Origin of the sequence: Enterobacter sp. TMH.L2 (genome assembly GCF_050847315.1) — a bacterium.
Classification (GTDB): Bacteria; Pseudomonadota; Gammaproteobacteria; order Enterobacterales; family Enterobacteriaceae; genus Cedecea.
On the sequence record NZ_CP193791.1, the window covers coordinates 973722 to 1027886 of the forward strand.

Annotated in this window: 70 protein-coding genes and 2 pseudogenes (2 of these 72 running past the window's edge); 59 read left to right on the forward strand and 13 right to left on the reverse strand. The window is 53.1% G+C overall.

All coding sequences use genetic code 11. From position 1 onward, the window contains the following. Window positions 1-178, reverse strand: the beginning of a protein-coding gene (locus ACREYP_RS04640) for a tRNA-uridine aminocarboxypropyltransferase (RefSeq protein ID WP_008459533.1). 524 nt of this gene lie to the left of the window's left edge; 178 of the gene's 702 nt are visible here — the first part of the coding sequence; its start codon is at window positions 176-178; its stop codon lies off the left edge, out of view. A gap of 76 nt (window positions 179-254) precedes the next feature. After that, window positions 255-674 carry a thioredoxin TrxC gene (gene trxC, locus ACREYP_RS04645; RefSeq protein ID WP_038479759.1) on the reverse strand — a complete coding sequence of 140 codons (420 nt, stop codon included), beginning with the start codon at window positions 672-674 and terminating at the stop codon, window positions 255-257. A 206-nt stretch (window positions 675-880) separates the two neighbouring features. On the opposite strand from trxC, the gene ACREYP_RS04650 reads away from it, so the two are divergent. Then, on the forward strand, window positions 881-1951 hold the full coding sequence (locus ACREYP_RS04650) for a tRNA/rRNA methyltransferase (protein ID WP_008459530.1): 1071 nt from the start codon (window positions 881-883) through the stop codon (window positions 1949-1951). A gap of 57 nt (window positions 1952-2008) precedes the next feature. On the opposite strand, the gene ung is transcribed toward ACREYP_RS04650, so the two are convergent. Beyond that, a complete protein-coding gene (gene ung, locus ACREYP_RS04655) occupies window positions 2009-2698 on the reverse strand; it encodes a uracil-DNA glycosylase (protein ID WP_336819094.1) in 690 nt (229 codons plus the stop codon). 319 nt (window positions 2699-3017) lie between these two features. Here ung and grcA point away from each other — a divergent pair, with 319 nt between their 5' ends. Further along, window positions 3018-3401, forward strand: a complete 384-nt coding sequence (grcA, locus tag ACREYP_RS04660) for an autonomous glycyl radical cofactor GrcA (protein ID WP_008459527.1) — start codon at window positions 3018-3020, stop codon at window positions 3399-3401. A gap of 252 nt (window positions 3402-3653) precedes the next feature. Here grcA and srmB read toward each other — a convergent pair whose 3' ends face one another. Beyond that, the gene (gene srmB / locus ACREYP_RS04665; RefSeq protein WP_008459524.1) at window positions 3654-4991 is read right to left on the reverse strand and encodes an ATP-dependent RNA helicase SrmB; all 1338 of its coding nucleotides are present in this window, start codon (window positions 4989-4991) and stop codon (window positions 3654-3656) included. A gap of 121 nt (window positions 4992-5112) precedes the next feature. Between srmB and trmN the strand changes: the two genes are divergently transcribed. Next, window positions 5113-5850 (forward strand): tRNA(1)(Val) (adenine(37)-N(6))-methyltransferase TrmN, encoded by a 738-nt coding sequence (gene trmN / locus ACREYP_RS04670; RefSeq protein WP_008459522.1) that lies wholly within the window; start codon window positions 5113-5115, stop codon window positions 5848-5850. Here the strand turns inward: trmN and nadB are convergent. Beyond that, complete coding sequence (gene nadB, locus ACREYP_RS04675) at window positions 5835-7451, reverse strand: L-aspartate oxidase (RefSeq protein WP_336819095.1); 1617 nt, start codon at window positions 7449-7451, stop codon at window positions 5835-5837. The genes trmN and nadB overlap by 16 nt on opposite strands. A 298-nt stretch (window positions 7452-7749) precedes the next feature. Here nadB and rseD point away from each other — a divergent pair, with 298 nt between their 5' ends. The 6 genes from rseD to ACREYP_RS04705 all read left to right on the forward strand — a co-directional run bounded on the left by rseD (window position 7750) and on the right by ACREYP_RS04705 (window position 12252). Continuing rightward, window positions 7750-7887, forward strand: a complete 138-nt coding sequence (rseD, locus tag ACREYP_RS04680; protein WP_166990376.1) for a rpoE leader peptide RseD — start codon at window positions 7750-7752, stop codon at window positions 7885-7887. Continuing rightward, window positions 7884-8459: an RNA polymerase sigma factor RpoE gene (rpoE, locus tag ACREYP_RS04685; protein ID WP_008459517.1), complete on the forward strand. Its 576-nt coding sequence runs from the start codon at window positions 7884-7886 to the stop codon at window positions 8457-8459. Before rseD ends, rpoE begins: the two co-directional genes overlap by 4 nt. Window positions 8460-8490: 31 nt before the next feature. After that, a complete protein-coding gene (rseA, locus tag ACREYP_RS04690; RefSeq protein WP_008459515.1) occupies window positions 8491-9138 on the forward strand; it encodes an anti-sigma-E factor RseA in 648 nt (215 codons plus the stop codon). After that, on the forward strand, window positions 9138-10103 hold the full coding sequence (gene rseB, locus ACREYP_RS04695; RefSeq protein ID WP_008459512.1) for a sigma-E factor regulatory protein RseB: 966 nt from the start codon (window positions 9138-9140) through the stop codon (window positions 10101-10103). Before rseA ends, rseB begins: the two co-directional genes overlap by 1 nt. Beyond that, window positions 10100-10582, forward strand: coding sequence for a SoxR-reducing system protein RseC (gene rseC / locus ACREYP_RS04700; protein WP_008459510.1), 483 nt, complete (start codon window positions 10100-10102; stop codon window positions 10580-10582). The genes rseB and rseC overlap by 4 nt, the downstream gene beginning before the upstream one ends. Before the next feature lie 440 nt (window positions 10583-11022). Further along, a complete protein-coding gene (locus ACREYP_RS04705; protein WP_498881129.1) occupies window positions 11023-12252 on the forward strand; it encodes a tyrosine-type recombinase/integrase in 1230 nt (409 codons plus the stop codon). On the opposite strand, the gene xis is transcribed toward ACREYP_RS04705, so the two are convergent. The 7 genes and pseudogenes from xis to ACREYP_RS04740 all read right to left on the reverse strand — a co-directional run bounded on the left by xis (window position 12230) and on the right by ACREYP_RS04740 (window position 17964). After that, a complete protein-coding gene (gene xis, locus ACREYP_RS04710) occupies window positions 12230-12514 on the reverse strand; it encodes an excisionase Xis (RefSeq protein ID WP_498881390.1) in 285 nt (94 codons plus the stop codon). The genes ACREYP_RS04705 and xis overlap by 23 nt on opposite strands. Before the next feature lie 38 nt (window positions 12515-12552). Further along, window positions 12553-12795, reverse strand: coding sequence for a DUF4060 family protein (locus ACREYP_RS04715; RefSeq protein ID WP_498881130.1), 243 nt, complete (start codon window positions 12793-12795; stop codon window positions 12553-12555). Window positions 12796-12834: 39 nt separating this feature from the next. Next, window positions 12835-13993 (reverse strand): annotated as a pseudogene (locus ACREYP_RS04720) (RecT family recombinase). Continuing rightward, a pseudogene (locus ACREYP_RS04725) lies at window positions 13962-16823 on the reverse strand (RecE family exodeoxyribonuclease); the annotation flags it as partial. The pseudogenes ACREYP_RS04725 and ACREYP_RS04720, both read right to left, overlap by 32 nt. Before the next feature lie 138 nt (window positions 16824-16961). After that, window positions 16962-17129 (reverse strand): YdaE family protein, encoded by a 168-nt coding sequence (locus ACREYP_RS04730; RefSeq protein WP_311888590.1) that lies wholly within the window; start codon window positions 17127-17129, stop codon window positions 16962-16964. A 10-nt stretch (window positions 17130-17139) separates the two neighbouring features. Then, a complete protein-coding gene (locus ACREYP_RS04735) occupies window positions 17140-17346 on the reverse strand; it encodes a cell division inhibitor protein (protein WP_336981758.1) in 207 nt (68 codons plus the stop codon). A 189-nt stretch (window positions 17347-17535) separates the two neighbouring features. Further along, window positions 17536-17964 carry a helix-turn-helix domain-containing protein gene (locus ACREYP_RS04740; protein WP_498881131.1) on the reverse strand — a complete coding sequence of 143 codons (429 nt, stop codon included), beginning with the start codon at window positions 17962-17964 and terminating at the stop codon, window positions 17536-17538. 150 nt (window positions 17965-18114) lie between these two features. Here ACREYP_RS04740 and ACREYP_RS04745 point away from each other — a divergent pair, with 150 nt between their 5' ends. The 49 genes from ACREYP_RS04745 (at window position 18115) to ACREYP_RS04985 (ending at window position 52964) form a co-directional block, all read left to right on the forward strand. After that, window positions 18115-18306 (forward strand): transcriptional regulator, encoded by a 192-nt coding sequence (locus tag ACREYP_RS04745; RefSeq protein ID WP_498881391.1) that lies wholly within the window; start codon window positions 18115-18117, stop codon window positions 18304-18306. A 29-nt stretch (window positions 18307-18335) separates the two neighbouring features. Beyond that, on the forward strand, window positions 18336-18656 hold the full coding sequence (locus tag ACREYP_RS04750) for a CII family transcriptional regulator (RefSeq protein ID WP_311888594.1): 321 nt from the start codon (window positions 18336-18338) through the stop codon (window positions 18654-18656). 3 nt (window positions 18657-18659) lie between these two features. Continuing rightward, window positions 18660-18917 carry a hypothetical protein gene (locus ACREYP_RS04755; RefSeq protein ID WP_498881132.1) on the forward strand — a complete coding sequence of 86 codons (258 nt, stop codon included), beginning with the start codon at window positions 18660-18662 and terminating at the stop codon, window positions 18915-18917. A 73-nt stretch (window positions 18918-18990) separates the two neighbouring features. After that, window positions 18991-19905 (forward strand): phage replication protein O, encoded by a 915-nt coding sequence (locus tag ACREYP_RS04760; protein WP_498881133.1) that lies wholly within the window; start codon window positions 18991-18993, stop codon window positions 19903-19905. Continuing rightward, window positions 19902-20636 carry a replication protein P gene (locus tag ACREYP_RS04765; RefSeq protein WP_498881134.1) on the forward strand — a complete coding sequence of 245 codons (735 nt, stop codon included), beginning with the start codon at window positions 19902-19904 and terminating at the stop codon, window positions 20634-20636. The genes ACREYP_RS04760 and ACREYP_RS04765 overlap by 4 nt, the downstream gene beginning before the upstream one ends. 2 nt (window positions 20637-20638) lie before the next feature. Then, the gene (locus ACREYP_RS04770) at window positions 20639-20968 is read left to right on the forward strand and encodes a winged helix DNA-binding protein (RefSeq protein ID WP_498881135.1); all 330 of its coding nucleotides are present in this window, start codon (window positions 20639-20641) and stop codon (window positions 20966-20968) included. Window positions 20969-21071: 103 nt separating this feature from the next. Next, window positions 21072-21500, forward strand: coding sequence for a hypothetical protein (locus ACREYP_RS04775; protein ID WP_498881136.1), 429 nt, complete (start codon window positions 21072-21074; stop codon window positions 21498-21500). Next, window positions 21497-21838, forward strand: coding sequence for a hypothetical protein (locus ACREYP_RS04780; protein ID WP_498881137.1), 342 nt, complete (start codon window positions 21497-21499; stop codon window positions 21836-21838). The genes ACREYP_RS04775 and ACREYP_RS04780 overlap by 4 nt, the downstream gene beginning before the upstream one ends. Then, a complete protein-coding gene (locus tag ACREYP_RS04785; protein ID WP_498881138.1) occupies window positions 21828-22556 on the forward strand; it encodes an ead/Ea22-like family protein in 729 nt (242 codons plus the stop codon). Before ACREYP_RS04780 ends, ACREYP_RS04785 begins: the two co-directional genes overlap by 11 nt. Further along, window positions 22556-22813 carry a hypothetical protein gene (locus tag ACREYP_RS04790; protein ID WP_311889395.1) on the forward strand — a complete coding sequence of 86 codons (258 nt, stop codon included), beginning with the start codon at window positions 22556-22558 and terminating at the stop codon, window positions 22811-22813. The genes ACREYP_RS04785 and ACREYP_RS04790 overlap by 1 nt, the downstream gene beginning before the upstream one ends. Continuing rightward, window positions 22810-24882, forward strand: a complete 2073-nt coding sequence (locus ACREYP_RS04795; protein WP_498881139.1) for a DNA cytosine methyltransferase — start codon at window positions 22810-22812, stop codon at window positions 24880-24882. Before ACREYP_RS04790 ends, ACREYP_RS04795 begins: the two co-directional genes overlap by 4 nt. Beyond that, window positions 24882-25220: a hypothetical protein gene (locus ACREYP_RS04800; RefSeq protein ID WP_498881140.1), complete on the forward strand. Its 339-nt coding sequence runs from the start codon at window positions 24882-24884 to the stop codon at window positions 25218-25220. Before ACREYP_RS04795 ends, ACREYP_RS04800 begins: the two co-directional genes overlap by 1 nt. A gap of 198 nt (window positions 25221-25418) precedes the next feature. Then, window positions 25419-25652, forward strand: a complete 234-nt coding sequence (locus tag ACREYP_RS04805) for a DinI-like family protein (RefSeq protein WP_498881141.1) — start codon at window positions 25419-25421, stop codon at window positions 25650-25652. Beyond that, entirely contained in the window at window positions 25640-25972 is a 333-nt protein-coding gene (locus tag ACREYP_RS04810; RefSeq protein ID WP_498881142.1) for a hypothetical protein, read from the forward strand. Before ACREYP_RS04805 ends, ACREYP_RS04810 begins: the two co-directional genes overlap by 13 nt. An 83-nt stretch (window positions 25973-26055) precedes the next feature. Then, a complete protein-coding gene (locus ACREYP_RS04815) occupies window positions 26056-26658 on the forward strand; it encodes a DUF1367 family protein (protein WP_498881143.1) in 603 nt (200 codons plus the stop codon). A 4-nt stretch (window positions 26659-26662) separates the two neighbouring features. After that, a complete protein-coding gene (locus ACREYP_RS04820; protein WP_498881144.1) occupies window positions 26663-26863 on the forward strand; it encodes a hypothetical protein in 201 nt (66 codons plus the stop codon). Between the two features lie 2 nt (window positions 26864-26865). Next, window positions 26866-27507, forward strand: coding sequence for a recombination protein NinG (locus ACREYP_RS04825; protein ID WP_498881145.1), 642 nt, complete (start codon window positions 26866-26868; stop codon window positions 27505-27507). Next, the gene (locus ACREYP_RS04830) at window positions 27504-27644 is read left to right on the forward strand and encodes a YlcG family protein (protein WP_498881146.1); all 141 of its coding nucleotides are present in this window, start codon (window positions 27504-27506) and stop codon (window positions 27642-27644) included. The genes ACREYP_RS04825 and ACREYP_RS04830 overlap by 4 nt, the downstream gene beginning before the upstream one ends. Next, a complete protein-coding gene (locus ACREYP_RS04835) occupies window positions 27641-28330 on the forward strand; it encodes a bacteriophage antitermination protein Q (protein ID WP_498881147.1) in 690 nt (229 codons plus the stop codon). The genes ACREYP_RS04830 and ACREYP_RS04835 overlap by 4 nt, the downstream gene beginning before the upstream one ends. 590 nt (window positions 28331-28920) lie before the next feature. Then, entirely contained in the window at window positions 28921-29199 is a 279-nt protein-coding gene (traF, locus tag ACREYP_RS04840; protein ID WP_498881148.1) for a conjugal transfer protein TraF, read from the forward strand. Window positions 29200-29374: 175 nt separating this feature from the next. Beyond that, a complete protein-coding gene (locus ACREYP_RS04845) occupies window positions 29375-29623 on the forward strand; it encodes a class II holin family protein (RefSeq protein ID WP_498881149.1) in 249 nt (82 codons plus the stop codon). 2 nt (window positions 29624-29625) lie between these two features. After that, complete coding sequence (locus ACREYP_RS04850; RefSeq protein WP_498881150.1) at window positions 29626-30156, forward strand: lysozyme; 531 nt, start codon at window positions 29626-29628, stop codon at window positions 30154-30156. Between the two features lie 65 nt (window positions 30157-30221). Beyond that, window positions 30222-30668 (forward strand): hypothetical protein, encoded by a 447-nt coding sequence (locus tag ACREYP_RS04855; protein WP_498881392.1) that lies wholly within the window; start codon window positions 30222-30224, stop codon window positions 30666-30668. A 172-nt stretch (window positions 30669-30840) separates the two neighbouring features. After that, window positions 30841-31053, forward strand: a complete 213-nt coding sequence (locus ACREYP_RS04860) for a hypothetical protein (RefSeq protein WP_498881151.1) — start codon at window positions 30841-30843, stop codon at window positions 31051-31053. Window positions 31054-31149: 96 nt separating this feature from the next. Then, complete coding sequence (locus tag ACREYP_RS04865) at window positions 31150-31890, forward strand: protein kinase family protein (RefSeq protein WP_498881152.1); 741 nt, start codon at window positions 31150-31152, stop codon at window positions 31888-31890. 3 nt (window positions 31891-31893) lie between these two features. Continuing rightward, complete coding sequence (locus tag ACREYP_RS04870) at window positions 31894-33225, forward strand: terminase large subunit (RefSeq protein ID WP_498881153.1); 1332 nt, start codon at window positions 31894-31896, stop codon at window positions 33223-33225. 11 nt (window positions 33226-33236) lie between these two features. Continuing rightward, complete coding sequence (locus tag ACREYP_RS04875; protein ID WP_498881154.1) at window positions 33237-34658, forward strand: anti-CBASS protein Acb1 family protein; 1422 nt, start codon at window positions 33237-33239, stop codon at window positions 34656-34658. Further along, on the forward strand, window positions 34655-35479 hold the full coding sequence (locus tag ACREYP_RS04880; RefSeq protein WP_498881155.1) for a hypothetical protein: 825 nt from the start codon (window positions 34655-34657) through the stop codon (window positions 35477-35479). The genes ACREYP_RS04875 and ACREYP_RS04880 overlap by 4 nt, the downstream gene beginning before the upstream one ends. Before the next feature lie 18 nt (window positions 35480-35497). Beyond that, complete coding sequence (locus ACREYP_RS04885; RefSeq protein WP_498881156.1) at window positions 35498-37117, forward strand: NUDIX hydrolase; 1620 nt, start codon at window positions 35498-35500, stop codon at window positions 37115-37117. A gap of 15 nt (window positions 37118-37132) precedes the next feature. Then, on the forward strand, window positions 37133-37993 hold the full coding sequence (locus tag ACREYP_RS04890) for a hypothetical protein (RefSeq protein ID WP_498881157.1): 861 nt from the start codon (window positions 37133-37135) through the stop codon (window positions 37991-37993). Window positions 37994-38009: 16 nt separating this feature from the next. Beyond that, window positions 38010-39041 (forward strand): DUF2184 domain-containing protein, encoded by a 1032-nt coding sequence (locus ACREYP_RS04895; protein WP_498881158.1) that lies wholly within the window; start codon window positions 38010-38012, stop codon window positions 39039-39041. 68 nt (window positions 39042-39109) lie between these two features. Further along, on the forward strand, window positions 39110-39592 hold the full coding sequence (locus tag ACREYP_RS04900) for a hypothetical protein (RefSeq protein ID WP_498881159.1): 483 nt from the start codon (window positions 39110-39112) through the stop codon (window positions 39590-39592). After that, window positions 39589-40017 (forward strand): hypothetical protein, encoded by a 429-nt coding sequence (locus ACREYP_RS04905; protein WP_322824742.1) that lies wholly within the window; start codon window positions 39589-39591, stop codon window positions 40015-40017. Before ACREYP_RS04900 ends, ACREYP_RS04905 begins: the two co-directional genes overlap by 4 nt. Then, the gene (locus ACREYP_RS04910; protein WP_498881160.1) at window positions 40014-40448 is read left to right on the forward strand and encodes a hypothetical protein; all 435 of its coding nucleotides are present in this window, start codon (window positions 40014-40016) and stop codon (window positions 40446-40448) included. Before ACREYP_RS04905 ends, ACREYP_RS04910 begins: the two co-directional genes overlap by 4 nt. Next, window positions 40432-41373, forward strand: coding sequence for a hypothetical protein (locus ACREYP_RS04915; RefSeq protein ID WP_498881161.1), 942 nt, complete (start codon window positions 40432-40434; stop codon window positions 41371-41373). The genes ACREYP_RS04910 and ACREYP_RS04915 overlap by 17 nt, the downstream gene beginning before the upstream one ends. A 4-nt stretch (window positions 41374-41377) precedes the next feature. Then, window positions 41378-42772 carry a hypothetical protein gene (locus ACREYP_RS04920; RefSeq protein ID WP_498881162.1) on the forward strand — a complete coding sequence of 465 codons (1395 nt, stop codon included), beginning with the start codon at window positions 41378-41380 and terminating at the stop codon, window positions 42770-42772. A gap of 3 nt (window positions 42773-42775) precedes the next feature. After that, entirely contained in the window at window positions 42776-43213 is a 438-nt protein-coding gene (locus tag ACREYP_RS04925) for a hypothetical protein (protein ID WP_311888627.1), read from the forward strand. Between the two features lie 2 nt (window positions 43214-43215). Continuing rightward, the gene (locus tag ACREYP_RS04930; protein WP_498881163.1) at window positions 43216-43800 is read left to right on the forward strand and encodes a hypothetical protein; all 585 of its coding nucleotides are present in this window, start codon (window positions 43216-43218) and stop codon (window positions 43798-43800) included. 123 nt (window positions 43801-43923) lie between these two features. Next, on the forward strand, window positions 43924-45744 hold the full coding sequence (locus ACREYP_RS04935) for a hypothetical protein (protein WP_498881164.1): 1821 nt from the start codon (window positions 43924-43926) through the stop codon (window positions 45742-45744). Further along, the gene (locus ACREYP_RS04940) at window positions 45744-46460 is read left to right on the forward strand and encodes a hypothetical protein (protein ID WP_172743872.1); all 717 of its coding nucleotides are present in this window, start codon (window positions 45744-45746) and stop codon (window positions 46458-46460) included. Before ACREYP_RS04935 ends, ACREYP_RS04940 begins: the two co-directional genes overlap by 1 nt. After that, window positions 46457-46732 carry a hypothetical protein gene (locus ACREYP_RS04945; RefSeq protein ID WP_498881165.1) on the forward strand — a complete coding sequence of 92 codons (276 nt, stop codon included), beginning with the start codon at window positions 46457-46459 and terminating at the stop codon, window positions 46730-46732. Before ACREYP_RS04940 ends, ACREYP_RS04945 begins: the two co-directional genes overlap by 4 nt. Further along, window positions 46732-47751: a hypothetical protein gene (locus ACREYP_RS04950; RefSeq protein ID WP_498881166.1), complete on the forward strand. Its 1020-nt coding sequence runs from the start codon at window positions 46732-46734 to the stop codon at window positions 47749-47751. The genes ACREYP_RS04945 and ACREYP_RS04950 overlap by 1 nt, the downstream gene beginning before the upstream one ends. Next, window positions 47748-48464, forward strand: a complete 717-nt coding sequence (locus tag ACREYP_RS04955; protein ID WP_498881167.1) for a hypothetical protein — start codon at window positions 47748-47750, stop codon at window positions 48462-48464. The genes ACREYP_RS04950 and ACREYP_RS04955 overlap by 4 nt, the downstream gene beginning before the upstream one ends. Continuing rightward, window positions 48461-48793, forward strand: coding sequence for a hypothetical protein (locus tag ACREYP_RS04960; RefSeq protein WP_498881168.1), 333 nt, complete (start codon window positions 48461-48463; stop codon window positions 48791-48793). The genes ACREYP_RS04955 and ACREYP_RS04960 overlap by 4 nt, the downstream gene beginning before the upstream one ends. Continuing rightward, window positions 48790-50208 carry a ubiquitin-activating E1 FCCH domain-containing protein gene (locus tag ACREYP_RS04965; RefSeq protein WP_498881169.1) on the forward strand — a complete coding sequence of 473 codons (1419 nt, stop codon included), beginning with the start codon at window positions 48790-48792 and terminating at the stop codon, window positions 50206-50208. The genes ACREYP_RS04960 and ACREYP_RS04965 overlap by 4 nt, the downstream gene beginning before the upstream one ends. Before the next feature lies 1 nt (window position 50209). Then, window positions 50210-50914, forward strand: a complete 705-nt coding sequence (locus ACREYP_RS04970) for a hypothetical protein (RefSeq protein ID WP_498881170.1) — start codon at window positions 50210-50212, stop codon at window positions 50912-50914. Between the two features lie 45 nt (window positions 50915-50959). Next, window positions 50960-51658, forward strand: coding sequence for a hypothetical protein (locus ACREYP_RS04975; RefSeq protein ID WP_498881171.1), 699 nt, complete (start codon window positions 50960-50962; stop codon window positions 51656-51658). Between the two features lie 114 nt (window positions 51659-51772). Continuing rightward, window positions 51773-52534, forward strand: a complete 762-nt coding sequence (locus tag ACREYP_RS04980) for a gp53-like domain-containing protein (protein ID WP_498881172.1) — start codon at window positions 51773-51775, stop codon at window positions 52532-52534. Window position 52535: 1 nt separating this feature from the next. After that, window positions 52536-52964, forward strand: coding sequence for a tail fiber assembly protein (locus ACREYP_RS04985; protein WP_498881173.1), 429 nt, complete (start codon window positions 52536-52538; stop codon window positions 52962-52964). Here ACREYP_RS04985 and ACREYP_RS04990 read toward each other — a convergent pair. After that, a complete protein-coding gene (locus tag ACREYP_RS04990) occupies window positions 52939-53130 on the reverse strand; it encodes a hypothetical protein (RefSeq protein ID WP_498881174.1) in 192 nt (63 codons plus the stop codon). The genes ACREYP_RS04985 and ACREYP_RS04990 overlap by 26 nt on opposite strands. 382 nt (window positions 53131-53512) lie before the next feature. Between ACREYP_RS04990 and lepA the strand changes: the two genes are divergently transcribed. Further along, window positions 53513-54165 carry the beginning of a translation elongation factor 4 gene (gene lepA, locus ACREYP_RS04995; protein ID WP_336819096.1) on the forward strand. 1147 nt of this gene lie beyond the right edge of the window, so the window shows 653 of its 1800 coding nt (coding positions 1-653); the start codon lies at window positions 53513-53515; its stop codon lies off the right edge, out of view.

Genomic DNA, 54165 nt, shown 5'->3' on the forward strand with positions numbered 1-54165 from the left:
ACATCACCAGGCAAAAGCGACTGCGGGCATGTTGTGGCTTAAGCGTCTCACACAGGCAATTTTTCAACGGCAGCAGGCAGCGCTGGCAGCGACGAACGCGATTACCACGGGCGAGAAAGGGACGAGTTGCGCGAGCAAGGCGGGCTGCACGAAGGCGAAGAACGGCGTTTTCGGTCATTAATGAAGGATGTCTGGCTAAAAACGCCATTCTACCGTAGATAGAGAAAGGGGGCTTAAAAAATGCCCCCTTATAATCAGATATTTTCGTCCAGCCAGCTATCAAACGGGGCTTTAGGCATGGCGCCATTCAGCATATCGACGACCTGGCCATTTTTGAAAATCATAATGGTCGGGATGCTTCTGATGCGAAAACGTGCGCTCAGTTCCTGCTCCGCTTCGGTGTTCACCTTCACAAAGCGAACTTTACCGCTGCGTTCTTCGGCAACATCTTCAAAAATAGGGGCGAAGTTCACGCACGGGCCGCACCACGGCGCCCAAAAATCAACCACAACCGGCAGCTCATCTTTCAGGAGTTTATCCAGCGTCGCCGTCGTGGCGTTAACGACTTCACCGTCAAACAGTTCATGGCCGCAGCGACCGCATTTTGCACCGTCATCGATACGGTCGTCAGGAATGCGGTTAATGGCCTGGCAGTCGGCACAAACGGTATTCATAACTAACCTCAAAGAGAATGATTGAAATCGGTGCCATGCACCATGGATGTTTCAAATATGTTACATATTATCGGCGAAGATGGGGAGGCCAACAAAGTGATTTATTCGATGAGTACAATAGTTTTTAGCTTTTAAGCAAAGTTAATGGCTAACCCATGGCACATCAGGTAATCTGCGCGCTTCGCGCTCAGCCAGGTGGAGGAACAATGAACGACGAATTTAAAGGTAAAAGCGGCAAGGTCAAAGTGATGTATGTCCGCAGTGACGACGAAAGCGAACAGCGCAGCCAAAACCCGCGTACCGGGAAAGGCGGTGGGCGTCCTGCCGGTGCGTCACGTGGTGAAGGCGGCGGTCGCCGTCAGTCTCGTCACGATGATAAACCTCGCGGCGGGCGCGATCGTAATGAACGTAGTGACAGAGGCGATCGCGGTGAAGCGGCCTCGCCATGGCGTACGGTTTCCCGTGCCCCGGTAGACTCTTCGCTGTCGGCATCAGACAATGAAGGTACAACTAAACATATCGTTGATCCGGAAGTGATTCGTCGCCAGCGCGCCGAAGAAGCCCGTGTGTACGGTGAGAATGCTTGTCAGGCGCTGTTCCAGAGCCGCCCGGAAAGCATCGTGCGCGCCTGGTTTATCCAGAGCGTTACGCCTCGTTTTAAAGAAGCGCTGCGCTGGATGGCGGCAAATCGCAAGGCTTACCACGTGGTGGATGACGCTGAGCTGACAAAAGCCTCAGGCACGGAACACCACGGCGGCGTTTGCTTCATTATTAAAAAACGCAGCGGCATCAGCGTGCAGACCTGGCTGAACAAAGCCGGGGAAGAAGACTGCGTGCTGGCACTGGAGGATGTGGGCAACCCACATAACCTGGGCGGGATCATGCGCAGCTGCGCACACTTCGGCGTGAAAGGTTTGCTGATTCAGGATGCTTCTCTGCTGGAATCCGGTGCGGCGATTCGTACCGCAGAAGGCGGGGCCGAGCACGTGGTGGCGATCAGCGGCGAGACGTTTGGCGATGGGCTGGAAGCTTTCCGTAAAGCGGGCTACACCATCGTGACAACCTCAAGCCACCAGGGCACCCCGCTGTATAAAGCTGAGCTGCCTAAGAAAATGGTGCTGGTGCTGGGCCAGGAGCGCGATGGCGTTTCCGACACGACTTTTGAAAACGCAGATATGAGCGTAGCCATTGAAGGTACAGGTAATGTTGAAAGCCTCAACGTATCGGTAGCGACCGGCGTGCTGCTGGGCGAATGGTGGCGCCAGAACAAGGCCTAAGGCCTTCTCCAGCTATAAAAAAACCAGCGTAATTGCTGGTTTTTTTTCGCCCCGATTTTAGCCATTGTCCTGTGGCAGCTGCGGCACCCAATCAATGGGCTGTTCTCCGCGCCCGGCCAGATACTCATTCGCCTTCACAAAATGCCCGCAGCCCAGAAAACCACGATGCGCAGAAAGCGGGGAAGGGTGCGGTGCGGTCAGGACATGGTGGCGCAGACGATCGATAATGCTGCCTTTGCGTTGGGCATGAGCACCCCACAGCAGGAACACCACCCCTTCACGGTGTTCATTAATGAGGGCGATAACCTTGTCGGTAAACGTCTCCCAACCAAAATTGGCGTGGGAATGCGCTTTACTCGCTTCGACGGTAAGTACCGTATTGAGCAGCAACACGCCCTGCCGAGCCCAGCTTTCAAGGTAGCCGTGCGTAGGGCGGGTGAAGCCTGGGACAGAAGCCTCAAGCTCTTTATACATATTGACCAGCGAAGGCGGGGGAGCGATTCCTGGACGGACGGAGAAAGAGAGTCCGTGCGCCTGGCCTGGTCCATGATAAGGATCCTGCCCCAGAATCACGACTTTGACATCGCCCAGCTCGGTAAAGCGAAAAGCGTTGAAAACATCCTTTTGCGGAGGGTAAACGGTCACGCCCGCTGCGCGCTCTGCCGAGACGGCGCTGAGCGTATTGATAAAGTAGGGCTGCTGTTTCTCTTCTGCCAGCACGTCGTGCCAGGTGAGGTGGGTCGTCATCTCGCTCTCCCGCGAATCTGTATTGCCCGATAGCTTAACTGCTTCTTCCTTCTGAGCAAAATAGTGCGTGGCATCAATGAGCTACAGTGATAAATAAAGTTGAAAATTTACAAAAGTTTTAGCATGGCGCTGACCGTCTAAGTTGATGTAAAACAAATAAAACCAGCTAAAGCCATTTTTAGTGTGTGGATTTAATTGATTTAGGTCAAAGAATCACGCCTGGTGGACTGATATAAGAACAACAAAGCAACAAAGGTTTTACCAATGAGCCAGAGCGCTGGCCCAAAGAATCAGCACATTACCCTGAGGGAGAAATAAAATGATTACTGGTATCCAAATTACAAAAGCGGCAAACGACGAACTTCTGAACTCTTTCTGGCTGCTCGACAGTGAAAAAGGAGAAGCTCGCTGCGTGTGCGCGAAAGCAGGTTTTGCGGAAGATGAAGTGGTTGCGGTCAGTAAACTGGGCCAGTTTGAATACCGTGAAATTCCAATGGAAGTGAAACCGGAAGTTCGCGTTGAAGGTGGGCAGCATCTGAACGTTAACGTTCTGCGTCGTGAAACGCTGGAAGATGCGGTTAAGCATCCGGAAAAATATCCGCAGCTGACCATCCGTGTTTCCGGCTACGCGGTGCGCTTTAACTCCCTGACTCCGGAACAGCAGCGCGATGTGATTACCCGTACTTTTACTGAAAGCCTGTAATTCAGTTCCTGCCGTTGAGAATAAAGAGCGCCTTCTGGCGCTCTTTCACGTTAATAGAATGCATAGTAAACCCGCATCAGCACCCGGTACAGGTTCCCTAAATTTCCTGGGGCTGCCAGCACTACGCTCATTTCTTCGATGTCACTATCTTCGCCGTATACGACAGGGCAGGAATGCCGTAAAGAATGATTGTTTGCAGGAAAACGCAGTACCCGGGCAATAAAAAACGCCGGGATTATCCCGGCGTTCATGTTATTCGTCGACTTTTGGCGACTCTGTCGTGGTAGCTGCCGTTGGTTTACGGCGCTTACCGATGTTTTTCTGATCGCGATGGCGCACTTTAACGCGCGGCTTCTCTTTGTCTTTCTCTTTCTTCTTCTCTTCGCGCTTAGCCAGCACTTTTTTGGATGGCTTACCGGTCAGCTTTTCGCTTGGCGCACGCGTCGTTGGGCGCAGTTCGTCGATAACGCGGGATTTCAGAGGCTCTTTCATGTAGCGGGTAATTTTACCCAGCAGCAGATGATCGTGCGCCTCAACCAGCGAAATCGCGGTTCCTTTCATGCCTGCGCGACCGGTACGACCAATACGGTGCAGATAGATATCCGCGGTACGTGGCAGGTCAAAGTTGAATACGTGGCTAACGTCAGGGATATCGATCCCACGGGCAGCAACATCGGTCGCAACCAGAACGTTTACGCGACCATCGGTCAGGCGCTTGATGGCCTCGTTACGCTTGGCCTGTACCATTTCGCCTTCGAGATAGCAGGTGTTGATGCCCGCTTCACGCAGCCAGGCAACCAGCTCATGCACACGCTCGCGCTTACGCACAAAGACGATAGAGCGGGTGGTATCCGGCTGGTTCAGCAAATGAACGAGTAACTTCGTTTTGTGCTCAACGTCATCGGCGCGATAGTACCACTGATGGATCTTCTTGCGCTCACGCGTGGATGGCGTGGCGGAAACTTCAACCGGATCTTCCAGCAGGCGTTCAGCAAAATCTTTAACCGCGTTGCCTTCCAGGGTAGCGGAGAACAGCATGGTTTGCTTGCGCCAGCGGGTTTCCGCGGCAATGGTTTCAATATCTTGCGCGAAGCCCATGTCCAGCATGCGATCTGCTTCATCAAGGATCAGCGTTTCAACCGCGCGGCAGTCGAAGTTCTCTTCCTTTATGTATTGCAGCAGTCGGCCGGTGGTAGCGACCACAATATCCTGATTCTCGCTGAAAACTTCAGCGTGGTTCATATACGCTACGCCGCCGGTGATGGTGGCGATATCCAGATGGGTATGTTTTGCCAGTTCACGCGCGTGGTCGGCGACCTGCATAGCGAGTTCACGGGTTGGCGTGACGATCAGAATACGCGGCGGGCCAGATTTCTTACGAGGAAAGTCGACCAGATGCTGTAGCGCTGGCAGCAGGTAAGCTGCGGTTTTACCGGTACCCGTCGGTGCTGAACCCAGCACGTCGCGTCCTTCAAGTGCAGGAGGAATGGCCGCAGCCTGGATGGCAGTCGGGCGAGTAAAGCCTTTCTCCTGGAGCGCGTCCAAAAGGCTTTCATCAAGTTCGAGTTCGGAAAAAGTGCTTACAGTCATGGTCTACCTCTGTTTGGGACGCCGATTATAGACATAATGACCGCGATCTTCATCTGTTTGTGTCTTTCCGTAGATGTCCGTTTCACTTATGCTACGGCGGTTTCTTTGCAAGGTAGATAAGATGTCGGATCAAAAAGCGGTATTACGTCGGGATGGTTTCACCTTCAAACAGTTCTTTGTGGCGCACGATCGCTGCGCCATGAAGGTGGGAACAGATGGGACGCTGCTCGGTGCATGGGTGCCGGTAGTTAATGTCAAAAGCGTCCTGGATATTGGCACCGGCAGCGGTTTGCTGGCGTTGATGCTCGCCCAGAGAACCGCTGATGACGTCACGATTGAAGCCGTGGAGCTGGATCCTGTTGCTGCAGAACAGGCGGCAGAAAACGCCAAAGGCTGCCGCTGGGCTTCGCGTATTCACGTTCACTGCGCGGACATCCGCGAGTGGGCGCAGCAGGCTACTCAGCGCTACTCCTTAATTGTCAGTAATCCGCCTTTCTTTGAGCAGGGCAGTAACTGCGCATCACCAGAACGAGCTCAGGCACGTTATACCACGACGCTGGATCATCAGGCCTTGCTCAGCAGCGCTGAACAACTGATCACCGAAGACGGTTTCTTCTGCGTGATTATGCCGGAAACTGCCGGGACGGCATTCAGCGAGCTGGCGAAATCACAGGGTTGGCATGTTCGTTACCGTACCGATGTGGCCGACAATGAAACTCGCCTGCCGCATCGGGTGATGCTCGCGCTTTCTCCTACGGGCGGAGAATACTACAACGACCGCCTGGTGATCCGGGGGCCAGACCAAACCTATTCTGAAGGCTATTGCAGCCTGACCCAGGACTTCTACCTGTTTATGTAGAGCGGGGAAAGCACGCTTGGGCCGGATTCAGCGAGCTGATCCGGATAATCGAGCGTGTAGTGCAGGCCCCGGCTCTCTTTACGCTGCATGGCGCAGCGCACAATGAGTTCGGCAACCTGCACCAGGTTTCTAAGCTCAAGCAAATTGTTTGAAACGCGGAAGTTGGCATAGTACTCATCAATCTCTTGCTGCAGCATGGTAATTCTTCGCAGCGCCCGCTCCAGCCGACGAGTGGTGCGAACGATCCCAACGTAGTCCCACATAAAGAGCCGCAGCTCATGCCAGTTATGCTGGATAACAACCTGTTCGTCTGGATTATCCACACGGCTGTCATCCCAGTCGGGCAGATTTTTACTTTCGCGCGCATACGGCAGTCGCTTCAGAATATCTTCTGCGGCAGACCAGCCATAAACCAGGCATTCGAGCAGAGAGTTTGAGGCCATTCGGTTAGCGCCGTGCAGGCCGGTATACGTCACTTCGCCAATGGCATACAGCCCGTCCACGTCGGTGCGCCCATGTTCATCTACCATCACGCCACCGCAGGTATAATGCGCGGCAGGGACTACGGGAACCGGATCTTTGGTTAAATCAATGCCTAGCCCAAGCAGCTTCTCATAAATAGTGGGGAAGTGCTGGCGAACAAACGCCTCTGGCTTATGGCTGATATCCAGATACATGCAGTCTGCGCCCAGGCGTTTCATTTCGTGATCGATAGCCCTGGCGACGATATCACGTGGCGCAAGCTCGGCACGTTCATCAAACTCCGGCATGAAGCGTGAACCATCCGGACGCTTCAGGTATGCACCTTCGCCGCGCAATGCTTCGGTAAGCAGGAAGTTTCGGGCCTGAGGATGGAACAGCGCCGTAGGGTGAAACTGGTTGAATTCAAGATTGGCGACCCGGCAGCCTGCACGCCATGCCATAGCGATACCGTCACCGGAGGCGATATCCGGGTTTGTCGTGTACTGGTAGACTTTTGAAGCGCCACCGGTGGCTAAAACGACAGATTTCGCACGGCAGGTTTCGACCTTTTCAAGGTTCCGGTTCCAGACCCAGGCACCGACGACGCGCCTTGTGCCCGGCAGGCCAATTTTGTCCGAAATAATTAGGTCTACGGCGTTGCTGCGCTCGATCACCCGGATATTGGGGTGATTGAGGGCTTTGCCGACTAGCGTGGTTTCAACTTCCTTCCCGGTGGCATCCGCCGAATGAAGAATTCGGCGATGGCTGTGGCCGCCTTCACGCGTCAAATGGTAGCTTTCTTCACCATTCGCCAGCGTGTGGGTATCGAACATGACGCCCTGATCAATCAGCCACTGGACGCAGTGCTTTGCATTGCTTGCCACAAATTCTACGGCGTCACGAACGCAAATTCCTGCCCCGGCTATCAGCGTATCGTCAATATGGGAAGCTATGCTGTCGGTTTCATCGAAAACGGCGGCAATTCCCCCCTGTGCATAAAAAGTTGAGCCTTCGTTAACTGGGCCTTTGCTTAGCACAATGACCTTGCTGGTTTGAGCCAGACGCAGCGCGAGAGAAAGGCCAGCAGCACCGCTACCGACAATTAATACGTCACAGATCAGATCGCTATTTTTGTTCATGGTGTTTAATTTACTAAACAATAGTGGCCCGAGCATAGCACCGGGTGGGACGCTGAACACGCTTTTTTTGTTTTAGTGTTGTGCAAACTAAACAGAGTCATCGGTAAAGTCATTGGGAGGGCTCGAGCAAACTGCGTAAATAAATCTCACTACGGAAGGATAAATGGCAGATTAGATGATGAAATACCCTGATTCATGAGATACTCTTCTCGCTAACTTTTTGAGCATTGATTCAGAAGAATCGGCGTTACCGTTTTGCGAAGCGGAATTTATAATGAAAAGATGCAATCCGCTAAACATGACAGAAAAACAAAGGCGTAACGGAACTTTGCTGGCCTCGGGCACTCAAACTCAAAGCTTGCTCAAAAATGCAGGGTTCGAGTGGCATTTCGATTACGCGTGGAAATTGGGTTTGGGGAGACATTACCTCGGATGAGCGAGCAGTTAACGGATCAGGTCCTCGTCGAACGGGTCCAAAAGGGAGATCAGAAATCATTTAACCTACTGGTGATACGCTACCAGCATAAGGTTGCGAGCCTGGTTTCCCGCTATGTACCTTCGGGAGATGTACCCGATGTGGTGCAGGAATCTTTTATTAAAGCTTATCGCGCGCTGGATTCATTCCGTGGCGATAGTGCGTTTTATACGTGGTTGTACCGCATCGCGGTCAACACGGCTAAAAATTATCTGGTTGCTCAGGGGCGGCGTCCGCCATCAAGTGATGTGGACGCCATTGACGCTGAAAACTACGAAAGTGGCAGCGCATTGAAAGAAATTTCGAACCCTGAGAACTTAATGTTGTCTGAAGAACTGAGACAAATAGTTTTCCGTACTATTGAGTCGCTCCCGGAAGATTTACGCATGGCAATTACGTTGCGGGAGTTGGATGGCCTGAGCTATGAAGAGATAGCCGACATCATGGATTGCCCGGTAGGTACTGTGCGTTCTCGTATTTTCCGCGCAAGGGAAGCTATTGATAATAAAGTTCAACCGCTTATCAGGCGTTGACGATAGCGGATTACTGGAAGGGTATTTAGGCATGCAGAAAGAACAACTTTCCGCTTTAATGGATGGCGAATCTCTCGACAGCGAGTTGCTTAATCGCCTGTCAAACGACAGTGAATTGCAGCAAAGCTGGGAGAGTTACCACCTTATCCGCGACACAATGCGCGGAGATACCAGCGAAGTGCTCCACTTTGATATTTCTGCCAACGTGATGGCGGCTATCGCAAATGAGCCTGTGCGTAACGTCGCGCCGCTCATTACCGAATCTCAGCCGCAGCCTCAGCAGTGGCAGAAAATGCCGTTCTGGCATAAGGTGCGTCCGTGGGCAAGCCAGCTTACCCAAATGGGCGTTGCCGCGTGCGTATCGCTTGCGGTTATCGTGGGTGTGCAGCACTATAATGGCCAGTCTGACAGCACCGCACAGCCGGAAACGCCGGTCTTTAACACTTTGCCGATGATGGGAAAAGCCAGTCCGGTAAGTCTGGGCGTACCGTCTGACACGACCGCCAGCAACAGCAGTCAGCAAGTACAGGAACAGCGTCGTCGTATTAACGCTATGCTGCAGGATTACGAATTGCAGCGTCGTTTACACTCCGAGCAGCTCCAGTTTGAACAGGCGCAAACCCAGCAGGCCGCTGTGCAAGTGCCAGGAAACCAAACTTTAGGAACGCAATCGCAGTAATGAAGCAACTTTGGTGTGCCCTGTCTCTCGTGGCAGGCAGCCTGTTGTTCACCTCCAGCGCCTCGGCGGACACTGTTTCGTCCGGGGCGTTGTTGCAGCAGATGAACCAGGCTAGTCAGTCACTCAATTATGAGCTGGCGTTTATCAATATCAGCAAACAAGGGATTGAGTCCCTTAGTTATCGCCATGCACGTCTTGATAATCGCCCGCTTGCGCAATTCCTGCAAATGGACGGCCCGCGCCGCGAAGTCGTTCAGCGCGGCAATGAAATCAGCTATTTTGAGCCTGGGCTCGAGCCATTCACGCTCACCGGGGACTACATCGTCGATTCTCTGCCTTCCATCGTTTATACCGACTTTAAGCGCCTGACGCCGTACTACGACTTTATTTCTGTCGGGCGTACGCGTATTGCCGACAGACTATGCGAGGTTATTCGCGTCGTTGCTCGGGACGGCACTCGCTATAACTACATTGTTTGGCTCGATACCGAAACCAAGCTGCCGCTTCGCGTTGATTTACTGGATCGCGACGGCGAAACGCTCGAACAGTTCCGGGTTGTGTCATTCTCTGTTGAAAATCAGGCGAGCGGGCTTCTGCAGAATTTAGCAAAAGCGACGTTGCCACCTCTGCTGTCCGTACCGGGTGCGGAAAAGGCCAGTTTTACATGGGCACCGACATGGCTGCCGCAAGGCTTTAGCGAAGTGTCGAGCAGCCGCCGGCCACTGCCAACCGTGGGCGTGCCTATCGAATCCCGACTTTATTCTGACGGGTTATTTAGTTTCTCGGTGAACATCAGCCAGGCCCCGTCTCAGGCAAGTAATGGCGAACAGCTTGTGCGGACCGGTCGCCGGACTATTAGCACAGAAATTCGTGATAAAACCGAAATTACCGTTGTAGGTGAGTTGCCTCCACAAACGGCGAAACGCATTGGCGATAGCGTGAAGTTTAACGGAGCGACGCAATGATTAAAGAATGGGCGACGGTCGTCTCCTGGCAAAATGGTGAAGCATTGCTGCACTGTGATGTTAAAGCCTCTTGCAGCAGCTGCGCTTCGCGCTCTGGATGTGGGACTCGTGTCCTAAACAAATTGGGGCCACAAACCAGCCATCTGCTGTCTGTGCCAAGCGAACAGCCGCTGGTTGCCGGGCAAAAAGTGGAGCTGGGCATTGCGGAAGGTAGCCTGCTAGGGTCCGCGCTGCTGGTGTACATGTCGCCGTTGGTCGGACTATTTTTGTGTTCAGGTCTTTTCCAGACGCTGTTTGGTACCAACCTGGCCGCTATGTGCGGAGCTTTGCTTGGTGGCGTAGGGGGCTTCCTGCTTGCTCGCGGTTTTTCCCAGCATTTCAGCCGTCGTGAGAGCTGGCAGCCGGTGATTCTAAGCGTTGCGCTTAGCCCGGATGCAGTGCGCGTCGATACGTCCGCGCCGCCGGCTGAAAATCAATAAATTCCCTTCAAATGACATCTCTTTGCACATCCTGCTTATGGCTTACCTAAGCTTGCAGGATGAGCAGTTTCCTCACTTTCTGGTTGTAGTGTAGAATGCGGCGTTTCAGGCAGAAGACAGTCTCTGACATCCTGCTCCGTACAGCGCGAAGCGCCGAGCTCACAGGCCATTTGTAAGGCATAAAACCTCTAACTATGAAGAATATACGTAACTTTTCTATTATTGCCCACATCGATAATTGATACCTCGCCAGCCTCCGCAAACCTCCGACAAAACACTATCAAGACCCCCATCAAATCAGCCTTCTAAAAAACAATACTGTTTGCATGTACAGTCAACCTACGACATCATAAGTCATGGTTTTTGTGTCCACCAGTGCGTCCATATCCTATGATGGACACGGAACCTCCCGTTCTGATGGACACATGTAGGGAAAAATCATGGCTATTTCAGATAGTTATCTAAAGTCGTGCCTTGGGCGCGAACGTGACAAAGTTGAAGAGAAGGCGGACCGGGACGGTTTGTGGGTGCGCATTTCCAAAAAGGGCGCCGTCACCTTTTTCTACCGATTTCGTTTCCTGGGCAAACAGGACAAGATGACGATCGGCAGCTACCCAGAGTTCGGGCTGAAGGCTGCACGTGATGAAGTGGTGAAGTGGGCCGCGATTCTCGCCCGTGGTGAAAACCCGCGCATTAGACAAAGCCTCGACAAAGCCAAAATTAACAGCCAGCACACCTTCGAAGAACTTTTCCGCGAATGGCACGCCATGGTCTGCATTCAAAAAGAAACGGCCGGGCAGATCCTGCGAACCTTCGAATTGCACGTCTTCCCCAAGCTCGGGAAATACCCGGCGCATCAGCTGACGCTTCACAACTGGCTAACTGTTCTGGATCGTCTGGCGCAGGGGTACACCGAGATCACCCGTCGTGTAATCAGCAATGGCCGGCAGTGTTATTCCTGGGCGGTGAAACGTCAGCTGCTGGAGGTCAACCCACTGTCTGAGATGTCGGGCCGTGACTTCGGCATACAGAAGCAGATGGGCGAGCGAACGCTGGACCGGAAAGAGCTGGCGATTGTCTGGCGCGCGATTGAAGATTCCCGCCTTATCGAGCGAAACAAGATCCTCTATAAATTATCGCTGCTGTGGGCGTGCAGGGTCGGCGAACTCCGGCAGGCTGAGAGCGCGCATTTCGACTTTGAGGAAGGCGTCTGGACTGTTCCGTGGGAAAACCACAAAACGGGCAGGAAGAGCAAAAAGCCGATCATCCGTCCTATCATCCCCGAAATGCTCCCGATGATCCGACGGGCGATTGAGCTGGCGCCGGGCCGCTTTGTTTTCTCAAAATACGAAGACAGGCCAATGAGCGAAGGCTTCCACATGAGCATCAGCAGCAACCTGGTGAAGTTCATGCTGAAGGCCTATAACGAGCAGGTGCCGCACTTTACGATTCATGATCTTCGCAGAACCGCACGAACGAATTTCTCAGAGCTGACAGAGCCACACATCGCCGAGATGATGCTCGGCCACAAACTGCCGGGTGTATGGTCGGTGTATGACAAGCACACCTATATCGAGGAGATGAGGGAGGCATACGGGAAGTGGTGGGCCCGACTGATGAGCATCATCGAGCCCGATATTCTGGAGTTCACGCCACGTCAGACCGGATAAGGCGTCCCTTGCTATCGCGCGGAAGGTTCAGGTGAGACATTGGGCGGCGTACCGGCCGTGACATTTCGCGGACTTGCCACTCTTGAACTTTGGTTTTGAGCCACTTGTTGGATCCGCCCATGTATGAGCAGTCCGGCTCCGGGAACGGGTTGCTGTCGCCCGGGCGTTTGCGGTAACGCTCCAGCGTCCTGGGTGAAATGCTCAACTGGCAGCAGATATCGCGGGTGCTCATCAGTTCGAAGTTATCGGTTTTTCTGCTCATCATCGTCTCCAGCGGCCCCGGCGGGGCCATCGTTAATTTCAGTGCGCCTGCGCCGGCAGGTTGCGAAGCTTACGTACGCCGATCATGGCGGTCGCCACATAGCTGGTGGCCCGGTTTACCACCTCGACAGTGACCTTTATCCCGTCAACCACGACGGTATAATTGGTCCGGTGTTTCTGCCTACCGTGATCACCATATTTTGCGTGGTGCTCAGCCAGCGCTGCCTCACACGCCCGGCGGGCCAGTGGGGATTGCTTACTGCCACGGTTTATCAATCGCATAAGACCTCCTTTCCGGGAGGGTTTCCCCTCCCGTCGCTGTTAGTCCACGTATTCCGGTTTCATATCCGTGAGGGTGATGCTGTACTTGTCGTGCAGCTCGTCGCCGAGGTGGCGTTTCGCGGCTGCCAGCGTTCGCTCAGCTTCGGCGAATCGCTCAGCAGCATCAGGTTCGCCCGGCTGCGGCAGCGAGTTGATCACCGCGTCGACTTTGTTTTTGGCGTTTACCTGGTGATAGCGGCGCGTCGCCTTATTCTTCAACTCGGTGAACAGCGCAGTGCCGAGCGTGGCTTTTGCTTCGTTGATGTCGTTACCGACAGCGGAGGCTGATTCCAGGGTCTCTGCAGTTTCAATTCGTGTACGGAACCCATCGGCGATGGAGTCGATGTTCACTACTGGCTCCAGTGCGCCTGTGGCCGCATCGGCTTTACCCTCGGCAATTTCGGTCAGGCTCATGCGCTGGGAGGCCGGGTTTATTTCGCGCTCTTCACGCTGATCAACTTCATCAGGGCTGTAGACACCGAGAATGACCTCCGGGCAGTAGAGGCGGGCCCAGTACTTCACGGCCAGGTATGCGATCTGTTGTTTCGGGTTCGATACCCAAAGCGGCGAGTTGCGAGTGACAACACCTGACAGGTAGATCGGCTCACCCCAAGTGATTTCATTCTCACCGCGAAGGACAGCGCCAACCTCGACATAGAGGCCAATTTCGTCCTCATCGTTCCATCCACGCACACGCTCGGTGACGTTGTATTTCCCGTTCTTTCCGTGCTTCTCCCGCGTTACTTCCTGCGTGCGGGTGCAGCGCTCCCACTCTCCGCCGTAGCGATAATGGAATCGGCCTTTGATGGCGTTTGAGCTGGCAATCACTGCGTTTACCAGTTGGGCTTCATAGCCCAGCACGCCGTTAACCAGATGCGTTTTCTGTGCCACTGCGTAGGGGTTCATGCCCCATTGCATAGCCTGCATGACGATTGCCATACAGTCGGCTGGTTTGCCCGCCAGGTGCGCAGGTACAGTTACAGCTGATTGGGCCATTAAGCCGGCAAAGGCCTGCAGTTGACCCAGCGCCTGCACGTTGAAAATTGAGTTGCTGGCGGAGATCGTGTTCGGCGCCTGCTGTTCTGTCGTTACGATATTCGTATTTTCCATCGTCATTCCCCTTATGCCAGGCGCAGCGCTTCGAGGCGGCGCAGGTCAAAATCGTTGAGTTCTTCGGCGTAATCTTCGGTGATTGGTGCTGGCCAAACGCCGGTATCGAAGCCGTTCGCGATGGCACGCATGGCTTTGCGGTACTCCAGCATGCCCAGCTCCAGCAGTTCGGCGGACGCCTCAATGATGGCTATCCAGTGATAGTTCTCGTCCTTGTTGACGAAAATCCAGAAGAACTGGTCGAGCGCTGCGGTCTCGCTGTACATAGCTGCGCTCAGGTGATAATCACGGTCGATGATTTCCCGGTGCAGCCTGGCGCGCAGGCCTTCCTGTTTAACGTTCCACATGCTGATGGTTTTGAGGTCAGCACCGATGCGAACACTGTCGAGGTCGATTTCCAGATCGGGGCGCACTCGAACTTCCAGCCCGGTTTCTTCGTCGAACCCGAAGTAGCTGACCTCAACGGCACGGCTCGGATGCGTCAGCAGCTTCCCGGCTGTCGGGTGGTTTAACAGCGCCTTTTGAATGGCCAGAGCTGTGCTCAACTGTGGGCGGGTAACCAGTACTTTTCCTTCCGGGTTATCGCGCCATGCATCCACCAGTTCGTCGGCAAATACAGCATCTGGGTTTACAGACTTCACGGCCTGAATCAGATCGGTCTTCGTACCGGATACTTTCAGCGGTGCCGGTTTCTGTGTTTCCTGGGCAACTAGGTCCGGGTTGATAATTGCCAGTTGCTCGAGCAGCGCATCACGGCTTCCGCTGGTTTTGACCTGCTGCGGCAGGGTGGCGTTGTATTCTTTGATGCAGGCCTTCATGGCAGAGGCCGTTTGCTTCTGGTCTGCTTCGATACGCTGGAACTCTTCCGGCAGTATCATATAGCTCTGGCCAGTTTCCTCCAGTGATGCGCCGAGCGGAACCTGAGCGGGCAGGGTGGCGTTGTATTCTTCCAGCAGCATTTTGATGTCGTCGGCAGACAGCAGCGCTGGCAGACCGGCGTTGTGTTCGTCGATAAACGCGCGAATTGTCGCCGTGGTGGTGAATGCACCTTCCGGCACCTCCGGTTCAACGCTGAATTCAGCGTCCATTTGTTCAGGCTGAAGCGCCAGCGCATGCACCAGATTCCCCATATCAAGGACTGGTGAGCGTTCTTTCGTGATGGTCTTCGTGACATGACGCGCTTCGAAATACATCAGGCTGACGCGGGCGTCTTTTACCTGCGTGCTACTGATGCCGTTCGCCGCGTGATAAACCTCATTCGGTAGGCCTTCGTATCGGCCCGGCTCGAAGTAAGCTGGGAACTCCGCGGCTGGTTCTTCCTGTGCTGGCGCAACTGCTCCAGGCTCGCTCAGCGCGTCTTTCAGTTCGCCTTCCATCGCTGCATAAGTTGAATCGCCCACCGCGGCGCCACAGTCAGGGCAATGCCCGCCGCCGATTGCACCGCAGCTGACACAGAAATCAGCAGTTACGGAATCTGTCTGCTGATCATCTTCCAGAGCACCTTCGCCTGCTGATATCGCATCGTTAGTTTCGCCTTCGGCGCGCTCAGTCTCTTCCATCTGCACATTGCCGGTTTCCTTGTTGCTTTTGCCGTGAAGTTTTGAAGACGCCATCAGGCCTTCTACTGAGAAGATGCCACCGCCCTGATTGGTGAATTCGGGCTGCTGGTTTTGTGCCTCTTCTGCGTCCACCTTGGCCTCGATTTCTGCATCCCAGCTGGTTTCTGGTTTATGTCTCGCGCTTGCCAATGTTTCAGCTGATGGTTTCGCGTGATCGCTTTCGGTCAGGTTCGCGCTTATATGGGATTGCAGGCGATCGGGGAATGCAACCAGACCAGAAGATGTAGTGCGAATCAGTGCAAAGATGGCCGCGCGTGAATAGTCGAGGATGCCAGGTGTCGCGCGCAGCGCCGCTGACCACTCGGCAAACGGTGATTCTTTGGTTCGAACAATGTCTTTGGCCGTCCGGTAAGGCGCGCCAGGAATATCGTAAATATTGAAGTCCTCTGGAAGGGTGGCCAGGGCAATTTCAATGTCGAGGCTGTCGAGAGTATGTATCAGGTCAGGATTCCGATCTGTTGCATTGCCTCCGCCTGCATTGGTTCCGGTATCGGTGCGCTGGATCTGCGCCACACGGTTTCCCTTTAGCCACTCTTTCACCAGCAGGCCGCGATCGATGTATTCGGTACTAACCCACGCGTTAACGAACTGAATAAAGAGGTTCAATTCATGGCGCTGTGTCTGTGGTAATACCTTTTGCACTGCGTCGGTCAACTTCCAGAGGCCATGCATGTCGAATTTTTTAACCTCGGGAGCGTTATTTACCGCCAGCAGCAGGTTTTGAACGTAGGTGTTATCCGTGTCCATTTCTAACGCTGAAAGCTCTTTACGGCGTGGGATGCTGATGTGGTAAACGTGGCCTTTTTCGGAGCACAACTGTGCCAGCAACTGAATACGGAAAGGCATGGTGACCAACTGGAACTCTGCATTCTCGTCATTGGAGTATTCAACTTTGCTGACGCCGTTCTCTTCGGCCATCAGTTCCGCGGTTAAATTGTCGTTTGCAACGTCTTCCTTGTGGAAAGTGTCCTGAGGCGCTGATCCGGGTTTCAGTTGCCAGGTACGCTGATCGTCGGCCAGTTCGTAACGCTCGCACCAGGTTAAATCAATGGTGCTTTCTTCCGGCAGGTCGTTAAACACCGGGAAGTCAGTGCGGATTGCCTTCTGATAATCTTTACCGCGGCCGGTTTCGATCCCTGCGTCTTCCAGTTCAACGTCAAGCTGCAGGTTGGCGCGGGCTTCAGTTTTCGCAGTGAACCAAATCACTGCATCTTGCTTACCGGATTTCTGAGTGGCTTTGACCACATAGAAGAATTCCATGTGAGATCCTCTTTTTTGGGTGATAAAATCCCCGAGCCATTGACAGCGCCCATTGGGTGTTCTTTGGTTTTGTGTGGTTTCCGGTGGAACTTTAGTCGGTGTCACCGGACGTTGAGCCCGCCTTGCGCGGGTTTTACGTTATGCTTCGTGGGCCATCTGGTCGTAGGAAGCGCAACGCACAGAGCAGTAGTCGCGTTCTTCGTGAGTAAGCTGAGAGCCGCGAATTAACGTCAGCTGATTTTTTACTTCTTTTTCCGCTTCAATCGGCTTTCCACAAAGGTGGTAAGCGCATTTTTTCTCCTGCATAACTCCCCCGTTAATGGCTCAGGCCATTCCCTAAACCATTTAGAAACACTTCAACCAGAAGCTCCGTTGTGTAAGTTCGTTCAACACCTCGATGCAGATACAAACGACCACGTGCATTAGCTGATGCTGTCCAGGTTGCGTCTTTGTGTTTGACGAGCATGCCGGGCAAGACTGCGCCGCGGTTTACTGTCTGAGTGCCGTAATGCTGATGAATCATGGTGATCCCCTTTCATTTGCCTTGTCGCCGGCCAGCGGAACATTTCACCTGACAACGATGCGCTTGTTGTCGATGAACAAACATTACAAGTAAATTTTGTGAATTACAAGAAGGAAATACAAGAAAATGTTGTTTTTTCGGGTGTAAAAAAACCGCCAGCGAAGGCGGTTTTGGTTTAACGCTTTGAAATTATTCTGAAATGTTCTTGATTATGCTCAGAACATCATCTTTCAGGAGGTCGAGTTCTTTTAGTGTGGCTTTGGCGTGAACAATAAGGCGATTCTTTTCAGCTTCTGGCATCTGGTTGAAAAGTGCCAGCAGGGCTTTTTCTTTATCATCAAGCGCATCCTCTCTGGCTACTGAAGCATGATTCTCTACAGAAGGAACGTCTGGCTCGTTTTCATCTGGAGGCATGAAAAACCAATGTTCAGGCTTCCCTGTAACAGCTGAAAGCCTCTTAAGCCTTTCGCCTCTAGGGGTTGTTTCGCCTTTTGCCCATTGCTGAACCGCCTGGGGAGATACCGTTACCCTCCTGGCTATCTCAGATAGATTCCAGCCAGTTTGATCCTGAATGAGCTGAAGTCTACGTACGAAATTTTCATGCTGTTCTGTTTTCATACTCATCATTTTACAAGTCCCACTTGTATAAGACATTGCAAGATTCACACAAGAAAAACTTGTTTCACCTTTGTTTGTGATGTAATGTTTTCTTGTATCTCACAAGGGGAAGCTATGAACGCTGATTTAAAGTCTCTAATTTGCTCAATTATGAGCCAAACAGAATTGGCTAAACGCCTGGGCACTACACCTCAATCGGTAAGTCTCTGGTTGAATAGCGAAGCCCCGGCTCATCGGGTTATTCCGATTTGCGAGGCGCTAAGTTGGAGGGTTACTCCTCACCAAGTGCGCAACGATATTTACCCAAACCCTACCGACGGGTTACCCAGCCAGCAGGCCTAAGCACCAATCCACTAAGGGGATATTCAACCATGGAGAACGCAATTGCACGCAAGTTAGACCCGCCAGTAATCAACCCGGTTGAGATAGAGAGCGTTCTGCTCAACCGGCTTGCTTTGATGGGGCAGAAGTTTTACGCGGAGCATATGGGCATCAGCGAATCGACCGCCAGCCGTCGCAAAGCAGAGGGGCATTTTTCCAGCATGGCGAAGGAACTGGCATTCCTGGGCATACAGGCGGCGCCGCCGGAAGCGGTGCTGGTGTCGCGGGAGTATCTGGCATCGGTAGAGACTCTGGCCGACATCGGGCTGAAAGCGGAACGAGCCAGGCCGGGGCCGCTGGGGTGGGATTAAGCCATGAACCATTTGGAATTCATAGAGAAGCACGTACGCGAAGAGCTTATCAAACAGGGATTCACTGTCGCCGTGGCGCAGGGGGGGGCATTCCAGGCAGTCGACATGTACAAGCGCATGAGTCAGGCAAGCCGTAAGGGGAGGATTTTCGATGATGTGTTACGACACGCAAAGCTTTGGGCAGAGAAGCAGCTGCTGCCATCTGACAAGCTTGAGAAGAAGCGCGTTAAGCGTAATCAGCCGCAGCAGGGGCTGTTCTGAATGGGTGAAGACTGGTGTGCGTCAACACAGTCAGTCTTCGGATGCAAAAACTGAGAGTGATTGCGGAGTAAGTATGTCAAACACCGCTGAAGTTATCAATTTTCCGATAAAGACCGAACGTTCGGGAGGTCAAATGGCCGACCTGGCTAACGGGTACACCAAGACTGCGAACGAGATACAGAAACTCAAACCGCGCCTGCGTATGTCAGGCCGGGAATGGCAGTGTCTCGAAGCGATTATTTGGTTGACCTATGGGTGGAACAAGAAACAGGACCGCGTAACAAACACCGTTATTGCCGAGCTGACAGATTTGGGTGAATCGCATGTTTCCGACGCTATAAAACATTTGGCGGAGCGAAAAATAATCTTCGCCAAAAAGCAGGGAGTGATGAAAACAGTCGGTATAAATACCGAGCTTTCTGAGTGGATTCTAGCCAAACCGAAAACGGGAAAACTCTTACCGGAATCGGGAAAAGCGTTACCGAAAACGGGAAAACCTTTCCCGGAAACGGGAGACACCCAATACAAGAACAAGAACAATATAAAAAGATCTTCGTCCCGGAATTCTGAAGAATCCCGAAACGAGAAAATTCAGAGGTTCCTCTCTCGCCATCCTGAAGCCGTGAATGGGATATACACTCCCGCCGGGAAATCCTGGGGATCTGCAGACGACCTCAAAGCTGCACAGTGGATTTTTTCGAAGCTGCTGACGGTCAACGCATCTCTGTCTGAGCCTGCCTGGGTTGAATGGGCAAACACCATCAGACTGATGCGCGTGCAGGACAACCGCACTCATTTCGAAATCTGCGAACTGTTTCAGTGGGCCAACAAAGACTCATTCTGGAAGGACAATATCCTGAGCCCAGGTAGCCTTCGCAAGCAGTGGGATCAGCTTTCCACAAAACGTCTACGTACCGTCGGCACACAGGCAGTTCGAGGCAGTATCGATCTGAACAACACTGACTGGATTTATGGGGTGCTGGAATGAGAAATCTCTCCGAGCAAATTCTTCGCTATGACCATGAGCAAGCACGCCGTTTAGCGCACGACCTCCCGGAGCAATATGGCGAACGCGAGCAGACGCAGCAGGTGGCGCAGATTATTAACGGCCTGTTCAACCAACTCATTGCTGCATTCCCTGCAACCCTGATTAATCGCACGCAGGAGGACATGAACGAAGTTCGTCGTCAGTGGGTTCTGGCTTTCAAGGAAAACGGAATTACCACCATGGAACAGGTGAACGCCGGCATGCGTATGGTGCGCCGCCAGGAAAAACCGTTCCTCCCATCACCGGGCCAGTTTGTTGCCTGGTGTCGTGCTGAGGAAAGTGCTGCTGTTGGCTTACCTAACCAAAACGAATTGGTAGCCCTGGTTTATCAGTACTGCCGAAACTGTGGTGCTTATCCTGATGCCGAATCCTACCCATGGCCAGGTAAAACTGCCGATAGAAAGCACACAACCAAATCTAAGGCCTGTTACTGGATGGTCACCGTGCTGACCCAAAAAATGCGATCTCAGGGTCTAAGTGACATGGAGTTGAACCGTAAGGCCGGAGAAGAGCTGGCACAGATGGCCACGCGCATTCGTGGTGGTGAGGATATTCCTGAGCCTGTTGTTCGACTCCCATTGCTGGGAGGAAAGCTGTTATCCCGTGAGCAAAACATCTCGAAGCTGGAAGAAATTCGCGCTCGCTTTGGTTTCAAAAAGGGGAGGGAGTAATTGTGAATTACGGACTGAAACCGACTCAGATGCAAATCATCGAGTTCATCAAGAAAAACGGGCCGACGACACCACGCCAGATCCGCACGCTACTGGGATGTGATATCCGCGAGGCCAGCGACCGACTGAAACGCCTTAGAACATCAGGCATCGTGAAGAACATCGGTCAGCCCCACCGGCCTGAATACAAACTTAAGCATCGCTGTCAGGACAAAATTAAACCGGCGAAACCGCCGCGGCAGATTGGCCAGGCACAAAAGATCGCTGACGAATGCCGGAGGAACTGGCAGGGCTATGGGATCCACAAAATTTTCGGGAGCGCAGGCAAATGAGCAAACCTAAATACACCACCGGCGCAAAAGCATTCCTCATCCTGCTGTTTCTGGCGGGAGTCCTGGTTATTTCACTGCTGGCTATCCAGATTTCGGAGGCGCTATGAGCAAACCAACTTACGAAGAGTTAGAGACCACGGTGACGAACCTCACAGCGCAGGTGCAGGGGCTGGCTACGGAGAATGCGGAGTTGAAAGAAATCTTCGACTCAGTAACCAACCTGGAAAACGAACCTGAATACCACGAGGCCGGGATGGGTTGCGGCCTGGAAGACCGTGGAATCACTGACCGTTACGAAGCCATGAGGCATGGATGGGATTGCGCAATGGAACGCGTATACGGCGAAGTCATCCCATGCGCAGAAGAGTTTGGATTTAAAGCCACCGACGCCGCGCTGGCAGAGATACGCAACGAGGCGCGGGCCGAGGGTGTGGATATGCTGGCTGATCATTTGGCTTGCATGAATATCAACGTTAGCGAGACCAGCGTACGTGAGTTCGCAGACAAACTGCGCAAGGAGCAAGGCAAATGAGCAATAACACCGAAGCGCTTCAGGACGCATTAGATTTTGACCTGTTCGCCGGCGACATGGGCGACTGTAACGACATCGAGCTATCAAACAAGATTGTAAAAGGCCGGAAGGAATACACCTGCTTTATCTGCTGTGGGCCTATAGCTGCCGGTGAAATTCATCGGTATGCCGTCCATAAGTTCGATGGCGAAATTATGACTTACCGCGGGTGTAACGCGTGCTGTGTAGCGATGGTTAGCAGTGTTAACGGAGACTTCGACGAAGAGTCCGGTGAGGACCCTATCGAAGTACGTTACGCGCTAGGCGAAGAACGCCGGGAGGCCAGCGATGAGCAATAACACCGAAGCGCTGATTGCCGAGATGAAAGCAGCAGCGGAGAAAGCTACGCCGGGCGAGTGGATTGCTTTCGCCGATGAGAAAACAGGTACGTGCGCTATCCATACCCCAAGTGATAAAGGATGTGGGGATATCGTTGACTGGCCTGGGTTCGACTCCTCCCGTGTAAGCAAGAAAAAAAGGATAGCCAACGCCAAGCATATCGCCCTGAGCAACCCGAAAAACATAAAGGCACTGATAGCGGCGCTGGAGAAGTCAGAGGCAATCCGTGTCGCTGCGGAAAATCTAGTTCGCTGCAAGGGTCGGTATCACAGCGAGCAGAACTATCGAGCACTGGCTGCACTTTTTGGTGTTACCACACCAGACTTACCACCGTTGGCGGGAGAGGCCAGCCCGTTAGCGCCGCAGCTGCCTGCTGTGCCTGATGGCTGGTCTGAATCGGCAATCACCAACGCTATAACGGTAATGCTGGACAGAATTGAAACCATAGACCCGGCAGATGATGACAGGATTGAAGAGGTCAAGAGGCTTGTCCTTCAGCTTACTTCGGCTGATGGCTGGGTGGTGGTGCCGGTTGAGCTTACTCCGCGGATGATTACCAAGCTTCAGCAGAATACCGAGATTGGTAGCTACATCGCTGCTAATTGGGCTGGCGCTTATGGTCTTTTCCAGAAGTTTTGGGATGAAGCTATCGCCGCAGCACCAAAGCCGGAGGTGTGATGGATCCGTTACTGCAGTACGCCGCAAAGCGAATCATAGAGCTTGAAAGCCTGCTGCTGGTGGATGTTCCAGAAACCGTATGGCCTGCAGAAGTGGGTATGGTATTTGGACAGGTTGAAAGCGCCGGGGATCTGCCGGCGCATCACCAGCGCCGCTTGAAGCATCACATCAACAGAATGTGGCTGGAAAAAATGCCGGTACCGGCGATTATCACTGCGGCCCGTTCGCTGGCCGACGCGATGGAGAATTACGCGTGAGAGAAATTATTGTTGATAACTTTGCTGGTGGCGGCGGGGCAAGCACTGGCATTGAAATGGCTACTGGCCGCAGCGTGGATATTGCGATTAATCACGACGAGAACGCCGTGGCAATGCACACGACGAATCACCCGGACACGCTGCACTATTGCGAAAGTGTTTTTGATATCGAACCACGTACAGCGACCGCAGGCCGCCCGGTAGGCCTGGCGTGGTTTTCCCCGGACTGCCGTCATTTTTCGAAAGCGAAGGGAGCAAAGCCGGTCGAAAAAGCTATTCGCGGCCTCGCCTGGATCGTCGTTCGCTGGGCGTTGTCTGTTAAACCCCGCGTGATGATGCTGGAAAACGTTGAGGAGTTTAAAACGTGGGGACCGCTGCTGGCGGCTGAACTTAGACCCGACCCTGAACGAAGCGGTGAAACATTCGAAGCTTTCTGCGCCATCCTGTCGGGTGGGATAGCTATGGATCATCCAGCATTAGCAGAATGTTGCGAGTTTCTCGACATATCGCCGGATAGTGCTGACGCCGTACGACTGGTAAACGGGCTGGGTTATAACGTCGATTATCGTGAGCTACGTGCCTGCGACTACGGCGCACCGACGATCCGCAAAAGATTTTTCATGGTAATGCGCTGTGACGGGCAGCCGATTGTCTGGCCTGAAAAAACGCATGCTGACCCAAAAACACCCGAAGTCATTTCCGGCGCGCTCGCGCCGTGGCGCACAGCTGCTGAGTGTATCGACTGGACGCTCGAGTGCCCGTCTATCTTCGACCGCAAAAAACCGTTGGCAGAAAACACGCTCAAGCGTATTGCCCGCGGCATTCAGCGATTTGTTATCGACAGCGCAACGCCGTTTATCGTGAAGTGCAACCACACCAGCACAAAAACCAGTTATGACTGTTTCCGGGGGCAGCCGCTGACTGAGCCACTACAAACGATTACGAAATCCCCTGGCTACGCTGTGGCTGTACCGCATCTGACAAAATTTCGCACTGGCGCAACCGGGCAGGAGCTTAACGAACCAGTGCCAACAATCACGGCTGGTACATCCACACGGCCTGGCGGCAACGGCCACGCGCTGGGCATGGTTGAAACTGCCCTGGTACCATTTCATGCCGGGAACGGTGGCAGCGAATACCAGGCTAAACCTCGCTGCCTGAATCAGCCCGCGCACACAATTCTGAAAGAATCCCGCGCCTGTGTCGTTGCGCCGGTAATTGCCCGTCAGTTTGGCGCAAGCATCGGGCATCGTGCTGACGAACCCAGCGCAACGGTGACAGCCGGGGGCGGCGGTAAATCGCAGCTCGTAGCACCAACGTTGATTCAGGTCGGGTATGGCGAACGCCCAGGGCAATCACCCCGGGTGCCGGGCCTGGATAAACCTCTGGGTACCGTAGTGGCCGGCGGCGGAAAGCATGCTGTTGTGGCCGCGAACCTGATTAAGCACTTTGGCGGGAATTATACCGGCGCTGGTGTGGCGCTGGATGAACCCACACACACGGTGACGACTACGGATCATCATGCTCTGGTCACAGCAAACCTGATGGTGAATAACACCGGACATCCGGGCGGCGCTGCTGATTCACCAGTGCATACAGTGACAACTGGAAATCATCACGGTGTCGTGGCGTCTCACCTGGTTAAGCTAAGAGGCACTTGCCGGGATGGGCAGCATACAGACCAGCCAATGCCAACAATTACTGCCGGCGGCATGCACGTTGGCGAAGTTGAAACGTTGCTGGCTGCTGGAGCATACGACGAAGAACGGGCTCAACAGGCGCTTGCGTTCCTGCAGCAATACTGCGGGCCGGAGCATAACGGCCTGGTAACCATCGACGGCGTTATTTATCGCATTGTCGATATCGGAATGCGCATGCTGCAACCGCACGAACTCTACCGGGCTCAGGGCTTCCCGGAGTGGTACATCATCGACCGCGACTACCGCGGCGTGAAGTATGCGAAGGATAAGCAGGTCGCGCGCTGTGGTAACGCCGTACCACCGCCGTTTGCTGAGGCGCTGGTTCGCGCTAATCTTCCGGAACTATGCCAGCACCAGGAGGCCGCATAATGGCTAAAACCGCAGCTGAACGAAAAGCAGCGCAACGCGCACGCCAGGCAGCTGGTGGCGTACGAAAGCTTGAGTTGATGCTAGATGAGCAAGAAATGGAAATGATTACTCGGAACTGCGCAGTCCGGCGCCCTGGTCGTACGCCCTACGAAATGGCGGAATACGTTGCGATGCTGATTCGGCAGGATGATGCGCGCGTTCGTGGCCATATTAAATCCATCAGCGCCAACCTGTGCGGGAAGTGCGGTGCCGGCTTGCCGGTGGAGTGTTGCCCCTGTGCTGGTGATTCTGCCTGCTGGGTTACGAAAGGTTGGCATGAGACAAAATTAGCGTTGTGACACGTCACTGCAAGTTAAATTTTTAGAAGATTTACGCTCCCACCTGAGAGCCCGCTGCATGCGGGCTCTCCTTCTGAATTCTGAAAATTTGGAAGATAAACAAGGGACTAGTATTAGCAAAAAGTGCGCTTAAAGGATTGATAAATTCTGTGGATAGGTATACTGTTTATTTATACAGTATATCCGCAAGGAGGGATTATGAAAATCGAAGTCACCATCGACCGCACAAAAAAACTGCCCGACGGCGCAGTGCCAGCTCTTGAGCAGGAGCTTCTGAAGCGCATCAGACGGAGTTATGCCGATTGCAGGCTGACGGTCCGACGTGCTGGATCCGATGGTCTAAGCATTGTCGGCGGGGAAAAGAGTGATAAAAAGCGTATTGAAGAAATCCTGCAGGAGACGTGGGAGAGCGCTGACGAGTGGTTTTATTGATTGTTTTAAGTGGTAGCGGCAAATTATCCAATGCACTTTATTCCCATGCTGCTACCGATGATTTCTTTTTTGCGTCTGGATGTCGCTCAGGAGGAAACGTTGTGGGTGCAATTGACTCAGCTCCTGCCGGAGGATTTAAGGCGACCATCACAGATGCCAGTGGCCGCGAAGTTTTATCTTTTGATTTGGCTGCTACAGACCGATTTATCCTGTCGTCTGTTGACGGGAAGGTTGCGAAAAGAAAGCTCCATAAAGACGATCATTATTGGTCACGCTCAACCCTGATGGAAGTTATCAGCGAAATGACTTCAAAAAATTGACCGTTTCACCGAGTATCTAGCATAATCAGTACGCTGGTCTGAACAACCAGAGCCTGACGACTTTGCGCCACGGAGTAAAAACCATGGCGCACGAGTTACAACTCATCAAGCATCACACAGGAATCCTGATCCCGGCCACGCCCGAGACCAGTGAAATCCTGCAATCAAAAATCCGACTTGGCGACGTTCTGGTTGCTGAATTCAAAAAAGTGCGTAATCCGGCATTTCACCGCCGATTCTTCGCGCTCCTCAATCTTGGCTTCGAATACTGGGAACCGACTGGCGGGGCTATCTCGAGCAACGAGCGCAGGTTGGTAACCGGCTATGCCAAATATCTTGCCGCTTACGGCGGGAATGAAGGCGCGCTGCTGGATGCTGCTGAGCAGTATCTGGAGCAGGTAGCGAATCGCCGCGTTACCAACGGGATAAGCCTGTGCAAATCGTTCGATGCGTACCGGGCCTGGGTAACCGTCGAGGCCGGGCATTTTGACGCCATCGAGCTGCCAGACGGCACCCTCAGAAAGCACCCGCGTAGCATCTCCTTTGCCAGCATGGATGAAGTGGAATTTCATCAGCTGTACAACACCGCACTCGACGTTCTCTGGCGCTGGATCCTGTCTCGCTCTTTCAGTTCGCGCGACGAAGCCGAAAATGCTGCCGCGCAGCTGCTTGGCTTTGCGGGGTGATGGGATGAAACACACTTGGTTCCATCATATCGATTGCACCACGCAGCAGGCCGACCAGCTAGTGGCCCAATACCAGGCGCGCGGCGTCAAAACAGAGCGAAGCCTGAACCCCGATTACACCACCTGGACAGTCAGCGCATTCCTCCCTACCTCCAGCAGTCCGCCGCGGGCAGATAGCCGCTGGCGCAACCGGGTGTGGGGGTGAGCATGGCGAAGATACCGCGCCGCAAATGCGCAAACAAAGAATGCCGGCAGTGGTTCCACCCGACGCGCAACGGTCAGTTGGTGTGCTCATTCGAGTGCGCCAGCGCCGTCGGCAAAGAACAGACCCGGAAAGCACGCGAGGCAGCGCAGCATAAAGAGCTGTCACGCCAGCGCACTGAAGAAAAAGCAGGGCGCCAACGTCGGAAGGCAAGACTCGCAGAGCTCAGACCGAACGGTTACTACAAGGCGCAGGCTCAGCAAGCCTTTAACGCTTTCATCCGGGCGAGAGATGCGGATTTGCCATGTATCAGCTGCGGAGAGCATAACCCTCCCAATCTGCATGGCGGGCAGTGGGATTGCGGGCACTTCAAAACGGTTGGAGCGAACCCGGAGTTGCGTTTTGAGGAGCGTAACGCTCACAAGCAGTGCAAGTCTTGTAATGGCGGAGCGGGAAAGTACACAGCCAAAGAGGCAACGGTCAACCAGCAATACGAAGCGGGCCTGATTGCTCGTTATGGGCAGGAGTACGTCGACTGGTTGAATGGCCCCCACGAAATGACCAACTACCGCCGCGAAGATTTCATCCGGATCCGCGACGAGTACCGCGCCAAATTAAAAGCACTAAAACAGCGGGAGGCAGCATGAAGCCAGAGCTCGTCGCATCGCTTCGAAAACGCTGGAACAGCCTTCGAATATATCGCCGTCCGGGATCGGTGCTGGTGGATTATCGGATCCTCAAGAACCACATTCGCATTTATCAGTTAGCAGGAGCGACACAATGAACACTCAATACCTGGAATTTGTCCGCCAGCAGCTGATTGTTGCCACTGCCGATCTGAGCGGGGCGACAAAGGGACAACTGGTGGCCTTCGCCGAGAACGCGATGTTTACGCCGACTGCGCGCAGTCGTGGCCGCCAGAAAGTTGCTGACTCGGCGACCGGGCGAATGGTGAACCCCAGCAATCCGCCGATCCCCGGCCAACAATCCCGCGCCAAAGGCTCGTCTATTGCGCTGGTGCTGCCTGTTGAATTCTCTACCGCGTCATGGCGTCGGGCGGTGCTGGCGCTGGATGAACACCAGAAAGCGTGGCTGCTCTGGAACTACAGCGAAAACACGCAATTCGAGCACCAAATCAGCATCACTCAGTGGGCATGGTCAGAATTCCGTGAACAGCTCGGGGCGAAGAAGGTGGCCGGCAAGACGATGGAACGCCTGAAGAAGCTTATCTGGCTGGCAGCCCAGGATGTGAAAGAAGCGTTGGCCGGGCGCTATGTGTACCAGCAGCAGGATCTTGCCGGCTTGTGCGGTGTGAAACCTGATAACTGGAGCCATAACTATGCCGACTACTGGCGGACAATGTGTGTCATCTTCGAGCGTCTTGATGGTGACGCTCTGCATTGCGTAGTAAGAACACGATCGCAACAAAAATCAGCTTTTTCGCAGCAGGGTATTGCAAAAATCAATTAAATGAGCCATATTTAAGCCTACTTTGATATGCTGCCAAAAATACATCAGCGGCATGCCTTCAAGGCCTCGCCATAGCGCGAGGCTTTTGCTGGCAAATCGAAAATCTGCCAATGCCATAGAGCATTTTTTGCCATCATTTAGTGATGAATTCTGTTGATAACTTCTTTTATGCACGTATAATGCCGCGCCATCGAAGAGTTATATCGACACCAATTTGATAAAAAAAAGTAGAGCTAAACCCCTTGTGCGTTATCCTTTCTTTCGGTAGTTTGGATTTGTAGGACGTACAAAGCCCTGCTAAGGAATTTAATTTGAACAAAATTCAGCCAGCCGTTGTGTATGCAATGACCTTTTTCATCATCCCTGCATGGGGATTTTGGCTGTTTTCGCTCATTAAATAATCAAACAGACGTTCCCTTCCTGTTTTCCAAAGATTTTTTCATCCTTTACCAGTTAAAATGCCCACGGTTCTGACATGCGGCCGCACGTCGGGTAATTTAACTTGGTATAAGGAATCTCATATAGAAGCCTCTGATAACTCTGCTTCCGGTGTAAGGGTCTGGATTTTAACAACGATGGTTGGTTTGCTTATGGCTATCGTAACGTTCTTTGCAGTGCGTATTGTCAACACGATTGATGATACGGATGCTGCGGTCCAAACCATTAAAGAAGTACAAGCGTCCCAAGGCGAAGCCATTAAAGGTCTGCAGCGTGACCGAGACAACGCCAATAAGGAAATCGATCGGTTGAGAGACCAGGTCGATCGCTTGAAAGATGATAACGCTATTTTAAAAGCGAAGGCGGGGATTCCTCTGACGCTGAACAGTGAGCCACCTTCGGGTGGCTTTTTCGTATATGGAAGAAGCTAAAGCACACTTTCAATATATTCGGCTCACATTTCGAGCCAATTAAAAGAGCCATTCGGCTCATTGCCATACCCTCATATTGCCCGCCGCGCCGCGGGCTTTTTTATTCCGGCCCCGGAGTGCATCACCGGTGCTCTGACACCACACACAGCTCCCGCATCAAAGCGAGGAGAATGAGATGATCCGATATATGCCAGACAAAATTGCATCCGCAATCTCGTATTGCGTGTCCGGCAGTCTTATTTGTGGAGGCGGCATTTTGCAATGGTTGCACGACCTCGACTGGAACAAGGTTGCAGTAATAGGCGGCTTTCTTATCGGCCTGGCTACTTACCTGACGAACCTTTACTTCAAAAGACGACAGACAAAAGCATATGAGAAAGCCCTGAAGAAGGGATATGTCACCGCACCACCGCAGGACGATTAACCATGGCATCAACGAAAAGCAAACTCAGCGCGGCCATGCTTGGGCTGTTAGCTGCTGGTGCCACTGCGCCGGTACTCATGGGGCAGTTCCAGGATGAAAAAGAAGGAACCAGCCTGGTTGCTTACCCTGATGCTGGTGGCGTGTGGACGATTTGTGGCGGTGTGACTCGCGTTGACGGTAAGCAGGTTGTTAAGGGCATGCAGCTGACGCGCCAGCAGTGCGACAAAATAGATAAAGCAGAGCAGGCAAAGGCTTTGGCCTGGGTTGAGAAAAATGTTCGAGTGCCGTTGACTGAGCCTCAAAAAGTCGGCATCGCTTCTTTCTGCCCCTGGAACATCGGCCCCGGTAAATGTCTGCCATCGACATTCTGGCGAAAGCTCAATTCTGGTGACCGGCACGGCGCATGCGCAGAGATAAAGCGCTGGACGTATGACGGCGGCCGCGATTGTCGGATTCGCTCGAATAATTGCTACGGGCAGGTTCTACGCCGTGACCAGGAGTCCGAACTGGCATGCTGGGGGCTGGATAAATGACGCTGAAAACCTGGTTACTTGTGGGCGTTGAGCTGCTGCTCTCCGGAATCATTATTTTCGTGCTGATGGGGCAGGTTAGCGAGCAGCGCACCAGGGCAGAAAAAGCAGAGCAAGAAGTCGATGGCCAGAGGCAGGTTATTGCTACCCAGGCTTTCAACATGAACCGCTTTAATCAGATCGCAGACTACACCGACCGACACAATTCACTGATTGATGCCGGCACCGAGAAAACGGTCATCGAATACCGGGAGATTTTACGCCGTGACAAAACCTGTGATCTGCCTGTTCCTGCTGACGTTGCTGGTGGGCTGCTCGACTACACGAACAGTTTACGTGCCAGCGCAATGCACGCCGATTCCGGCCAGCCTGACGCAGCCAGTTTTACCCCCGCTGCCGCCAGCGGCCTGACGTATTGCCAGGCTGTGCTTTGGATAAAGCCGTTACTGGCTGCTATCGATAAAGCGAATAGCCAGCTGGCCGGAATCAGGCAAATTGAGGCAGAGAGAAAATAGCATTACCGGGGCTTTTCGCTGAGGGGATTCGATAATGCAACACTTATTTTATCGGCAATCCCACATTATGGAATCAATAAAACATTTCATTGACGCTGTTGATTTGTTTAATACTTAACCCCATTTAACATTTGAACTTACCGCGATGGTAGGCCGATCAAATGGAGATGATATGTTAAAAGATTACTTCGCTAGATTAACATCAGATCAAGAGCGTCGAGTTATGGCTGTGGAAGCTGCATTAGAGATAGCGAAAGCCTCTGTTAGTGCGCCTTCGGCATATACTGGGGTTAAAACTGAGTATGATCTGCAAAAAGTAGCATCAGAGATTAATTCTTTGGCTGATGCCATCCAAGACGCGCTGGAAAGCGATGATGATGAATAATGTTTTTAGTTGATTAGTAACCCGCTCCGGCGGGTTTTTTATTGCCATCATCATGGGTAGGCCCATCGTAATGGCTCTAATGACAGGTGAATTACAATGGCAAAACCGGACTGGGGAGCATTGCAACACCAGTTCCTCGCCGAGCATGCCAAAACAGGTATTTCCCCCAAAGACTGGTGCCAGGCTCAGGGACTGAATTACTCATCTGCGAAACGCTACATCAAAGTAACGTCGTATGGTGCGAAATCGCAGAAAGAACCTGCGAAAAAAAATGCGAATTCGCAAAAGGGAAAGGGCGAGGTCAGTGAAGTCGGGAAGGTGAAAAAATCCGCCCGTGAAACAGGCAGCGCCAAAAAATCCCGAGACGCGAAACCGATACGCGGTTCCCGACATGCTCCGCCGATTAATGCATTCGCCCCCGGCAACCAGCACGCGCTCAAGCACGGCGGCTACGGTCGTAGGATGCTTCTCTCTGACGCTATTACCGAAGACGCCCAGTCACTCACGTTGGATGATGAACTGTTCTGGCTGCGCGCGGCGAGCCTGACGGCAGCGGAGAACATCGGTCGCTGGCAGACAGAGCTTGAGACCGCTAATGGCGAAGCAGCTAAAGACCTTCACGATTTGATTTCGTCTGCACAGAAAGCCATGCACCGCAACACGCAGCGCATTGAGTCGCTGGAGTACACCAAAAACTCCATCGCTAAATTGCAGACGGATGCAGCTTACCGCGTTGTCGCGACGGAGAAGGTGGAAATGGAAATCGACATCCTGAAGGACGGCGACAGCGACAACGCCATCGTCGTACACAACACCCTGCCGATACCAGGAAGATAAATCATGGCCGACATTTACCTCCCGACTCTGCATGACGGGCAGTTAAAGGTCTGGTCTGACTCCTGGGAAGATCAGCTTCACGCGGTTCGATGTGGCCGCCGTTGGGGTAAGACCTTCATGCTGTCCAGTGCTGCTGTGACCTATGCCACTGCGCCATTTAAGCGCCCGGGCATGGACATTGAGCTGGGCGGCCGCGTCGGTATCTTCACCGCAGAGTATCGCCAGTATCAGGAGATTTACGACAAGCTCGAAGAAATCCTGCTGCCTCTTAAGAAAAGCTTTAGCCGTCAGGAGAAACGCCTGCTGCTGAAGAACGGCGGGAAGATCGACTTCTGGGTCACCAACGATAACAAACTGGCTGGCCGTGGCCGCGAATACGAAATCATCCTGATTGACGAGGCGGCGTTTACCAAGTCACCAGAGATGCTGAGGGAAATTTGGCCCAAGTCGATTAAGCCAACGTTGCTGACGACTAAGGGCCGGGCCTACGTATTTTCAACGCCTGACGGGGTGGACGAAGAGAATTTCTTCTACGCCATCTGTCACGACAATAGCCTCGGCTTTATTGAGCATCACGCGCCGACATCCTCCAACCCGTTCGTTCCGCCGGAAGAACTGGAGAAGGAGAAAGCCAACAACGACCCGCGCGTCTTCCGCCAGGAGTTTCTGGCCGAGTTCGTCGACTGGTCTGCCGCTTCGCTGTTCGACGTCCGCAAATGGTTCGAGGGTGAGAATCAGGATCAGCCTGTCGATTACCCTGAAATGTGCCAGGCCGTTTTCGCTGTCATGGATACCGCCGTCAAAGGTGGTTCAGAGCATGACGGAACGGCGGTGGTGTATTACGCCGTCGACACCCGGCCCGGCATCCAGCGCCTCACCATTCTGGACTGGGACGTCGTGCAGATTGACGGCGCGCTGCTGGAAACGTGGATGCCGTCGGTATTCGACCGCCTCAACGAGCTTTCCGGGCAGTGCGTTGCCATCAACGGCAGCCTGGGCGTATTCATCGAAGACGCCAGCATGGGCAGCATCCTACTGCAGAAAGGTGAAAGCCTGGGATGGCCGGTCAACAAAATTGAGTCCGCACTCACCAGCAAAGGAAAGGACGAACGCGCCATTATGGCCTCCGGTTACCACTACCGCGGCCTGGCGAAAATATCCCGACACGCCTACGAGAAGACAGCAGTCTTCAAAGGCGAGACAGCAAACCATCTGCACAAGCAGGTTTCCCGATTCCACCTTGCCGACAAAAAAGCTCATAAGCGCGCCGACGACTTACTCGACTGTTACACCTACGGGCTGATTATCGCATTCGGCAGTGGCGACGCAATCTGACGAGAGAACCAATGAACGAAGACGATTTCGAAATCGGCAGCTGCTCTCACTCAGAGTTGATGGCGTTGCTGGATAGTGACGATATCCAGCCAGGATCCACGGCTGGTTATCAGACCTGCAAAACGGTTTACCTCTACCACCCGCTGGGCGGCAAGATGGTGGATCGCCCGATTAAAATGGCGATGAATGAGCCGCGAACCGTGCATGTTGCCCAGTCCTATGGACTTGAGCAGCGCCTACGCGACGCGTTCGAGCGCGAATGGAAAGCGATGGGTGCTAACCAGCACATCGCCAACGCCGCGCGCATCGCCCGAATTTACGGAGTATCAGCGATCGCCATGCTGGTGGATAACCAGGAGCCGAATGAATCGCTGGACTACCGCACGCTGTACAAGCACAACGTCAGCTTTAACATTCTGGACCCGCTGAACACCGCGGGCAGCATTGTGCTGAATCAGGACCCGAACGCGCAGGACTTCCAGAAGGTCGAAGGCATTCGGGTTGCTGGTAAGCCGTACCACAAATCACGTTGTGTTGTCGTACAGAACGAGGACCCGATTTATCTGGCGTACAACCCTGCGGCGTTCGGGTTTACCGGTCGCAGCGTGTACCAGCGCGCTCTCTACCCGCTGAAGTCTTTCATCCAGACCATGCGTACCGACGATATGGTTGCGGTGAAAGGCGGCCTGCTGGTGACGAAAATCAAGGGGCCAAGTTCTGTCGTCAACAACATGATGCAGAAGCTCAGCGGCATTAAGCGCATGATGCTGAAAAGAGGGAAAACTGGTGAGGTTTTGCAAATCGGTGAAAATGACACAGTCGAATCCATTGACCTGAGCAATCTGAAAGATCCTCTCGATTCTGCAAGAAATCACATTCTGGAGAACGTAGCCGCCGCCGCAGACATGCCAGCGATCATCCTCAACTCTGAGACGTTCGCCCAAGGCTTCGGTGAAGGCACTGAAGATGCCCGGTCCGTCGCGGTGTACATCGATAATATCCGCGAGTGGCTTGATCAGCTTTATGCTTTCTTCATCCGCGTATGCCAGTACCGCGCCTGGAGCATTGAATTCTTTCAGTCGCTTCGCGCCGATTTCCCGGAGCTGAAAAATACCTACAGCGTGTATTTCGCGAGTTGGATAAACAACTTCGAATATCGCTGGCCGTCCTCTCTGAAAGAACCGGAAAGCGAGAAGGTGAAGGTCGACGAAACGCGATTTAAGGCGATCGTCAGCATGCTGGAAGTGGTGCTGCCGCAGCTCACTGCGGACCCAGAAAACCGCGCGACGCTAATCGAGTGGGCGTGTGAAAACGCCAACGCCAATGAGAACCTATTCCCTCAGCGGCTTAATCTCGATTACGACTCGCTGAAAGAAAACCCACCGCCGGAGCCGCCTAAAGCTGAAGAGCCTGGCGGCGGGATGATGCTATGAGCAAATTCTCCAGAACAGTAAGGGAGGCGGTTAAATTCTTCTTGCGCAATGGCTATACCTCTAGAGAGGAGCTGGAGCGATGGCAGGGAATTATTCGTCAGGCGGCAGAAAGCGAAACCCATGATGACTACATATCAAGGGTGTCAGACAAGCTTCGATCAACTTATGAGATGCAGATTAACAGGGCTAAGGCTCTGGATCGGCATCCAGGGTTGTCTCGCTTTACTCTGAATTACATGGAGCCGAAGTTAAGAAGCGAGCTTGATAGACGCATCCTGGCTAGCGCCGACTTAATTAAGTTAAACCGTACAGGCGCGATAAACAAAACAGTCCAGAGATTTAGTGGGTGGGCTACCAGCATCCCTGTGCAGGATTACGTTGGAGGTGGACTGTCGCCATCCTCCAAAAGCGGGGTTAATTACAACTGTGATCACATTCAGAAAAGCGCCTTGCAAATTGATTTTGAAGCGCGCCGGGTGATGATTGATCAGAACCATAAACTCATTGCAAACATCGACAACATCATAGCTGCCAGTAATAACGCCATAGCCGCAGAGTGGCATAGTCACTGGCGGCAGGCAGGTTATGACTACCGGGAAGATCACAAAGAGCGCGATAAGGTGGTCTATCTCATCCGCGGTAACTGGGCGCAAAAAAACGGTTACGTGAAGGTGGGGCCTTCCGGGTACCTTGATGAAATTACACAGCCCGGTGAAGAGGTTTTTTGCCGGTGTTACGTAACCTATCTGTACAACCTCCGGAGTGTTCCTGAACACATGCTGACCCAGAAGGGGCAGAAGTTCATGGCGTCTATGAAATAAGTATAGGAGCATTAAAACGTGGCTATTTTTGGCAGCGGGATAATGTTCCGTCAGGGTAAGTTCGTCTTCCTGATCCAGCGCTCGGATGATGGTACGTGGTGTTCGCCTGGCGGCATGGTAGAGCCGGGCGAGCTGGCGATTGATGCCGCGCGCCGCGAAGTGCTGGAAGAGGCGGGTTATCAGTACGATGGCCCGCTGACCCCACACAGTGTATACGGTGATTATCTGACGTTTCGCGCTGAAGTGCCGGAGAGGTTCGAGGCGAAGCTTAACGACGAGTCGCTGGCCGCCGGATGGTTTCACATTGACGACCTGCCCAAACCGCTTCATCAGCCCTTCGCTGAGATGCTGGTGCAGCAGGCGCTCAATGAAACCGAAGTGGCCGCGCTCATCGCTGACGGAACACTAAGCAGCCCGCAATTCTTTATCAACATGTGGATGTTCGCAATCCGGGTGACCGGAACAGGGGTTACCTGGCGCTCTGCAGATCAACAGATGGCCTTCCGTAACCCGGACGACTATCTCACCCCAGAGTTTCTCCAGCGAGTTGCCGGGCTACCGCTCATATGGCTGCACCCGGAGAAAAATACGCTTGATAGCAATGAGTTCGCAAAACGCGTTATTGGCACCCTGACAAATAGTTGGGTTGCTGACAATGGTGAGGTGTGGGCAATTGCACGCGTATATGACGCCGAGGCTGCCGAAATCATGGCAACCAGGCAGTTAAGCACCTCACCAACCGTAAAATTTGTTGAGGTTCCCGATTCAATCATTGAGATCGACGGTCAGCCTCTACTGGTGGAGCCATCCCCCGAGCTGCTCGACCACGTTGCAATTTGTGAACAGGGCGTATGGGACAAGCTCCTTGCCCCTACTGGTGTTAAATCTGATTCCATTCCAAACGAGGCTGAAAAGATGGACGAGGAAAAAATCGTAGCGCTAATCAATAAGGCGATTGACGCACGCATGGCTAAGGCTGACTCAGAAGAAGCAGACCGTAAAGCCAAGGCCGATGCCGATGAAGCAGCTAAGAAAGAAAAGGCTGATGCTGAGGAAAAAGAGGCTGAAGAGGCGAAAGCCAAAGCTGACGCGGAAGAGAAAGCCGCGAAGGAAAAAGCAGACGCAGAAGCCAAAGAGAAGGCCGACGCAGAAGAGGCGGAACGTATGGCGAAAGAAAAAGCTGACTCTCAGCTGCGCCAGGAAATTGCCGACCTGCGCTCCCGCATCCCAACCGAGTTGAGCGATGAAGAGCGCAACGAAGTCGCCGATGCACAGGTGAAGGCTGATAGCGTGTTCTCATGCTTCGGCAAGCGCGCGCCGGTACCGCTGTCTGGTGAAAAGCCGCTGGCATATCGCCGCCGTCTGATGATCCAGCTTCAGGAGCATTCGCCTGACTTCAAATCCGTCGACCTGTCCTCTATCGCTGACTCAGCCCTGCTGAGCGTGGCCGAGAAGACGATCTACGCCGACGCGCAGAAATCGGCAAGCCTGTCTGTTGGCCCTGGCATGCTGCGCGAAATTAAACGCGCTGATGCGACCGGTCGCCAGATCAGCACCTTCGAAGGCGATCCTGCTGCCACCTGGGCTCCGTTCCAGTCCGGCAAGCGTCAGGTCACCAGTTTCAACAACCAGGCTTAACGGGAGCTCTCAAGCATGGCTATCTTATCTCTTAACCCGATGGCAACCACGAACGCGCTGGGCTCCTTCGGTGTGCAGTCCGACGGTTATATTCAGGGCGTGGCGCTCGATGACCCGGCCAACCGCTTTAACCTGGCTGCGGGCACTGTGGCGGCAACGGAAACCAAACCTTTGTGGGGCGGCCTGCCGGTTGCAGAGCTTCTGCCCGGCACCAGCTCAAGCCCGCGCGGTTCATACATCCGTCGCGCTGTGTCTGTCGCCGAGCTGGAAGGCTTCACCGTCTTCAATCAGGCTCACAACGGCCTGACCACTCCGCAGTCACCGGTTCCGCTGTACGCATCAGGCATGAGCGTTTCGTACTACCGCCTGGGCTCCAACATGCGCGTTCCGCTGAAAGCTTCTGCGCAGGTTGTCGCGCTGGGCACCTCTGGCGCCTCAGTGAAAACCCCGCTGGCCTGGGATTTCGTGAACAACCAGATCACCACCGCGGCAGCGGCCGGTTTCGCTGGTTCCGATATTGCGACAACCGCGGTGACCTATGCCAATGGCGTGGCGACAGCAGTAACCGCTTCAGCTCATGGACTGACAGCTGGTCAATACGTGAAAATCAGTGGCGTCGCTCCTGCAGCGTACAACGGCACTGTGGTCGTGCTGTCAGTCGTGAACGCAACGACCTTCACCTACGCCCCGGCAACTGCACCAGGCGGCGCTGCAACCACGCAGGGCACCATCGGCGCAGTTACGCTTTCCGACATCACGCTGCCGGTAAAAGTGCTCGCCATCGAATCAGGCAACTCCAAGACTGTCAGCTATGACAGCGCGACGGGCTTCCTGACCTGGAACAACACCGACAGCTGCGCGCTGGTCTTACTTTAATCGGGAGCTGAATTAAATGGCTGCAATTACCCCCAGCTACACCATCGTCAATCCGTCGTACATCGCGCCGGAGATGATCATTGGTTACCAGCAGGCGTCAGGTGCGTTTGAAACCATCGCCAGCGGCAACCCGCAAGTCCGTCTCGGCGTAGGCGATCAGTACGTCTACATGCGCCGCCTGGACATTCGCACCCAGACCACTTCCAGCCAGTCCGGTAACGGTAACCAGCTGCCAAGTGTTGCGCTGGATGCGAAGATGATTTCCACCCCAACCTACCTGTTCCGCTGCCGTGGTATCTACGATCACCATGATATGGCTGCTGCCGGTAACTGGAACTTTGCACTGCCGGAAGCTCAGCGCCTGGGCATGCGTCAGGGCATTTTCCAGCAACTGCGCTCTGCTCTGCTGTACGGCATGAACCCTGCTGGCGGTGAAGGGCTGCTGAACACCGCTGGCGCGACTACCGAGTCCCTGCCTCCGGACAGCAACGGTAACACCACTGTGCTGACCTATGACCACGGCCAGATGGCGGTATATTTGCTGGGTCACGTACAGGCCGCACTGACCCGCACCATGCAGCTGGGTCGCCAGCAGCGCGTCGTTATCCTGGGGCCGCAGCGCGCCCTCGGTGCCATGGAGATTCAGCAGATCGTTCAACTGACTTCTTACCAGCGTCCTGGTGGTGGTACTGACACCGTCGGCGGCACGGTGAAAGAAGTGCTGAAAGGAGCAAACGTCCAGGTTGACTGGGTGTATGACGATACCCTGATCGGCGCTGGTGCTGGCGGTACCGACGCGGTGGTGATCACCATCCCTGAAGTCGAAGTGCCAATGGTCAACTCGACTGTGAACACCAACGAATTCGCCAAGCTGACCCCGTCTCTTGCCGCGAACGCGCTGATGTTTACCGACATGGCCGCGCCGCGCGAGATTCCGACGCCGATCGCTGGTGGTGCCATCGATGTTCTGTCCGAAATGCGTTCTACCGCAGGCTGGGCAGTTCGTCCGGAAGCAATCACCATCCTGTCCATGGCGTACAGCGCCTGATCCATTCTTTGAAGTGGTTAAGCCTCTGCCGGGGAAACTCAGCAGGGGCTTTTTTACGAGGGTAACCAATGAAACTCTATATCGCTAACACCACCAAGCAGCGCCAGATTTTCGCCTATCGCAAGCTCGAGACCGGACGCCTTATTCAGATCCCGATTAACCACGGCGATCAGATGATGGTGCTGGATGGCACAACTGAAGAAGTTGATGCAGTGGTGCAGCATCACCAGGTTTACGGACTGGTTGACTCGACGAAAATTGACCAGAGTCAGGCGTTCGTCGGCCTGTGCTACAGCCTGAACAAGCCTGTATCAGCGCCGGTAATCGAAAAAACAATCCGCGATAACGATATTCATCTTACCCGCGGGGCGCATGGTCGCCGACAGGCATCCGTAGCGGCTCTGGATAGCTCTCTGCGCGAAAGCGGTACCGGCTATTCCGGCGAGATGGAAGTCAGCGCTGAGCAGGCGAAAGGCCGGGAAGACAGCGAAGACACCCCGACGGTTAACGAAACCATCGTGACTGAAAAATCCGGGAGCAAGAAAAAATGACAACGAGCCTGTCGGGATTCATCGAATTCGTTCGAACTGACATGGGCGTGACCGCCGCGCAGGTTCCCGACGACTCGCCGTCTTTCACCCTGGCGTATGGCGGCGCGGTTGAGTGGGTAAACCCTGATATCGCGTGCGTCACGCCGAACCTGTACACCATTGCCGTGTACAACCTGGGCGCGTCTTTCCTTGTCAACTACGGTACCGAATCGGTATTTGCTGAATTCAGGAAAACGTATGGCCTGAACGATTTCAAAGCTGGCGTGATTACTGGTGCCGGGGATAACTCAACCAGCGCTCAGCGCCTGGTACCGGACTTCTTCAAAGACCTGTCACTGGCTGACCTGCAGATGTTACAGGATCCATGGGGACGCCGGTACCTGATGATCGCCCAGCAGTTCGGCAGCCTTTGGGGGCTGTCATGATCACCTTCCACCTGGGAGTGATTGATGTCCCGTATGAGGACGAGAACACCACGACAGGAGACGTCGCCGAGTATCTGGAGGAAAAGTACCAGATCATGCAGACGTTTTTCGACAGGTACAGCAACGACATCGCAGACCTGATGGCGAACGACCTGGCCGCGTCGCTTGAGAATATGATGGCCGACGCACCGCCAACTAAAGACCCTCTGGCAGAGTCGATGTCACGGATCCATGACCTGTTTGTCGCCTTCCTCGACAACACCGAAATGAACGGATTGCCGGGCGTGCCTACGCGCCGCGCGCTGGAGGGTATATCCCGGCGATTCAAAAACAAAAAAGGGCCGCCGCGGCCGTCATTCATCGATACCGGAACCTATCAGGCCGCGATGCGCGCCTGGGTGAGCGGGGTGTTAAATGCCTTCCCTGGATGAGTTGCAGCAAACTGCAAAAACCGAGCTTAACGCCACGCTGACGCAGGGGCTTGATGACCTGAGCCGCTTTCAGGTGGTCACGTTCACTAAGTATATCCGCAAGGTGCTGCCCCTCGATGGTTTCGTGTTCTGGGTAAAGGCGTCTGTTTTGTCTGACGACCCAAGCAACGCGCCAGACACGGTCAACGTCAAAGGTTATCTGCACCTTACGACCGAAACCATCCAGGACGATGAACAGCTCTACGATCGTAACGTCGTGACGTTTACCGCGCAGGCGGACATCGACCCGTTCAACGACATCGGATCTGATGTCCTGTATATCGGCGAGTTCTTTGGCCTCCAGTTTTCATTCTCCCGGCGTACCGGGCTGAACGAACCGGCCAACCTCTACCATTACACCGGGGAGGCAATATTCCCCTACATGCGCTCGCAGATCATCAACTCTGCCGACGATATCGACCTGTCGGACGTTGTGGTTTCGAGCTCATTACCTGTATGGCTGACGCTGAGCCAGTACATGCCTATGTTCCCTGCCATGCTGTCGACGCAGAACCTGTCTCCGCCGTATGCAACGGTGAAGTGCAGTAACACCGCGCCGATCGCCGGCAGCTTTTACCTCGATGAGCACCAGAACCAGTATCAACTGGTTTCGGAGGACGTAACTATTTCCATCACAGGCCTGCGGAATGCTGGCGTAGAGGATTTCGTCAGGTATGTGCAGCAGTACACGCTCGGCGATGACGCAGAAATGGGCGTGATGAATATCCCGGTCGTTCAGGACGAGCGCGTCACGCAGAACGAGCTGAACATCATCGCCATGAGAAAAACCATCAAATTCAAAGTCAATTATTACCAGCAGAGGATGCGCAACGTCGCCCGTAAGCTGATCACGTCTGCAATTCCGTCCATTTACCCGGAGAAATGACTAAATGGCAATTGTTAACATTAACGTATCGGTGACCAATCCACCGAAGCCCTCTCAGCTGCTTAAGTCTGGCGCTATGATCTCTGTGGGCGGAACGACACTGGCTGCGGGTGAGTATCAACTGCTGACATCGAAAACTGACCTGAGCGACATTGCATCACCGGCGAAAACCATCGCGTCAATCGCATGGGCGACCGGCGTTGTCACTGTCACGCTTTCTGCTGCGCACGGATGGACTATTGGCGACACAATCCCGCTTATCGTCTCGGGTGTTACCCCCTCCGGCTACAATCGCGCGGTTAACGCCACTGTGACAACCACCACGGCGTTTACCTATCCGCTGGCAACAGACCCAGGTACCGCAACGGTAATGGGCTCAGTACAGACTGTGGCTGCAACTGAAATACTGCAGATGAACACGACATACTGGGCCCAGGGCACAACCCGCGCAGTGTACGTTCTTGAGCTGGGCGATGTGACTGCTACCGCTGCCGTTGCCGCGCTTGCTAACTTCATCACAGAAGATACTTCTCTGGGTAACACCTACCAGAAGTTCTTCTCGTACCTGGTGCCGCGCGAGTGGGACGACGAATCGACGTTCAAAACCCTGACGGGACTGTATACCAGCCCGGCGTCACTGGTTTATTTCTTCGTAACCACCACGATCGCCACCTACCAGGCATGGGTTGCCACCAAAAACAAATCGGTCTTTGCAGGTGTCGAATCCCCCAATATCCCTGCAGGCGAGTTTTCCATGGCTGCCTGGTTCCAGTCCTCCCTGGCAAACGATCCTGGTTCTTCGAACATGGTGCCGCCGATGGCGTACCGGTTCGGCTACGGCGTAACGGAATACCCTGTAGAGGGCAACGGCGCGCTGTTGAAAGCGATGCAGGACAACAGCATCAACTATGTTGGCACAGCGGCGGAAGGCGGGCTGAGTAACAAAATGCTGGTGGCAGGCCACATGCTGGACGGTAACCCGTTCAACTACTGGTATGCCGTTGCCTGGACCGCGATCAACCTTGAGCTCGATCTGGCTAACGAGGTTATCAATGGTTCCAATACCACCGTTAACCCGCTGTATTACGAGCAGAACGGTATCGACCGCCTGCAGCGTCGCGCACTCAAAACCATGCGTAACGGCGTCAGCTATGGTCTGATTCTCGGTCGCGTGATTGGTACCGGCCTGTCACAGCAGGATTTCAACACCGAATACGAGAAAGGCACCTATGCCGGTAACGCGGTGATCAACGCCGTGCCGTTCGCGAATTACACCAGCCTGAACCCGTCCGATTACGCCGATGGCAAGTATAACGGTCTGAGCGCCGTAATGACGCCGCGCCGCGGCTTCGAATCCATCACGTTTAACGTGAACGTAACCAACTTTGTAGGGGCGTAAAAAATGGCAAACCCATTAGTACCGCAGGGATTCCTTAATCGTGTACGCGGCGGATTATCAGTAACTGACGTTCCGGCGCTGAACATCACCGCCTCTTATTTGGGTAAGGATGGCATCAGTATGCGCCCTGATGGCGCAGCTACGGACATCATTCCGACAATGACCGGCACCGTGGGTAGCCAGGCACCCTATCAGCAGGTGACCGTCACCGTACATCTGCTGCGCACCCAGGGCCTGAGCGACAGCTACAAAAACCGTTTTGCCACCGACACGGCGCTGGGTGAAGTAGTGATTACCCCGGATGCCACCACACTCAGTAATTTCACCGTGCTTAACGCTTACCTGGTGAACTTCAACGAACTGCCGTTTACCGGTATGGATGCCGGGTATGTGGCGACTATCAGCGGTTATATACTTGCTAACGACAACATGTGGATTTGATTGTGAAAATTGATAAAAAACTCAATCTGGTAACAAACATCACCAGGGAAGACGGGTCAATCGTGTACCTGCATGTTACCCCGTTCCCGTATGAGGTGGTTGAAGAGCACTGCCTGTTGTTGGGCAACCTGTTCACCAACTTCATCTCACAGGTCGGCGGCCTGGGCGCAGCGCGTGTCGCTGCGATGATGCTACGTAAAAATCTACAGCGCGAGAAGGAGTTGAGGGGCGAATCTAACCAGCAGGCTCCAACCATTGTTGATGAGATTCAGCGTCTTACGTCAGTGGTCTGGAATGACGGCGGAACCTGGAAAACAACATCATTCGACGCCGCCATGAAGCAGGGGATCATCTCCCCTGACGAATACCGCGAAGTTGAAGGTGAGGTGGTTTTTTTTATGGTTTCCTCTGCCATTCAGAAAGCCCATCTGATCGCCCCGACGGTGGGAGCAGTGATCGGCATGTTCGGTGGGCAACTCGTATCATTGAGCGTTACGGCGTTCCGCGATTCGTTGCTGACATCGAATCCGCCTGGCGATACCCAGACCCCGAATGTCCCGCCGGAAACGTCATATATACCCTCCTAGACTGGGCGTCGAATGAGGGATTCTGGCGGGTTATCAGGGAAATAACAGGGGAAGAGTTTGCCAGCCCGGCGCAGTACCGCCAGCGTTACATCATTTCCGCGCTAAAAGACAGGGGTTCCTTCAATGGTGGCTAAGTCTATTGTCGATATTGACGTAAATGACGACAAGTTTGTCGCATTTATGGAGAAGTTCAAAGAATATCAGGCTGCACTTGAGGACCTTCCTGAAGCATGGCGCGGGCTGGCGCATGGGGCCACGGATGCCACCAAAGAGACAGCGAAAGCAAAAACAGAGGGTGACCTTCTGGCTAAAGCTTTTTCTGATGGGGCAAGCGCGATTCTGTCGATAAACAGCGGACTTGATCGGCTTACCGACAGCCTGGATCGGGCGAATAAAAGCCAGGAAGACTTCAACAAGAAAACCCGCTCATCAAAGGGGTTTTTGAGTGACGCCACGAAGGACGCGAAGTCGCTGGCCGGGCACATCAGGGATGCCACAACAAGCCTGCTGTCATGGGGCGGTATCGTTGGCCTGTTCACCGGCGTGCTGGGAGTCGGTGGTCTTTTCGGCCTAAACCGCCTGGCGGCAACAACCGGTTCTCAGCGGTTCACCTCGCTCGGGATTGGGACGAGTATCGGCGCGCTGGACTCGGCAGCCATTAACTACCAGAAGGCACTCGGCAACCCGACAGCAACGCTGGGCGCTATCCGTGACAGCCAGATGGATCTGTCAAAGCGCTGGCAGTTCCAGGCCATGGGCATTAACAACCCAGACCAGGACCCGGCGAAACTCTTGCCGCAACTGATTCGCAATGCGCGAGATATCTTTGTCAAAAACGGCAGCACCCTTCAGGGGGCAAACGCCTACGGGCTGACGAACTTTTTCAGCCTGGATGACCTGAATCGCTTTAAAAACATGAGCGATGAAGAAATTGATGCGATGGATCGCCGGGCACAGAAGGATGCGAAATTACTGCAGATCACCGACCAGCAGGCGCGGCAGTGGCAGGATTTCAACGTTCAGCTGGATTACAGTGGTCAGAGCATCCGTAACACGTTTGTGCGCGGGCTTGGTCCACTCACCCCGCAACTGAGCAAGCTTTCTGACGCGCTGTCGGGTTCCATCGATACGGTTCTGCAGTCGCCAGAGTTGGGTAAGTGGATTGATGGTTTGGCAGGCGGCATTGAGCGCTTGGGGAATTATCTGGCATCGCCTGAGTTCACCAAGGACGTCGACAGCTTCATGGTTGGCATTCAAAAGCTTGGGACACTCATCGGGAAGGTTTACGACTGGATCGTGGGCAAAACCGACATTTCCGTATCTGATGTTACTTCCGGATCCTCAATACTGAGCAACAATAAAGTCCCTGACCCGAAGACTGGCCAGACTTACACACCGGGTTCTGAAGATGACCCGCGGGTGTGGGGATGGTTGAAGGGCGTCAAGAGATTCTTCTCCAGTGGCGATGTTAAGCCTGTCGACCCAACCCCTGCGGATGTCGGCGCGAAAGGCAGGACGATCGCTGACAGGTTCAATAACCCGACCAATCTGCGATGGGCAGAGGGGTACGGCACGCACAACACCAAGAGCGGGAAATTTGCGGTGTTCCCAACGCTCGATGAGGGCGTGCTGGCATCGGCGAAACAGCTACAAATTTTTGGTACCCGCGGCATCAACACGGTCACCGATATAGCGAAAAAATGGGCACCGTCGAACGAGAACGACACAGCGGAGTATATCCGACACGTCGTTAAAACGACTGGGATTGGCGCTAACGACAGACTGAACCTCAATGACCCTGCAATTCTGGCAAAACTCATTTCAGCCATGTCCACGAAAGAGGGGGCCGGAAACCGGGTTAGCGAGGGCGCGGTCATCCAGATATTCAACAACACAGGTGGGAATGCCATCGTTTCATCATCACAGCTTGGAGTGACTAGATAATGGCATTTACTCGCGAACTCTATCGGCTTGGGTTTGAAATATCCCCGGTTATCCTCTGCAATGGAGTTGCGGAGGCTATCCCCGGCGGCATGCTGCCCATAGTGGCGCTCACACAGAGCGCCAGCTTTGTTACCGGGTTGATCGGTGGGGCAATCAACCTTATCGATCTGGATAAATATTTCTGTCACTGGCGTCCTGTTCAGGGCTCGACAATGGTCGACTATGACATCGCACGTTACCCGTTCGCCAACCAGACCGTCGCGGCGAACGCGCTTCTGGCTCAGCCGTTAAGGGTAAGCCTGATGATGGATGCGCCGGTGAACGAGAATACCGGAGCCATGACCAAACTGGTAACCATGAGCTCGCTTCAGGCAGTACTGCAGGCGCATGCCAACCTGGGCGGGACTTACATCGTTGCCACGCCGTCACTTATCTATAACAACTGCATACTGAAAACGGTTAAGGACAACTCTACCGGTAATGACCCGCTCCCTCAGCGCTCCTGGCTCTGGGATTTCGAGCAACCACTTATTACCGAAACCGCAGCTGACCAGGCCGTAAACAGCTTCCTCAGCAAAATTGACGGCGGTGACCAGAACAACAGCAGTGCATGGACAAATACCGTAAGCGCTCTTGGTAACACATCGCTCGGTGGCTCGGTAACCGAGGCAATAACGGGCGTGATTGGCAAGCTTCAGGGGGTATTTGGCATATGAGCACCGTCAATTATCCGTTTACCGGGCTTGAAAGGAAGAGCATGACGTTCTCGCCGGTTCTGGACGGGATGGTTTACTCCTGCCAGATGAAGTGGAACATCGCCGCGCAGCGCTGGTATTTACTGATCACCAATAGCGCCGGAAATCAGGTGTTGAATACTGCCGTTGTAGGTTCGACATCCACTGGTGGGATAAACCTCCTGAATGGAGTATTCACATCGACGACCATGATCTGGCGTGAAAAGAACGGGCAGATTGAGGTAACGAGCTGATGCGCTACTACGAAATCAACATTTTTGATGGCGATACCTTAATCCAGCAATATTCAAGCCTGAAAAATGGAGTTTTTAACCCCGGCGCGCTGATGGTGGAATTCGACATCATGCGCTTTGGTGAATCCACGCCAGCAGGGGAAACGCATCTTACCGTATGGGGTATTGGCCCAAAAGAAATGCAGCAGGCCAGACAGAATCTGTACGGTAAGCGAATACAGGTATTTGCTGGCATGTCCAAAGGGCTGCCGCTGGCGGGCGTATGGGATAAAAAGCTTGCCATAGAGGGCACTGTTTTCCAGGTATTCGGAAACTGGCAGGGAACAGAGTTGCGGCTGGATTTCATCATCGTGTCGGGTCCGGTTAATACCACGGCACGCGGTCAAATGATTCCGCTACAAGTGACCATGCCATGGTCTGTTGGGCAAAAATTGTCAGTAGCGATGGCGCAGTGCTTTATGACGATGGGCGGCTTTACACCGAACATCAGTATCAGCGACAGGCTCACGCTGAATTACGATCGGCCTATGTTTTGCGGATCCCTAACTGAGCTTGCAAAAAACCTGAGAGCGTTTTCTTTATCACGCATTAAAGACCCTGGCTACACAGGTGTGGAAATTGCCGTGGTGAACGGCAATGAAATCCGGGTGTGGGATAACGATTACGCTAATCATCCAGATCGGAGTTCGAAAACCAGTGCGACGGAAAGGAGTAAAAATCCTGTCCAGATAAATTTCAATGACCTGATAGGTCAGCCAACGTGGATCAGCTTTGGTGTTGTCAGCGTCATCTGCGTTATGCGTGCAGACCTCCAGACTGGCGACCACATCCTGATGCCTGAGAAGGCCAGACCAATGATTCAGGCATCTTCTTACTCGCAGTTTCGCGATGACTCAGCCTTTAGCGGTGAATTTGTAGTGCAATCGGTGAGGTTGCTGGGTAACAGCAGGCAGCCAACAGCCGAAGCGTGGATCACTGTGATTGAGGCATACCCGGCGGAGGCGGTTAAGACAAAATGAGCGTCGACCAGAAGCTTAATTTCGGCCGGAACATGAACAGGTTCGCCGAGCAGAAGTTTAATGAGGCTTTCCAGGCGGCCGGGAAGATACTTCCAGCCAGCATTGTTGAGCAAAAAGGCAACATGGTCACGGTGTCTTTCGAGCTGCATGATACGCCATACGTTTTTCCGGATGTCACCATTCCGCTTTTCGGCCCGCAGTACATCCGCTATCCAATGCAGCCGGGGGACAAAGGCGTTGTCATTCCTGCCGACACTTATCTGGGCGGAGTAAGCGGGCAGGGCGGCGGTGTCGCTGATCTAACCCCTCCGGGCAACCTGAGCGCCCTGGTATACCTTCCGATCAGTAACACCGAATGGGAAGCCGTCGACGGCAACGTTGTCACTATTTACGGCCCTGAGGGTGTGACTATCAGGGATCAGGAAAGCAACACGACGTTTCTGCTAACGCCTGACAGCGTGACAATCGCCGCTGTGGATCAGTTTAAGGTTACGGTAGGTAGCACGGTACTCACCCTTACTCAGGGCATGTGGAGCATCACGGGAACGACAGGGAAGCTGCAGGACTCAACCGCCAGCACCAGCCCGGAGATCATGCACACTGGATGGGCCACTCTGATTGCATGGCTGAATTCTCATCAGCACTCAAATGGTAATGGAGGTTCAAACACTGGCGTTCCAACTACTACTTTCAACGGGAGTATCACGCAATGAGAACCTACGGGAGAAATGCAGAGGGCAAGTGGGTGCTGGTGGTGCCGGATGAAAATGGCTTCAACGATGCCATCTATCTTACGACGCTGATACAGAATCTGAAGCTGGCACCTCAGGAGTCACCGTTTTTTGCAAACAACGGCATCCCGTCGCAGAGTTCAGTCATTCAGCAGGTACTGCCAACCTATTATGTCGACAGGCTTCAACGGCAATTTAGCCAGTATTTTTCATCACTGCAGATCGCTCTGGTGAGTGATGACCCTCCCGTATACAACATTTCGGCGATAACGAACGCCGGTTCTAAAATTATCACAACGGTGAACGTATGAGTGATTTGTCCGTAAGCTATAACGCATCGGGTCCGGTTCCGCAAACTGCTGAAGATCTGCGTAGCCAGCTTGTTGCAAAGGCCACTGAGTTATCACCGGGAATCACCACCGATCTGCCTGGCTCCCTTATTGAGGATATCGTCGGCACTGATGTGGGCGCACTGATTATCGCCGACCAGATCCGCGTCGACCTCATCAACTCTGTTGGCCCGCTGAAAGCGAATATGTACATGCTGAACCTCCTGGCGCAGCAGGCAGGAATAAGCGCACAAAAAACAGAGGGGTCGACTACCGTTCCTGTGACGTTTAGCGGACCGGCAGGATTCGTCATACCGCAGGGGTTTCTGGTTAGCGACGGCACGTATACTTACCAGATCGCCGACGCGACAGTAATTCTGTCTTCAGGTGTTAGCGCGATGGTAACAGCCATTGCAACAAGCACCGGTTCTTGGGCCGTGCCTACAGGAACAGTTAACCAGATACTGACCAGCCTGCCGTCTAACATTACCCTGACCTGCACGAACCCGGTGGCGGGAACGCCAGGAGGCGCGCCGGAGACCAATTACGAGTTTCGAGAACGTGTATGGCAGGCGCAGATGTCCACCGTTCAGGGTTATCCAGGCTTTATCCGCCAGAAATTGACTGACCTTGACAACGTACAGGGCCGCCTGGTCTCAGTGGTCCAGAGCGGAACATCCTGGATCATCATGTGCGGCGGTGGCGATATTTATGATATTGCTGGCGCAATTTACAAATCAGCAGGCGATATCAGCAGGCTGAAAGGCACCGACCTGAACGTCACAGGCATCACAAATGCCAACCCCGGAGTCGTGACGACAGATATCACGCACGGATTTTCTACCAATCAGGTAATCAATATCACTGGCGTACTGGGTATGTCCGGCATCAATAACGTCCCCCTGACAATTACAGTGCTGACGCCTCACACGTTTTCCATTGGCATAAATACCACCTCGTCAGGATCATGGACTGGTGGAGGATTGGTTACCCCAAACCTCAGAAATAACGTTGTGTCGATAAACGACTGGCCTGACAATTATCTCATCCCGTTTGTTACCCCGCTTCAGCAACTGGTAACCATCAAGTTTGAGTGGGCTACGGAAAGTGCCAACTATCTGACTGACGCAACTATCGCTTCGTTGGTGTCGCAACCGGTTATCGACTATGTAAACGGCATATTCGCTGGAAAGCCGATGAACATCAATAACGTCAAGGATGTCTTTCTTCAGGCAATTAATAGCACGCTGGATATGAGCCTGATTTCAACACTGAACGTTATTATTACGGTGAATGGTGTAATCACAGTTGTGGATGCCGGGACCAACATCATCAGTGGCGACCCTTACAGTTACTGGTTCATTGCCTCCGACGGGATTATCGTGGACGGAATATAATATGCTTGAAAATATCATTAAGTCTTACTTGTATACGCAGTATAACGACGATGATGATCTCCAGGCGTTCGTGACTGCGTATAACTCCATGGCCCAGGATATTTATTCATGGATGATTAACGCTAATCTTCCGATATTTGTCGGCGGGTATAATGCAGGTGACCAGTTAAAATGGATTGCCAGGGGGATTTATGGCGTTAAGCCACCGGTGCTAGTCAGTGGAAAGCAATCTGTTTTCGGCCCGTACAACACAATCCCGTTCAACCAGTTACCATTCAATGGTAGAAGGGTGGTAAATCAGTCAGAACAGGTAATCGTTTCAGATGATCTGTTTAAGCGCATCATGACGTGGAATTTCTACAAAGGTGATGGTTACTACTTTACAATTCCGTGGCTCAAGCGCCGAATCATGCGCTTTCTTACTGGGGCTGATGGGGTTGATGTAGTCAATGACCAGCGCTGGAGTATATCGGTTCTTTTCTCTGGAAACGGCGCAAGCATATCCATTGTGAAGGGGTACAGAAAGCTCACAAGCTCAGCTTTGTATAACAGCCAGCCATACAACAGCAGGGCATTCAATCAGGACACCAGTGTTTTGATTAAGAGTAATGAATATGAGTATGTATCTCTGTTCAAGCAGGCCTTTGATAGCGGACTGCTTCATATGCCTTTTTATCAACCTGTGAGCGTGACTATAGTTGGGTGAGTGGTGTAAAGTTGATTAACAATCTGTTAGTTAAAAGGTAACGTCATGGGTAGGCTTGTCTTTACTATTTTTATTCTTTTAGTATCTGGTTGTAGTGCATATGATCGTGGCAGGGCTGTTACGTTGGAGCAGAAAAGAGATATTCTTTTAAACGAAAGTCCCAAATATGCCCCTGGGTATTTAACAAAAGATAAAGTTGATATATATACGGTGCGGAATACCCTTCTTTCCAATGGAGGGGAAACAAAGGATTTTTTAAAAAAACTAATCTCAAAGTGTTATGATTCAAAGGTTGAGTATTGCGCGTTTGAAGAATATTACAATGCTTATATTAACAATAAGCGAAAAAAAGAAAGAGATGATCTAAGAAAGACAAAAATACCAGTAAAAAAAGGCGATCTTTTTTATTGCAAGGTGTCAATGCATCTCTCTAATGGAATTGTTGATACTAGCTATGTTCGTGTCGGAGTTAAAGACAATATCGATGTTGTCGGATTTGTTTTCTCAAACGGATATCAAATAATTTCACCAAAACTAAAAGTCATCAGTTCTGAATCTGGAGAAAGAGCAGGAATGTCTCCTGGTGGATCTTTGGTGGTTAATGCCAGTTATGATGGAAGTTATTACACTATAAGGCTATTTGATAACCATTTGTATACAGAGCCAGATAAAGACGCTGTTCGTCATGTTTTGGATTTTGGTTCAGCAGGAGTTATTGAGGCTTTTGACTGTAAAAAGGCATAATTTGGAAATTCAAAAAATTAGCAAGGCATCTTGCTAATAATTAACATGAATGAGTTTGAAAATAATTAAACCCGCATTGTGCGGGTTTTTTATTTCCCACATCCCGGAGGATAAATGGCACTCACACTTTTAGCTGCAAACAATGCCCAAACGGTACTTGCTGCGGGGATTAACTCTACCGCAACGAGCCTTACAGTGAACACTGGCACGGGAGATTTGTTCCCATCACCAGTTGCCGGAGCGAGTTTTTTTAAGCTTACGCTGGTAGACGCAGCAACCGGGACGCTGACCGAGATTGTTCATGTTACTGCCCGCTCAGGCGATACGATGACAATAGAGCGTGGGCAGGAAGGAACGCCAGCGAGAGCATGGTCAGCAAACGACATCGCTGCGAACATGATGACTGCCGGTTCATTCGCATTACTAGCACAAACTGCATTGTCTCTACAGGTTGCAAATAATCTTTCAGAAATAGCCTCAGCTGGGCCTTCGGCTGTCAGTCAGACTCTCACAAACCTAGGTCTGGGAACTGCGGCAACTAAGAATGTAGGCACCGGATCGAATCAGATACCCGATATGTCCAGTTTTACGGCAAGCCGTGCGTCAACCGGTTGGCAAAAATTGCCAGGGGGACTGATTATCCAATGGGGACAGGCTTCGACGGACACCAGTTCTCTTGTTACCGTGGCTTATCCGATCCCATTCCCAAACAGCATATTCCAGGTCATCGGCTCATGCCTCGATGTCAATAACGCTAACATAGTGGCTATTAACTCTACTGATGGCGTCAACTTCAACCTGGTAGCCTGGGTTGCTACATCTGGCTCGGTTTTAAGAACTAAAACTCCGGTGAAATGGATCGCAATAGGAAACTGATATGAACAATAACTATGTTTTCAGCGCCACTACCCTTGCTTTTTATCCACTCGAAATGAAGGATGATTATGAGAAAGCAGGAAGTTGGCCCGGGGATGCTGTTGAGGTATCTGACGAAATTTATAATGAGTTTCTTATTCCACCTGTGGGAAAGATGCGCGGTGCTAAGGATGGCCTGCCATGCTGGGTAGATGTACCACCTCCGACCCATGAGGAACTGGTTGCAGCAGCTGACGCAGAGAAAGATCGGCGCATCACCGAAGCCAACGACTACATGAACAGTAAGCAGTGGCCAGGCAAAGCAGCAATGGGTCGCCTGAAAGATGATGAGAAAGCTCGATACAATGCGTGGCTTGATTATCTCGACGAGCTGGAGGCAGTCGACACCTCGACTGTACCTGATCTCACTTGGCCTGCTCAACCTCAGTGACGGGGCGTAATTTTCCATCCTCAACAACGAAGCAATCAGTTTTAGTGCTTCTGGTCTCACTTTCTCTTTGACACTCCTGAAGCGATGGAAAAGCGCCAATGACGTAGAGTTGTTCGTTATTGGCGCTGCCGCCCATGATTAATGCCAATACAAACATAGTGTTCATAATATCTCCTTGAGTGAGAGAGGGATAAATAAGGGTTGAGGGTATACCACATAAATGACTTGATGGGGCCTATAACGCCCCTACAGATATTTGCTTTGATAATTTAATGGATTAGAAGTATGTGCCAACCACCACGCCAATAACCCCAGGCACGAACACGCTGAACGACTAGGCCGTTCCCTGAACGATGCTCGTTCTGGTGAGTTCGACGACTGCCCGGTGATGTAACATCCTATGTTAATGAAGAGATCGTATGCTGACGATTTCGGCGCTACAGTGTAATATGCACGCCAGTCGTTGATGGGGTAGTTACTGTGGGATGTCCACCGCTGTGTCCATCAAGAAAAAATTATCAGCATAGCGAATAGAAAAACTAATATTTATGAAGAACATAAGAAACTTCTCCATCATCGCCCACATCGACCACGGTAAATCGACGCTGTCTGACCGTATCATCCAGATTTGCGGCGGCTTGTCCGACCGTGAAATGGCCGCGCAGGTTCTTGACTCAATGGACCTGGAACGTGAACGTGGTATTACCATCAAAGCGCAGAGCGTCACCCTCGACTACAAAGCCAGCGACGGTGAAACTTACCAGTTGAACTTCATCGATACCCCTGGGCACGTTGACTTCTCTTATGAAGTATCCCGCTCGCTTGCGGCCTGTGAAGGGGCGCTGCTGGTGGTGGATGCCGGGCAGGGCGTTGAGGCTCAAACCCTGGCGAACTGCTACACGGCGATGGAAATGGACCTGGAAGTGGTTCCGGTTCTGAACAAAATTGACCTGCCGGCGGCCGATCCTGAGCGCGTGGCGGAAGAAATTGAAGACATCGTGGGCATCGACGCCACCGATGCGGTTCGCTGCTCGGCGAAAACCGGCGTTGGCGTACCTGATGTATTAGAACGCCTGGTGCGTGATATCCCCGCACCGCAAGGCGATCCAGATGCACCGCTACAGGCGCTGATCATCGACTCCTGGTTCGATAACTACCTGGGTGTTGTCTCCCTGATCCGCGTGAAAAACGGCACGCTGCG

Excerpts from the sequence above, each read along its gene's own strand:
- trxC (WP_038479759.1), bottom strand. The coding sequence starts at position 674 with ATGAATACCGTTTGTGCCGACTGCCAGGCCATTAACCGCATTCCTGAC.
- ACREYP_RS04650 (WP_008459530.1), top strand. The coding sequence starts at position 881 with ATGAACGACGAATTTAAAGGTAAAAGCGGCAAGGTCAAAGTGATGTAT.
- ung (WP_336819094.1), bottom strand. The coding sequence starts at position 2,698 with ATGACGACCCACCTCACCTGGCACGACGTGCTGGCAGAAGAGAAACAG.
- grcA (WP_008459527.1), top strand. The coding sequence starts at position 3,018 with ATGATTACTGGTATCCAAATTACAAAAGCGGCAAACGACGAACTTCTG.
- srmB (WP_008459524.1), bottom strand. The coding sequence starts at position 4,991 with ATGACTGTAAGCACTTTTTCCGAACTCGAACTTGATGAAAGCCTTTTG.
- trmN (WP_008459522.1), top strand. The coding sequence starts at position 5,113 with ATGTCGGATCAAAAAGCGGTATTACGTCGGGATGGTTTCACCTTCAAA.
- nadB (WP_336819095.1), bottom strand. The coding sequence starts at position 7,451 with ATGAACAAAAATAGCGATCTGATCTGTGACGTATTAATTGTCGGTAGC.
- rseD (WP_166990376.1), top strand. The coding sequence starts at position 7,750 with ATGACAGAAAAACAAAGGCGTAACGGAACTTTGCTGGCCTCGGGCACT.
- rpoE (WP_008459517.1), top strand. The coding sequence starts at position 7,884 with ATGAGCGAGCAGTTAACGGATCAGGTCCTCGTCGAACGGGTCCAAAAG.
- rseA (WP_008459515.1), top strand. The coding sequence starts at position 8,491 with ATGCAGAAAGAACAACTTTCCGCTTTAATGGATGGCGAATCTCTCGAC.
- rseB (WP_008459512.1), top strand. The coding sequence starts at position 9,138 with ATGAAGCAACTTTGGTGTGCCCTGTCTCTCGTGGCAGGCAGCCTGTTG.
- rseC (WP_008459510.1), top strand. The coding sequence starts at position 10,100 with ATGATTAAAGAATGGGCGACGGTCGTCTCCTGGCAAAATGGTGAAGCA.
- ACREYP_RS04705 (WP_498881129.1), top strand. The coding sequence starts at position 11,023 with ATGGCTATTTCAGATAGTTATCTAAAGTCGTGCCTTGGGCGCGAACGT.
- xis (WP_498881390.1), bottom strand. The coding sequence starts at position 12,514 with ATGAGCAGAAAAACCGATAACTTCGAACTGATGAGCACCCGCGATATC.
- ACREYP_RS04715 (WP_498881130.1), bottom strand. The coding sequence starts at position 12,795 with ATGCGATTGATAAACCGTGGCAGTAAGCAATCCCCACTGGCCCGCCGG.
- ACREYP_RS04730 (WP_311888590.1), bottom strand. The coding sequence starts at position 17,129 with ATGCAGGAGAAAAAATGCGCTTACCACCTTTGTGGAAAGCCGATTGAA.
- ACREYP_RS04735 (WP_336981758.1), bottom strand. The coding sequence starts at position 17,346 with ATGATTCATCAGCATTACGGCACTCAGACAGTAAACCGCGGCGCAGTC.
- ACREYP_RS04740 (WP_498881131.1), bottom strand. The coding sequence starts at position 17,964 with ATGAAAACAGAACAGCATGAAAATTTCGTACGTAGACTTCAGCTCATT.
- ACREYP_RS04745 (WP_498881391.1), top strand. The coding sequence starts at position 18,115 with ATGAGCCAAACAGAATTGGCTAAACGCCTGGGCACTACACCTCAATCG.
- ACREYP_RS04750 (WP_311888594.1), top strand. The coding sequence starts at position 18,336 with ATGGAGAACGCAATTGCACGCAAGTTAGACCCGCCAGTAATCAACCCG.
- ACREYP_RS04755 (WP_498881132.1), top strand. The coding sequence starts at position 18,660 with ATGAACCATTTGGAATTCATAGAGAAGCACGTACGCGAAGAGCTTATC.
- ACREYP_RS04760 (WP_498881133.1), top strand. The coding sequence starts at position 18,991 with ATGTCAAACACCGCTGAAGTTATCAATTTTCCGATAAAGACCGAACGT.
- ACREYP_RS04765 (WP_498881134.1), top strand. The coding sequence starts at position 19,902 with ATGAGAAATCTCTCCGAGCAAATTCTTCGCTATGACCATGAGCAAGCA.
- ACREYP_RS04775 (WP_498881136.1), top strand. The coding sequence starts at position 21,072 with ATGAGCAAACCAACTTACGAAGAGTTAGAGACCACGGTGACGAACCTC.
- ACREYP_RS04780 (WP_498881137.1), top strand. The coding sequence starts at position 21,497 with ATGAGCAATAACACCGAAGCGCTTCAGGACGCATTAGATTTTGACCTG.
- ACREYP_RS04785 (WP_498881138.1), top strand. The coding sequence starts at position 21,828 with ATGAGCAATAACACCGAAGCGCTGATTGCCGAGATGAAAGCAGCAGCG.
- ACREYP_RS04790 (WP_311889395.1), top strand. The coding sequence starts at position 22,556 with ATGGATCCGTTACTGCAGTACGCCGCAAAGCGAATCATAGAGCTTGAA.
- ACREYP_RS04800 (WP_498881140.1), top strand. The coding sequence starts at position 24,882 with ATGGCTAAAACCGCAGCTGAACGAAAAGCAGCGCAACGCGCACGCCAG.
- ACREYP_RS04805 (WP_498881141.1), top strand. The coding sequence starts at position 25,419 with ATGAAAATCGAAGTCACCATCGACCGCACAAAAAAACTGCCCGACGGC.
- ACREYP_RS04815 (WP_498881143.1), top strand. The coding sequence starts at position 26,056 with ATGGCGCACGAGTTACAACTCATCAAGCATCACACAGGAATCCTGATC.
- ACREYP_RS04820 (WP_498881144.1), top strand. The coding sequence starts at position 26,663 with ATGAAACACACTTGGTTCCATCATATCGATTGCACCACGCAGCAGGCC.
- ACREYP_RS04825 (WP_498881145.1), top strand. The coding sequence starts at position 26,866 with ATGGCGAAGATACCGCGCCGCAAATGCGCAAACAAAGAATGCCGGCAG.
- ACREYP_RS04830 (WP_498881146.1), top strand. The coding sequence starts at position 27,504 with ATGAAGCCAGAGCTCGTCGCATCGCTTCGAAAACGCTGGAACAGCCTT.
- ACREYP_RS04835 (WP_498881147.1), top strand. The coding sequence starts at position 27,641 with ATGAACACTCAATACCTGGAATTTGTCCGCCAGCAGCTGATTGTTGCC.
- traF (WP_498881148.1), top strand. The coding sequence starts at position 28,921 with ATGGCTATCGTAACGTTCTTTGCAGTGCGTATTGTCAACACGATTGAT.
- ACREYP_RS04845 (WP_498881149.1), top strand. The coding sequence starts at position 29,375 with ATGATCCGATATATGCCAGACAAAATTGCATCCGCAATCTCGTATTGC.
- ACREYP_RS04850 (WP_498881150.1), top strand. The coding sequence starts at position 29,626 with ATGGCATCAACGAAAAGCAAACTCAGCGCGGCCATGCTTGGGCTGTTA.
- ACREYP_RS04855 (WP_498881392.1), top strand. The coding sequence starts at position 30,222 with ATGGGGCAGGTTAGCGAGCAGCGCACCAGGGCAGAAAAAGCAGAGCAA.
- ACREYP_RS04860 (WP_498881151.1), top strand. The coding sequence starts at position 30,841 with ATGTTAAAAGATTACTTCGCTAGATTAACATCAGATCAAGAGCGTCGA.
- ACREYP_RS04865 (WP_498881152.1), top strand. The coding sequence starts at position 31,150 with ATGGCAAAACCGGACTGGGGAGCATTGCAACACCAGTTCCTCGCCGAG.
- ACREYP_RS04870 (WP_498881153.1), top strand. The coding sequence starts at position 31,894 with ATGGCCGACATTTACCTCCCGACTCTGCATGACGGGCAGTTAAAGGTC.
- ACREYP_RS04875 (WP_498881154.1), top strand. The coding sequence starts at position 33,237 with ATGAACGAAGACGATTTCGAAATCGGCAGCTGCTCTCACTCAGAGTTG.
- ACREYP_RS04880 (WP_498881155.1), top strand. The coding sequence starts at position 34,655 with ATGAGCAAATTCTCCAGAACAGTAAGGGAGGCGGTTAAATTCTTCTTG.
- ACREYP_RS04890 (WP_498881157.1), top strand. The coding sequence starts at position 37,133 with ATGGCTATCTTATCTCTTAACCCGATGGCAACCACGAACGCGCTGGGC.
- ACREYP_RS04895 (WP_498881158.1), top strand. The coding sequence starts at position 38,010 with ATGGCTGCAATTACCCCCAGCTACACCATCGTCAATCCGTCGTACATC.
- ACREYP_RS04900 (WP_498881159.1), top strand. The coding sequence starts at position 39,110 with ATGAAACTCTATATCGCTAACACCACCAAGCAGCGCCAGATTTTCGCC.
- ACREYP_RS04905 (WP_322824742.1), top strand. The coding sequence starts at position 39,589 with ATGACAACGAGCCTGTCGGGATTCATCGAATTCGTTCGAACTGACATG.
- ACREYP_RS04910 (WP_498881160.1), top strand. The coding sequence starts at position 40,014 with ATGATCACCTTCCACCTGGGAGTGATTGATGTCCCGTATGAGGACGAG.
- ACREYP_RS04915 (WP_498881161.1), top strand. The coding sequence starts at position 40,432 with ATGCCTTCCCTGGATGAGTTGCAGCAAACTGCAAAAACCGAGCTTAAC.
- ACREYP_RS04920 (WP_498881162.1), top strand. The coding sequence starts at position 41,378 with ATGGCAATTGTTAACATTAACGTATCGGTGACCAATCCACCGAAGCCC.
- ACREYP_RS04925 (WP_311888627.1), top strand. The coding sequence starts at position 42,776 with ATGGCAAACCCATTAGTACCGCAGGGATTCCTTAATCGTGTACGCGGC.
- ACREYP_RS04935 (WP_498881164.1), top strand. The coding sequence starts at position 43,924 with ATGGTGGCTAAGTCTATTGTCGATATTGACGTAAATGACGACAAGTTT.
- ACREYP_RS04940 (WP_172743872.1), top strand. The coding sequence starts at position 45,744 with ATGGCATTTACTCGCGAACTCTATCGGCTTGGGTTTGAAATATCCCCG.
- ACREYP_RS04945 (WP_498881165.1), top strand. The coding sequence starts at position 46,457 with ATGAGCACCGTCAATTATCCGTTTACCGGGCTTGAAAGGAAGAGCATG.
- ACREYP_RS04950 (WP_498881166.1), top strand. The coding sequence starts at position 46,732 with ATGCGCTACTACGAAATCAACATTTTTGATGGCGATACCTTAATCCAG.
- ACREYP_RS04955 (WP_498881167.1), top strand. The coding sequence starts at position 47,748 with ATGAGCGTCGACCAGAAGCTTAATTTCGGCCGGAACATGAACAGGTTC.
- ACREYP_RS04960 (WP_498881168.1), top strand. The coding sequence starts at position 48,461 with ATGAGAACCTACGGGAGAAATGCAGAGGGCAAGTGGGTGCTGGTGGTG.
- ACREYP_RS04965 (WP_498881169.1), top strand. The coding sequence starts at position 48,790 with ATGAGTGATTTGTCCGTAAGCTATAACGCATCGGGTCCGGTTCCGCAA.
- ACREYP_RS04970 (WP_498881170.1), top strand. The coding sequence starts at position 50,210 with ATGCTTGAAAATATCATTAAGTCTTACTTGTATACGCAGTATAACGAC.
- ACREYP_RS04975 (WP_498881171.1), top strand. The coding sequence starts at position 50,960 with ATGGGTAGGCTTGTCTTTACTATTTTTATTCTTTTAGTATCTGGTTGT.
- ACREYP_RS04980 (WP_498881172.1), top strand. The coding sequence starts at position 51,773 with ATGGCACTCACACTTTTAGCTGCAAACAATGCCCAAACGGTACTTGCT.
- ACREYP_RS04985 (WP_498881173.1), top strand. The coding sequence starts at position 52,536 with ATGAACAATAACTATGTTTTCAGCGCCACTACCCTTGCTTTTTATCCA.
- ACREYP_RS04990 (WP_498881174.1), bottom strand. The coding sequence starts at position 53,130 with ATGAACACTATGTTTGTATTGGCATTAATCATGGGCGGCAGCGCCAAT.